This is a genomic window from Halobacillus sp. 12SKB (genome assembly GCF_052941655.1).
The window spans coordinates 3,987,254-4,043,329 of the sequence record NZ_JBRFWR010000001.1; the positions used below are offsets into that span (position 1 = coordinate 3,987,254).

Below are 56,076 nucleotides of genomic sequence, written 5' to 3' on the forward strand. Positions count from 1 at the left end.
GGGTTTTCTTCAAATGATGTTCCGTTGATGGAGACTTTTCCCTTTTTCGCCTGCATCATTCCTATGATGTGTTTAATCGTGGTACTCTTCCCTGCACCATTCAAACCGATAAGACCTACAATTTCATTTGGGTTGACATCGAAAGAAATGCCATGCAATACATTTTTATGAGTGTATCCTCCATGGAGATCTTTAATATGTAATAAAGGTTCCATCTTATCCCTCACTTCATTAATTTTCCTGCACAAATTTTATCATACTTTCTCCTCCGTTACACTTTTCACTCGCCGTCTTCATCGAGTTTTCAATCATCGGTATGGTACAATGCTATCAAACGGAAAGGAGTGTTTGCATATGGCAGATGAATGCATTTTCTGCAAAATTATTGCTGGAGAGATCCCTTCAGCGAAAGTGTATGAAGACGATGAGGTGTACGCTTTTCTTGATATCAGTCAAGTTACGAAAGGTCACACGCTCGTTATTCCGAAACAGCATTGCCAAGACATTTACAATACGCATCCAGAAACAGCAGAGAAGCTGTTCTCAAGAGTGCCGAAGATCGCAAATGCAATTAAACAAACCTATGCTCCTGTTGGTTTGAACGTCTTAAACAACAATGAGGAAGCAGCAGGACAGTCTGTTTTCCATCTACATATCCACCTTATTCCGAGATATGGTGAAGGAGATGGATTCGGGGCGAAGTGGGAAGTCCACTCCGATGATTACTCTCCAGAAGATTTACAAGCCATCGCTGGTGAAATCAATCACCACATCCCTGGTTAAATGGATTGATTTCCTAAAGATAAAACTGCTATAATACTAGCATGCAATCGCAAACGGCCATGAGGGCACGTTTGGATGGCAAATTTCAGATGAGATTAGAATAGTTGAGGAGAGATGTTTAAATGAATATTCGCGTTTTAGTCATGTTGTCTTTATTTGTAGGAATTGGTGCTGTTCTTCATGCCGTCGCACCCCCATTCTTTTTTGGAATGCGACCGGATATGATGCTCGCTATGATGTTCCTGGGAATCTTATTGTTTCCTAAACCATCTTATGTCCTGTTATTATCTTTAGCGACAGGTTTCATCTCAGCGATGACAACCACCGTTCCAGGGGGCCAACTGGCCAATATCATTGATAAGCCTTTCACAGCATTTGCATTTTTCGGGCTTGTCCTATTGACTAAAAAAATATCACATCAAAAATTCGTACAGCCTGCTTTAGCAGCCATCGGTACGATGATCAGCGGCTCCATCTTCCTGGGTGTTGTCCTTTATATCATCGGCCTTATGGAAGCGAGCTTCGGCCTCATGTTTGCTACAGTTGTTCTACCGGCAGCTGCATTTAACGTATTGTTCGTAGCTATCATGTATCCGATTGCTCAAAGAATTTTAAGACGAACAAACCTTACTAAAGCAGCTCAGACAGCTTCTTAAAGAGGATATACAGAATAAACCTTGACTTACACCAAAGGCACTACATCGAATGTAGTGCCTTTGCTTTACCTTCTCGTCCGAAGAATATTTTTTATGTTTTTAAGGTTTCATTCATACATATTAAGAGAAAATATAAAATAGAGAGTGATTGAAAGGAGACTGACTGATATGCCGAATGGAAAATCATTAGCGCTGGGATTTTTAGTCGGGGGAGTGGTTGGAGCTGCTTACACATTATTGAATACCCCTTCCTCCGGTCGTGATTTTAGAGAAAATGCCAAACTGAAAAGCGAGAATTTGAAAAATACTGTTCTCAGCTTAAAAGAAGAAGGAATGCAATTGAAAGATCAGATCGCTCAAACTTCTAAAGAAGGGGCAGAGCTGATTAAAGAGCTTTCTGAAGATGTGAAAACATCCATTGAAAGCTGGAAGCGCACCGTCGAACCACATCAAAAAAACATCCAGAAATATCTAGAACAAATCGAAGCAAGCTTAAAAGAACTGGAAGAAAAAGCAAAGGCTGAGCAACCAGATCATACGACACAACCGAGTCATGATGTTATCAACCATCAATAACCTACCGATCCCGCCTCGAGCGGGATTTTTTAATGTTTGTCCCTTTCCCCTATCTATATTCACCCCCATTTCGTTCTATTCCAAAAAGCGCCTTTGATTTAGGTATGGACTATTCGTTATTAAAGTATATGGCAGGATTGTGGAAGACTTGATTTCGAGATGTTTGTGTAGATTTAGGGGCTCCGGGAAAAGGTTCGCTTTCCGTGGGCGAGTGATGAGCCTCCTCGAGCTAACGCTCTGTGGGGTCTCATCTACCACGCACTTCCCACAGGAGTCTCACCGTTTCCCTCCGCCCCTTTACCAAATGAGGTTCTCGAAACCCCTCTTATAGGACCCTGCCTAAAACTCTTTTAAATCCTGCATAAACCGCGTTGACATAGGCTTCTCAACCATAAAAGCTCCTGTTGCTGGAAGGTAGCTTCGAGAATTTCTTCCGGCAAGTGGGCGGAGGGGAATGGCGAGACTCCTGCGGGAAAAAGTGCAGGGTGAGACCCCACAGGACGCAGTCCGAGTTATCATGAACGAAACTAGCCCCTTACTCGTAAAATCGTAGGTTGAGTTGGGTAGACTGTTTACTGTTAAAAACACTACCTAAATCAGAGCTACATTACGGAAGGAGCTAGTTACTATGAAGGATACCATTAAATACGTAGGTTTAGACGTATCAAAAGAAAAAATTGCTGTTGCTATTGCGGAGGAAGGTAGAGAGAATCCGAGGTATTTTGGAGTTATTCCTCACACCCCAGTAGGAATAAGAAACTTAGTGAAAAAACTTGGAGATCCCTCCACCTTGCGTTTCTGCTATGAGGCTGGACCTACTGGATACCCATTGTACAGGCAGTTTCTTGCCTTAGGACTTCATTGTGAGGTTATTGCTCCGTCTCTAATACCTCAAAGGCCAGGGGAACGTATTAAAACCGATCGACGAGATTCCATCCGCCTCGCTCAATTATACCGAGCTGGTGAGTTAACTTCGATTTATGTTCCTACCCACGAAGACGAAGCTCTTCGTGATCTTGTGAGAGCTCGCGAAGATGCGAAAGAAGACGAGTTAAGGGCTAAACACCGTTTGACCAAGTTCTTACTTCGCCATTCCATTCAACCACCTAGCGGAGTAAACGCATGGACAAAGAAATATCGGGAATGGCTAAATGCGCTTAAGCTTGAAAATTCTTTATTACGTTGCGTCTTTCAAGAATATTACCACCATCTTCAAGAAATTGAACAGCGTATTAAACGCTTTGAAGAAGAAATTCATATCCAAGCGGCGGAAGGCATTCATGCACCTACGATTCAAGCTCTCCAATCCTTAAGGGGAATAGCTCAGATTACGGCTGTAAGTCTTGTCGCTGAGATTGGTTCCTTTAAACGCTTTTCAACCGCTAAACATTTCATGGGGTATGTAGGGTTGATTCCGAGCGAATCGTCGAGTGGGGAAAGTCGTAAACAAGGAAGTATCACGAAAACAGGAAATCGTCATGTGAGGCGTTTATTGATTGAGTCTTCTTGGAGTTATCGACACCAACCGGCTGTAAAAGGAGATTTGAAAAAACGACAAAAAGGACAGCCGGCCAATATTCTGTCGATCTCTTGGAAAGCCCAACACAGACTTCACAATAAATACTTTCGTTTATTATCTAGAGGAAAAGAACAGGGGAAAACAATCACCGCCGTAGCCAGAGAATTGGCAGGATTTATTTGGGCTGTGACTCAAGAATTAGATGAAGAAATCTGCCATTAAGCACTGAGATATAAAAAGATGAAACGTAAGTCTCTTACCCATAGATTTATGAGATTAGGGCTCGAAGGCAAAGAAGAACACCGGAAAGGAAAACCCACGTGCCTCCTTTGTGCTATATCTACTCAGATTAACGCACGTTCCGAGTTAGTGGAAACGTCCTTTATACGGAAAGATAAAATGTGAAAACCCACGAATATCAGAATGCTAACCGCAGCTGAGTTTTTGCCTTCGTGCCGTGCCCTCATCGTCTAACGAAAAGGAGGAAAGTATCTTCTTAAGCTTGAAAATAGAGTCTCATCCCTTGGAGTGACAGTCAAGGAAAGCACTTGACAGCCACTCCAAGGGATGAGAAGGAATCAGTAAGCTAAAGAAGGACCCACTGTGTCTTATCAAGACAAAAATCCACCATTGATAAAGAAGCTAAAAACAGCTTCTCTTCTTTAAAGCGTCTTATTTTAATCCAACGATAAATGTAGTAGGGGTATCTTGACAGTTTCGTTCATATCAGGAGGCTCACCGCGCTCCCGCGGAAAGCGAGCTATTCCCCGCAGCCCCATCCACTCAACAAAAGTCTCGAAACTGAGTCTTCCAGAATAGGGAGCTTATTCATAATAAACTTACTAGACCTTCGAGCTAAAAAAAGCGTGTAGAGAGTACTCTCTACACGCTTTTACAAGTTGATTATTCAGCTGCTTCTAAATCTTCAATGGAATCAACATCCATATATTCAGGAACAACTAGACCAATCTTGGCACCTTCAAGGTTTGCTCCAAGGTCTTCAAGATTATCTTTATTTTGCTCGTATTGATCACCATGTGTTCCTGGCAACCAAGCAGCCACCATGCCATCTGCTTCACCAGCGGCCACAGACTCCCACATTGGGCCATTATCAAGCGGTGTAATTGTTACATCAAAGCCTTGTTCTTTCATGACTTCTGCAACGACGTTTGTTGACGCAATCTCAGAATCCCAGTTTACAAGGACAAGTTCGACCTCAGTACCATCCACTTCTTCAGTACCTTTTGTCCAAGCTTCTACTTTATCCTGGTTATTAGAAATCCAATTTTGAGCCGCTTCTTCCGGGCTTGCACCATCAGCAATCTCAAGCATGACTTCTTCCATATCCGCTGCTTCCCAGTTGAACTGATCTAAGATTTTATAAGCGTTCGGCTTCTCATCTTCCAGCCCTTTACGAACCATCGTTTTAATTTGTTCTTCTCCACCAAAAACTTCTTTTGGATCTTCAAGGTATTTCAAATCATACTTCGCGAATTTCCAGTGTGGAGTCCAGCCAGTAACAACAATTGGTTCTTCGTTCTCAATAGCTTCTCCTAGAGCTGTTGCCATTGCACCTGAAGAAGATGTAGCAACTTCCCATCCACTCAGATTTTCGTAATCTTCTGTCGCTTGTTCTGCAGAACTTACGACACCTGCGCCTGCTTCAATTCCGGTGATTTCATAGTCCATTTCTTCTCCGTAATTCATTTCAGAAGCGGCTTCATCACCGTTAGAATCTCCAGTTGTCTCTGTACCTTCTTCGTCTGAAGATCCACAACCTGCTGCGACAAGTGTTAAAGATAGTCCGGCAACCATGCCAAAACGTTTCCAGTTAAACATGTAAATCTCTCCCCTTTTAATGATTTTTATATAGATAAAAGGTACAAGGACCTTTTCTAACCCTATTTACTAGTCACCACGCTGGGTATTCAAGTTTTGTGTAAAACGATCTATGATGATCGCAAGAATTACGATTCCGAGGCCTGCAACGAAACCAGTCCCGACTTCAGCACGCTGAAGTCCGGTAATAACCGTTTGTCCAAGTCCCTTCGCACCAATCATGGATGCAATGACCACCATGGATAATGCAAGCATAACTGTCTGGTTAATCCCAGCCATGATTGTCTTTTTAGCCATTGGCAATTGAACTTTAAATAATTTCTGAGTTCCGGTCGTACCGAATGCATCAGAAGCCTCAATCAATTCATGTGACACCTGTCGAATTCCCAGATTGGTAAAACGAACGGTCGGTGGTGTTGCGAATATGACAGAGGCAAACACCCCTGGCACCATACCGATACTGAAGAAAGCTACAGCCGGGATTAGATAGACGAATGCGGGCATCGTCTGCATGAAATCAAGGACAGGTGTGAGAATTTTCTCTGCCACTTTGCTTTTAGCCATCCAGATTCCAAATGGAACTCCAATAATAACGGAGATCAAACTTGCAAAAATGACAAGCGTAAACGTGTTCATCAATTCTTCCCATAACTCCTGGTTAGCAATAAACCAAAGGCCAATCACTGAAAAAGCTGTTAAGCCCAATTTTTTTCCTGAAGCAAAGAATGCTAAAACACCTACAACAATAATGAACAGCCATATGGGAATGCTCATTAACCAATCTTCTGCTACGATTTCGATAAAGTCTCCAAAGTCTTCCTTTATAAAATCAAATAAGAATTCAAATGTATCTGTTGTCCACTCTGTCGCTGCATCAATCCACTCAGCTACAGGCAGTTTAGGAATCAATCCCATTTAAATTCACCTCACTTCCAGCTAACGCCGCTAGTACGGCTCCTCTTACAATTACCCCTTTTAATTTTCCTTCTTCAATGACAGCTACAGGTACCGGGGAATCATGAATAATATCAAAGATTTCCTGCATTGGTGTATGAGGCTCAACCTTCGGCACATCTGTGCGAAGAATACCATTCAAGTTATCTGAATCCTGTTTTACCGCATTAGAAACATCATCAGCGGTTACATAACCATGAAGATTTCTTTTTGCATCTGTAACATAGATGCTTGAAAGACCTTCCTTACGCATCCGTTCAAGAGCTGTACGAGGACCATGTTTTTGAATATCTACCGTTTCTGGTCGTTTCATAATATTTTCTGCCGTCAACACTTTCGAACGGTCTACATCCTCAACGAACTTCTCAACGTAATCGTTGGCTGGATTCACTAGGATTTCTTCCGGTGTGCCAATTTGCACGATCCGCCCATCCTTCATAAGAGCGATACGGTCACCAATTCTTAACGCCTCATCAAGGTCATGGGTAATGAATAGAATCGTTTTCTTCATGGATTCTTGCAGCTCCAATAATTCGTCCTGCATTTCTTTACGAATCAATGGATCCAGAGCAGAAAAGGCCTCATCCATCAGTAGAACTTCCGGATCGTTCGCAAGGGCACGTGCAAGGCCAACACGCTGCTGCATACCACCGGATAATTGACCAGGAAATTGATGGATGTATCCACCTAGCCCGACCATTTCTAAAGATTTCTTCGCTTTTTCTTTACGCTCATTTTTGTCAATCCCTTGGACTTCAAGGCCGAACTCTGCGTTTTCCAGCACTGTACGGTGTGGGAAAAGACCAAAACGTTGGAATACCATGCTCAATTTTTGGCGGCGGACTTCCCGTAAATCTTTGCTGTCCATCTTAGCCAAATCCTGACCATCAATATATACACTACCTTCTGTTGGTTCAATTAATCGGTTGATTAACCGGACAAGCGTGGATTTACCACTTCCGGACAGCCCCATGATGACAAATATTTCGCCTTCTTCTACATCAAAGGACGCACGGTTAACACCGACTGTGTTGCCGGTTTTTTCAAGGATATCTTCTTTTGATAAACCTTCATCTAAGTATTTGGTAGCCTTTTTGGCATTCTTACCGAAAATTTTCGATAAGTTTTCTACTTGAATAATCGGCATGTCGATCACCTCTTCTGTTTTTATTTATTATGGTACGTTTTGCCGTTATTATTTCCGAACTCAATCAAGCACCTTACATAATGTAACCTATTTGTAATAGAAAGTTCAAACGATAAATACTTTAAATCAAGTACAAAAATTACGTACAGTTGAAACTGTACAAAGTTTAAGGCGTAAATTACTCCTTTTTACTTCTAAATCCTTTATATTTAAGCCCTTTCAGTAATTTTTATAAAAATGGAAATTATAGTAACGTTGTACATAGATTTTTTGCGAAGGAGGATCTTATGGTAGTAAAAGACCACCATTTCCTTGAAGACATGCATACAAAAGTCACACATGAATTTTCTAAAACATTGGAAATGTTTGGACTTACCCCTGCTGATGCACGGTTGTTTGTAACTCTCTATCTGCATCATGGTCCAATGACATTAGATGAAATGAGCGAAGCTTTGGGTAAAAGTAAAACTTCAATGAGTACAGGCGTTAGAGGGTTATTGGATCAAGGTCTGGTCGAACGAGTATGGAAGAAAGGCTTTCGTAAAGACCTGTATCAAGCGAATGAAAACTTATATCGAAATTTCATGTCTTCCTATATAAATAAATGGCAGTTAGCTGCCAGTGGACAAAAAGATACGCTTGAAAATATGGAAAGCGAGTTAAAAGACCGAATACAGGATTATGTCACTCAAGAGCAGATGCAACAAGCGGAACAACTGTACAGACGGATGGAAGATATGGTTCGCTTTCACGAATGGATTGCTGAAGCTTTTAAAGAGTTAAATCCTGATGAAAAACCATCTGATTAACCCCCTCTCCCCTATCATGCAGATCCATTTTTTTCCGATCTGCATGATAATTATTTTTTCAGCACATTATATCTTGATAATTTACGAAAATTTTATATCATTATAAGTGGGTAACTCTTAAAAACTAATAGCCTATTGAGGATAGAATAGTATTAAAAATACCTTAAGAGGGTGAGGTAAATGAAGGACAAAATCTCAAAAAGAGAAGCCATTTTCTACAGTCATAAAATGGCTCAACTTTCCAAAGCACTTTGGAAAGCCATTGAAAAGGACTGGCAGGATTGGATCAAGCCATTCCAATTGAACATCAACGAACATCATATTTTGTGGATTGCTTACCATTTAAAAGGGGCGAGCATTTCTGAGATTTCCAAATATGGTGTCATGCATGTTTCAACCGCCTTCAATTTCTCTAAGAAGATGGAAGAGCGTGGCCTCCTTCAGTTTTCTAAGCGTGAAAACGACAAAAGAAACACGTATGTAGAATTAACAGATGCAGGGATTGAACTTCTTGAAGCAACGCTGAATGAGTATAACCCAGAAGATAATTCTGTACTGAGAGGCGTTATGCCAATGACAGAAATGTATGGAAAACTTCCTGAGTTCTTAGATTTATCTGCTTTGATTAAGGAGATCTATGGAGACGAATATATAGAAATCCTGGAACGTTCACTAGAAAACATTGAAGAAGAAGCATTGGTTCAACAACCGACAGATATTGAGGACTATAAGAAGAAATCAAGATCCTCATAACAAATAGGAGCAAAATAAATAGAACCCTTTCCAATCAATCTTTGTTGGAAAGGGTTCTATTTATTTTGAAGACGAATAAGCTGGTTCGTTAAATTAGGGTAAAGCCCCTGTTGATTGAGTGCCTCCAACGCTTCTTCTATAGGTAGTTTGTAACAAAGCATGCCGGCAAAGTGAAGCATTAAATTAGAATGATCAATCAAACCGTTGGCTACATCTTCTTCGTAACGATCACTCAAAATTTCTAACAATTGCAACGTTTCTTTATATTCTTTTTTTGTTAAGGTTTTTTCAATTACTAATCTCGTAAAAGGATATTTCTTCATCTCTTCAACTTCTAGTAATAAATTCAAGTGGAATGCAAAGGTTTCGCATCTATTTTCCTTCTCCAAAATACTCCCTCCACAACCTGCTGTCACCCTTGTCATACCAAGGTTTATAAGATCTTACAACAAAAGAGAAAAAAGCAAATATTTTTTTTACAGAAAACCTATTGCTTTTTCTCTTCAAACATACTATTATTCGTCTTGTGCCAATCAAACGAAACATAAAACGTACTACTATCATATCGATATTTATAATAAATTCACAGTATTTTTTGTTGTAAGGGAGGGATTCTTATGATGAACTGCTGGAAAACAGTAAACATCAATAAAGAATTCGGTCTGAACCGTGTTTACCTGATGTCTTTTCTTACAGGACTACTTTCATTCCTAATTTTATATCTGCCGTATTCAATGATTCACGGTACGCATGAGATGAATGATCACGGTTTTCTACCGTTGTTGGTTATTTTGTTTTTCTTACCATCCATGCACCGCTTGATGCATATGTTACCGTTAATGCTCAGCTATAAGCGGTTACGAGTAAACTTCAAATTCAGGAAGCGGTTTGTACCGACTTTCACTTATCAGTGCAAAACTCGATTATCAAAGAAGACATCGATCATGATGGCTCTTGCACCAACATTTTTGATTACAGTTCCTGCACTCATCATGGGATATGTCTTCCCTCATTACTTCGCGTACCTTGTACTCTTTGCATCTGTGAATATCGGATTATCTTTCTCTGATTTTCTCTATTTAAATTATTTCGCCAAAGCACCGAAAAAGTGCTTGATCGAGAATGCCAAAGAAGGCTACGATATCCTCATTCATCAGCCAAAAGCATAAAAACAACGTTCAATCTTATGAACGTTGTTTTTTTATACCTTCTTACAGTATATGGCAGGTTTCTTGAAGACTCAGTTTCGAGACTTTGTTGAGTGGATGGGGGCTGCGGGGAATAGCTCGCTTTCCGCGGGAGCGCGGTGAGCCTCCTCGGACTTCGTCCTGTGGGGTCTCACCCTGCACTTTTTTCCCGCAGGAGTCTCGCCATTCCCCTCCGCCCCTTTTACAAGTAAGATTCTCGAAACCACTCCCCGAATAATCAGCTAGTCAATTAAATTGGGAGTATAAGGATAAAATCCCCATGCCCAGGTATTTGGACTCTGAGAGCTTAATACAGAGCGTTTTATGCTTTTCCAATCGGGATAACAGGAGACAATCCAACTTGGTAAAGGGGTTCGTTTCACACACATATCGAACGGGGTGGTTGGGAAGCTGCGAGACTCCCGTGGGAGAAAGGAGATAGGTGAGATCCCGCAAGGCTTTAGCCTGAGGAAGCTCACCACTCCCCCACAGGAAAGCGAGTTGCTTCCCAGCCACCCCTGATTCCCATTTTGGCGAACGAAACCCGAAAGCATCTCGAAACTGAGTCTTCCACAAACGGGAGCTTTAGTTTAAGTGAGGATTTGTCTTTTCGTTTCTGGATCGGACTTTTTTTGTTCTAACATGGAAATCCGACCCGCTTTTTTCTGTTCAATCCACCTAAACTTTGATAGAGTAGTTTCATAGGGAATAAAGGAGGTACCAACATGGCATTTGGATTCAGCTTGTACGCGCTCGTCATTTTATTCGTGTTTAACTCACTCACACATTCCTTATGCACAAAGACGAAAATGTCGAACGAAAAACAAACGCGTGTTTTCCGCACGATCAACGTACTAATTACAATATTACTGATCTCTTCTTATGTGGAAGTGCTTAATACACTCTAAAAACAGGCCGCAGTTGGCCTGTTTTTTCTATGTCTTGTTTGAATTGCTATATTTTCACAACACAGTATAGAACATCGCCTATATAATGTGTTATATTTACTGATAGGCTGTGAGCAATCTCTACGTCACGAAATTCACAATAAGTTTTAGGAGTGTCAGGATTATGAAAAAAATAGCCATCACTGCTGCATTGGCAGCGAGCGTATTCACCTTGTCAGCTTGTTCATCCAATGCAGATGAATCAGAAGCCGTTGTTGAAACCAATGGTGGAGAAGTAACAAAAGAAGAGTTTTATCAGGAATTGAAGTCTCAGTACGGTGAACAAGTGCTTCAGACTCTTGTCATGAAAGAAGTTCTTGCAAATAATTACGAGGTTTCAGATGAAGAAGTCAACAAAGAACTAGAGACGATCAAAGAACAATACGGCGATAATTTTGAAAACATTCTTCAGCAAAATGGCTTCGCCGATGAAGAAGCATTCAAAGAAACGATCCGTATGAGCCTACTTCAAGAAAAAGCGGCTTCTGAAGGAATTGAAATTTCAGAAGAAGAAATGAAAAATTATTATGATCGCATGAAAACAGAGGTTCAAGCGAGCCATATTCTAGTCTCTGATGAAGAAACAGCGAAGGAAGTTAAAGAAAAAATCGATAATGGAGAAGATTTCGGAGAGTTAGCTGCTGAATATTCTTCTGATGGTTCTGCTCAGCAAGGCGGGAAGCTTGGTTGGTTCGGACCAGGAGAAATGGTGGCTGAATTTGAAGATAAAGCCTACGAATTAGAGCCAGGTAAAGTAAGTGAACCTGTACAATCTCAATTCGGCTACCACATCATTAAGGTGACAGACAAGCGTGATAAAGAAGATATCAAGCCATATGATGAAATGAAGGAAGAAATCAAGCGTACATTAACAAGTCAGAAAGTCGATCAAGCTGAGCTTCAGAAGAAGATGGATGAGCTTATGCAGAACTCTGAAATTGATGTAAAACTTGATGAGTTTGAAGGTCTCTTCGATAAAGAGGAAGCTCCAGTGGAAGAAGGTACAACTCCGGAGGGAAATAACTCTGAAGACAGTACTTCTGACGAAAATACAGTAGAATAATAAAGATCAAAAGCCAGGTAAATCATTCACCTGGCTTTTAATCTGACATCATGGCATCTCTTTTTCCCCGCCGTTCTTTCTCTTTCTCCATCCGCTTTAAATAGACTTGCCCTTCCCGTTCGATATACTCTTGCTCGAGGTTGTGCTCCGCTCTCATGGCGCGGATGGCCATATACCCACTTATGAATATAAAGACAACACACAGAAACACCCAAATCGGAAGACCGAATAACATGAATTCATCCTCCCTGCTCCTTTTGTCTCTAGTCTATGAGCGCTTGCGGGCAATTATGATACAAGCTTCCCCCTCACTTCACTGCAAAAGAGTACAAAAAAACTGATGTGGCCAGCATCATACTGTCCACATCAGTCTTTTTACTTTTTATCTTTTTGATCAATTTTCGGTACGTATTGGAATATCTCTCCTGATTCTACCACATGTATGAATCTCATGAGCCAGCGATAGTAATTTTGAGCATATTCCAACCGATCAATATCCTCGGTTATTTTAGCTTGAAGTTCTTCGTCCGTGGTCTTCTCGTGCAGCTCTTGAAGCTCCTGAATGGCTTCATCCGCTTCTTCTATATTCGTCTCTGTATGATGTCTCCAACGGCTCCCAAACAAGGAAGTGAATGATTTATACCAGTCTTCTTCTGACTTGTAAAGGTCTTTACGTACTCCTTTTTTAAAGGAAGGTTCGACCATCTTCATATCTGATAAAGCACGGACGCCTGTTGACATACTTGTCTTACTCATCTCCAAAGCTTCCCGCATGTCATCCAATGTCATGGGTTCCTGCGAAAAGTACAGCACTCCATACAAGCGACCAATGGACGGGGTTACCCCATAAAGGCTCATATTCTTAGCTATGACTTGGATAAATTGTTCAATTGTTTCTTCGTATTTGTTCCAATCTGTATTATTCATTTCTGGCAATGGAAACCCTCCATTTGCTTATTCCTCAGTAATCTTAAAACATTTTATCATTAATGTCCGTACATTGCGACCATATTATTGATTTTCACTTAATCGCAGGACTTGAGGAGATTGAAACACTTCTTCCAAGTCTTCTCGCCAAGTAAAAAGAATGATTTGGTGCTTTTTAGATAATTGCTCGAAAAGTTCGATCATCAGGTGTAATCTCTTTTGGTCAAAATGAACGAAGGCATCATCAACGAGAAACGGCAGGGATAAATCATCCGCCATCGTTTCCCCGAGAGCCAAGCGGAAAGAAATATACAATTGATCTTTTGTGCCTCGTGAAAGTTCCATTGGATAATAAGTGAATCCTTGCTTACTAACGACCTTAATGCGATCATCATCGGGAGATATTTTCACATCAGCATAATTTCCATCCGTCAGTCTATGAAAATAGTCTGTAGCTTTCCTTAAGATGCGTGGTAAATATTTTTCTTTATACGCATGCTTCGTTTTCTCCAAAGCCTTCCAGGCCAGTTGATAAGCTGCCCACTCTTCTGATTGCTTTTGAAGTTCGGCTTTTTCTCTGTGAAGTTTGTGGGTGATGCTTGAGCGTTCATCTGAATGCTCAAGCTGCTGAATGGCACTCTGGTTATCTGCCATGGCTTGCTGATTCTTTTTTTGTTCATCTTCGATCTTTTTCTTTTCGCTTTTAAGTCGCTCGAGACGGGCAGAAAGAACACGTTCTTCAGGCACTTCTGTCCACACATGATAATCATTCTGCTCTCTTTCTGAAAGCATACGCTGAAGCTGACGTTCTAAATCTTGGAGCTGATTTTGTTGCTCCTCACGTTTTTCATTCTGTTTCGCTTTGATGTAATAGTCCTCTTCCTTCTCAACACCGGCTTCTTTAAAAAGCTCTTGTTGCTGCTCCATATAAGTAGAAAGCTTTAGGTTGTTTTCTTTCGCACGTTTATACAAGGATTCCAATTGCTGTTCTGCATGGGAAATTTTCTGCCTTCTTTGACTCTGGTCTTGGACCCATTCTTTCAAACGCTGCCACTGCTGTTCCATATTCTCTTCGTAGAATTCCCACTTTTTCATCTTGTAAAACGCTTCCAGATTTTTTTGGATATCATTCATTATGGAACGTTGCTCATTTTTGTCGTAAAGCATCCGGTTTTGTGTACGTTTCTTTTCTTTCAACTGTGCAAGAAGATGATAAAGTTTTTCCCAGTGTTCCACGTTTAAGTAGGCTAGGAAAGGATAGAGATTACGCTGTTCATCGAGAGTACTTTCCAATCTTCTTTTTCGTTGTTGAAGATGATGAGTCTTCTCCTGCAGCCGAACCTCTTCCTGGTTCAACTGCTTCCACTGATCACGCAGATGATGGTACTCATTCATATGTGCATCATATTTCTGCAGCTGTTTCCTCGCTTGTTCCATTTCTTCTACTGGAATGGACTTCGTCACACTTTGTTCGAATGATTTCATAATTTTTTTGTGACAACTGTAACTGTATAAGGCAAAACCAGCGGCTATCGCCAAGCACAATACGAATAGTCCCATTCCATCTAAAAGCCCCCCCACAGCCAGTGCAAGGATCGCCATTCCGCCTCCTAACAAACGTCTATTCCTTAATCCCGTTAAGTCCTGATCAGACGTTGCTGCCATTTGATAACTCTTCTGCAACTTTTCTTCGTATTCTTTGGCTGTTTCCTCACTAATCCTCTCGTCCTCTATCAAATGTTTACGTTCTTCAATTTTTTGAAACTCCCGGGCGATCTCATCTAATTGTTCCTTAATAAACGATTCTTCCCGTTCTACTTCCTCTTTCTCCTTCTTCAATGCTCGCCATGTCTCTTCAATATAAAATGGCAGGGGATATTCTTCAATTTCATCTGTATCCAAAGGAACATCGATGTGGCTTTTATATTCATCCAGCTGTTCATTTAGTCGGCTGGTCTGTTGTAAGAGGCGTTCATGTTCGTAGAGAGCCTGCTCATACTTTGCATATTCAGATTCTACGAGCCTTCTTCCTTCATCTTCTTGAGATGGATCGTATCCATCTTCCCAATGTTGAATGGAAGCTTCAAGTTCCTCTATATTTGTTTTTAACAGCTTTTGTTCTGATTGAAGTGGCAAAAGGACTTCCTTTACTTGTTGGTATCGCTCCACACCGGCTTCCGGAAAGGAAGTCTTTTCTTGATTGTCTACTTCCGACTTTATTAAATGGTAATCAACAATAATAGATCTAACTTTGAAAACCTGCTCCGTTATGTAGAGTTGATTGATTGTCTCCTTCCATTCCTTCTCCAACGTACTCATGCGTTCGTTCAATGTTTCTTTTGTTTTTTGCAGACGTAAATAGACTTCTTCTTCTTCATCCAATGTCTTTTTCTTCTGCTGCAACTCATCAACCACTTGAAGCTGTTCATTGATAAGTGGCTTTTTTCCTTGCGGTTTGAAACGTTCATCCATTTGTTTTTGCAGCCATTTTTCAGTCTGATAAATTTGATCAGATCCAGTTAACCCGATATTTAACAGGACTTCACCAAGCTCATGACCTGATAAATTCCTTAGCTCCATCAAGGCATCCGCATTAAAGCTATAGGTAGATTCAAATACTCTACGTTCCATTCCATCCAGTAAACTTCGGAGCCAGGATTCATCCTTTTCTTCCCCTGTCTCCAAGTGGCATACCGCTTTTCCGTTCTCATATTCGTGTGTTCTCTCAATCGTCACTCTGCCATACTCCGTTAAAATGACAAGGCGCCCACCCATGCTTCCTCCGGTCTTAGGTGTAAAAGAGAGCCTTTGCTTTGGAGGTAGTCCAAATAATATAAACAAGATAAACTCATAGAGCGTCGATTTTCCTGCTTCATTTTCACCTATGATGAGATGAGGAGATGAATCGGTTAAATCTAAAGAGTAATCCTTCCATTTCCCAAATCCGTATATGTATAAATGGATGATCTTCAAGTCGTCCCCCTCCTCTCATGATTGATCATCCGATCCATTAGTAATGATTTTGCCTGTTCGATTACGTCCTTCGTTTCTTCATTATTCATCGGATGAATATATTTGGACACTTTTCGATGGTTGAACAATGGGGTAAGCCACTGTTCAACTTCTTCTTCATCTAAATGTGAAATGGTCCGCAATAGTTCACCTGTAAAATGAGAACCCCTCATTAACTCCTCCTCATCCCAGGTTATGCGACTTTCAATTTTGACCTCCTCGATCCAGATCCAGTCATCGGAAGCAAAATCTTCATTCTCATTAATGACCTCCACCCAGTCTTGAATATCCTCTTTAGTTCCTGCATATCCCAACAATGTGATCGTCAACATCACAGGGGAACCGGCAGCAACTTTTTCTTTCGCCTTCTCCAACACTTTCTCCAATTCTTGAGGCGATGTGGTTTCAAGCTCATCCACAGTAGTAGAGACGTAGATTATGCTTTGGAGCGGGACAAAATGATAGTTCCATTCTTCTAAGCTGTGCTCGACAAGGTAACACCCTTTATCTCCCTCTTCCTTTCGTGATCTCCCCTGGATGTTTCCAGGATATAGGATAAGTGGATCTTCCGATAAAACCGAACGCTTGTGGATGTGACCTAAAGCCCAATAGTCCAGCTCTTTCTCTTTTAACTCCTGTAGTGTAAAAGGTGCATAAACATCATGGTCTGTATTTGTATCCAAACTTCCGTGAAGCATTCCAATGTGATAGTCCGCCCCCTCTTCTTTGGTAAAGAACGGGACTTTGCGATCTCGCACTTCTCTTGCCTCATAGCTGAATCCATAAATGTGCGCCAATACTTCACCATCCTTTTCAAAAGGGATATGTGCGACATTCTGACTTGGAAAAATATGTACATTCCCTGGCATTTCAATGGGTAGTGTTTTTCCCTCTATATAATCGTGGTTACCATAACTGACGTAAACATGAATATCCTTTTCTTGAAGACGTTCAAACCCACGCCTAAGATGGACTTGGGCTTTAATACTCCGAATTTCCTCATTGTATAAGTCACCAGCAATCAGTAGAAAATCCACCTTATTTTCTATACATGCATGGATGAGACGGTCGAACGCTTCAAACGTGCTGTTTCGCAACCTTTCTAACAACTCACCTGGAAAGTGCCCCTTTGTTTTAAAAAGGCTGTCGATATGTAAATCCGCGCTGTGTATGAATCGAATCGATGATTCCAACATGATCAGCCTCCTTCTCTATTGGTTCTTTCATTTTAACAGAGGTAAAAACCGAATGCACGTTCTCATACAACAAGGGCAGACGGAATATTTGAATACTTTCCCGAACCATTAATCCAAAGCATAGGCTTACATCATTTAACCAAACAAAAAACCCCTTGCGAAAGGGGTTTTTATCTATTTCTCTTTTTTGGAGAGCTGTAAAGCCGTTTTTAAATCCTTTAAGGAAGTGGACTTCCCGTACATCAACACACCACCACGATAGACACGTGCTCCAATCAACGCAAGTAAGAGAATGGACCCGATGAGAATACCAATAGACAAGGCAATTTCCCAAACCGGGATTTCCAACATTCCTACACGTAAGAACATAATTAATGGTGTAAAGAACGGGAAATAAGAACTGATCGTGATGAAGGTGGATTCAGGAATTCCAAGACCAAACATCGCAATGAGGAAACCGGCCACAATCAGCATAATCATAGGTGCCAACAATTGCTGCGCATCCTCCAAACGACTGACGAGCGATCCCAAGGTAGCCGCTAAGGTAGCATAAAGCAAATAGCCAAGTATGAAGAAAACCACTGCATAGATGATTGTACCAGGGTTAATGTCATTGAAACCGAAGAATTCCAGCATCGAACCATCTCCAAGGGTCCTGCTTTGTTGAATACCTAAGTACCCTGCTAAAATAAGAATCGCGAATTGCGTCAAACCTAACAAAGCAATGCCGAAAATTTTCGCAAACATCTGGGAAACAGGGGATACGCTGGAAACTAAAATTTCCATGACGCGGCTTGATTTCTCTGTTGCTACCTCCGTAGAGATCATCTGTCCATACATGATGACAGAAAAATACAGGAAAAAGAGCATCACATAAACAAGTCCGCGAGTCTGGTTGAGTTCCTCTGCCGTTTTTGCACTCTCTTCAAGAGCTACGAGCTCAAAAGTAACAGGAGTATTCATTTGTTGAATAATCGCAGGATCGACATTGGCCTGCTCGGTTACATACTGTACTTTCACTTGTTGAAGTGCCTGTCTGACAGGGTCACTTTCACCAGTATTGGCAATTTTGTTCGCATAATAGGTCGCTTCAGGGAGCCCTTCTTCTCCTTGTTCCAATTCAACGACAGATTGAAAGTCTCCTTCTTCTACCGCTCCTTGGGCTTCCTCTAAACTCCCATCGTATTTCTGAAGGGTAAGATTGTCGTTCATTGAAACGGCCTGATCTAATGACTGAAACCAGCCCTCATTATCCGTCACAACCGCTACTTTCTTTTCTTCATCCACATCGCTGAAAGTCTCTATGATGGATTGCAAATTCGATAAAGCGAAAATGAGTGCGACAGTAACAATCGTAGTAATTAGGAAAGATTTTGATTTAACACGATTTTTATAAGTCTGGGCAACCATGATAAAGAACTTATTCATAAGAAGCACCCACCTTCTCAATAAAAATATCATTCAACGTTGGTTCTTCCAGATCAAATTTGCGTACAAATCCTTTTCCTTGCAGTTCCTCAAAAATACGCTGAGCAATTTCCTCACTCTCAATCTGGAGGACACACCCATCTCCCAATGGCTTATATTTCGTAACTCCCGGGACACTTTCCAAAAATGCAAGATCAAAATCTGCGATGACTTTCACATTCTTTTTCCCGAATGATTTTTTTATTTCCTTCAATTTCCCATGAACCACTGGGGAACCGTGATGGAGAATACACAGACTCTCACACAATTCCTCTACATGCTCCATCCGGTGCGAGGAAAACACAATCGATGTTCCCGATTCTTTCAAATCAATGACGGCTTTCTTCAGCATTTCCACATTAACTGGATCAAGACCTGAAAAAGGCTCATCCAGGATCAGCAATTTTGGTTTATGTAACACAGCTGAGATGAACTGAATCTTTTGCTGATTCCCTTTCGATAATTCTTCAACTTTCTTATTTTTATATTCTGGTACTTTAAACCGCTCAAGCCAGCGTTCAATCTGTTGGACGGCCTCAGACTTCCTCATCCCTCTTAATTTTGCCAAATAGACCAACTGCTCCTGAACCTTAAGCTTCGGATAAAGTCCCCTTTCCTCCGGTAGATATCCGATTAAATGGCTTTGGTCGTAGCCGATATCCCCGCCGTTCCATGATATTTCACCCTTTGTTTGATCCAACAAACCAAGAACCATACGGAAAGTTGTGGTTTTACCTGCTCCGTTCGCACCGAGAAAACCAAAAATCTGCTTTTCTGGTATTTCTAATGATAAATCATCTACCGCTGTAAATGACCCAAACTTTTTCGTCACTTTCTCCAAACGTAATGTCATCATTTCTCCCCCTTTTCACCTTATGTACGTAATTTCTAACTCATTGGTTTCAATAATCCTTCTTCCTTCACAAAAAATATGGCTATTAAAGAATATGGCAGGATTGTGGAAGACTCAGTTTCGAGAGGTGTCCGGGGTTCGTTGCCTTTTTGGGCGTTAGGGGTGGTCGGGAAGCTACTCGCTTTCCTGCGGGGATGACGGCAAGCCTCCTCGTGCTACGCACTGCGGGGTCTCGCCAGCCAATCCATTCCCGCGGGAGTGTCGCAGCTTCCCAACCACCCCTTTCGATGTATTCGTAAAACGAACCCCTTTGCTCAAAGAGACTGCCTTCCACTCTTCCGCTCTTATAAGCATAAGGCCTTCTCTATTTCAGAATCCAAATAAACATAAGGGTGAAGTGTAACGCCCACATTTCCATCGAGCTTGAAAGCTTCTTATTCCAGAAGTGGTTTCGAGACACTTATAAAATTAAGGGGCGGAGGGAAACGGTGAGACTCCTATGGGACGTGTGGGACAGGTGAGACCCCGGAAGGCTTAGCCTGAGGAGGCTCACCGCCCACCCCATGGAAAGTGTTCAAATGCGGAATCGTCCTGGTAGACACGACTAGCATAAGCAGAACAGCAACGGAATGTGTTTTTCATTCCTTTGCTGTTCTGCTTATGACGCGAGTGTCTGGACGATGGAGCAAGACGAACCTTTTCCCGTAGCCCCTAGAATCACACAAACGTCTCGGAACTGTGTCTTCAAGTATAGGGAGCTATTGTGGAAGAATGGAATGGGTGATTTTTTTAATGGAAATTTGCTGTTCAAGCAGGAATATCGACGGTGTATGACAAAAGTAAATAATGAACAGCTATTCATTCAAGGAGGCGCAACAATGAAGACATACTACTTAACTGTATTCGAGAAAGATGGTACCAATGTTCTCGATGAAAACTTCCAGGCAGAAAATGATGACCAGGCAAAAAAAATAGGGACAGAGAAGCTGGAAGAGAAAGGGTACAGCAATCACACCCATCGCTGCGCTGCACCTGAAGGGCACTTGGTTTTGTTCCACAGATAACCCTAAAAACAATGTAAAACCATAAAAAGTCGCGCTTTTAGGCGCGACTTTTTACTATTTACCTTGAAATTCCGGCTTTCGTTTATTTAAGAAGGCTTCAACCCCTTCTCTATGATCAGCGGTTTGAAGTAACCGCCATTGGTTTTCACGTTCTTTCTCCAAGTAGTGAGATAAACGTTCCATTCCATGTTGGTGATATATTTCTTTTGTAGCAATCATGGATTTCAATGGACGACTGCTCCACTCTTCCGCGAGACGTGCTGCTTCTTCTTGGACAGGTCCATTGACGACGATATCCACAAGTTTATGATCATAGGCTTCTTTTGCTCTCATTTGCTGCCCTTCCCAAGCAAAATGTTTAGCCTGATGTGTTCCTAAACGTTCCTGCAGCCAAAAATGACCTCCACCATCCGGAGCTAATCCAATACCTATAAAGTTCATGGATAATTCGGCGTCTGGTTCAGCTATGACATAATCAGCCGATAAAGCAATACTTAACCCTAGACCTACCACAGGCCCATGCAATGCGGATATCACAATCTTCTGCATGGAATAAAAGGTTTTTACAATGGTTTCGATATTATCCATGACTTCATCATAAGTATCTCTGTCAGACACCTCTTTCATCATGCTTAAATCTCCACCTGCGCAGAATCCTTCTCCATCTCCATATAAAAGTACAATTTTTGCCTCTGACCGCCTCACTTCACGAGCTGCCTCAGCGAACTCTGCTAATAGTTCTGCATTCAATGCATTGTATTTTTCTCCTCGGGCAATTTTCAAATGCACCACATTTCCCTTTTCCTCTACAATGAAATGCTTCATGATTATGGTTTTCCTCCTATATATGGAAAAATTCTTCTTGGTTTAGTTTTTCGTCATGGAGCACCCGCTTTCCTGCAAAAGACGACAAAAAATCCAATCCATAAAGAACTGGTAGACATGAAACATAGAAAGCTTATAGTCTGCGCGCTGAATACAGGCCTCCCGAAGTGCCCTTCAGTTAGAAATGGCCACAAAAAAAAGGAGCTGGTTCACCAGCTCCTTTTTATTACTATTTATTGTTGTGGTTCTTCAGGATTGCCGTAAAGCTCTTCAAGAGGCTTAGTAATGATACGGCTGATGTCATTAATGACAGTGTTTAAGCGCTGCTCTTCTTCCATAAGCTTGGAGATTTGAGGGTGTTGTTGTACAAGCTCAACAACTTTACGAGCCTGTTCTACTTCCTCCTCAGAAATTTCCTCTCCTTGCATCTGCTTTTGTTGAAGCGTGATTTGTGTTTGACGGAAATCGTCGAACATTTTTTTAGCAGCTTCGTCGTTCATAACTGCCTCATATGCTTCTTTCAATCCGTTGAATTCCTCACTGTTACGGATTGCTTTTTCTAGATCATACGCGTAATCATATAGATTTGCCATAAAAATAAGAACCTCCTAAATTATCGTTCTGATACTCCTCCCCCACTATAACAAACTCCTATACGTCTGTATAGGAATACACCATTATCCGAAAAATAGCACAATAATGGCCTGTAGCAAGCCGATCATCCCTCCTAGTAAAGCCCCCAGATAGGTAATCATTTTAAATTCTCTTCTTGAAATACCAAGAACCATTTCTTCAAGACGTTCGACTTGGAAAGCTTCGACTTCCTCCTGAACAATTTCAGATAAACGCAGCTGCGTCATCATACTTTCCACCTTGGCCGATAATAAATCACTGATTTGATCAACAGCAGCCGGAACGAAGGTTTTAAGAATTTTCTCTTCATAAGGACTTGTCCATTCCTCCACCGTTTTTGCCATCCACTGATCTACAGGTAATGCCTCTGACACAAGATCACCAAGCTTCGTACCAATTGTTTCACGGCCGATTTGGTCTTCAAACCATGCGACTCGCTTCGTAAGCATTTTATCTTTCTCTGTATGCAGCATCGTTTCCAGCCAATCCTTCATTTCCCGGTCGGATACATATTTAAGAATCAGCGGATAAACACGCTCTGTAAGCCCGTCGGGTCCCATGAAAGATGAAATCATATTACCGAGAAACCCTTGATTATCCAAGTAGTTATCAATTAAGGCGGCTACTTTCTCTTTCCCTTCGGAACTCCGGAAATAAGTTTCTATACTCGCTTGAATATGAGCAGCCGCCTGATCTACTCCGCGGTTTGTCCTTTCTCGTAACGATGGTGTTAACAACTCTTCTATCGTTTTTTCACGATATTCGTCCATGAGTGATTCATAGCGATGTTCCACCCAATGAGAGACATGACTTTGAATGGATGCTGTTGTCACTTCAATATGAAATTTCTCAAGCACATCTTTTAACGTATCTTCTTTTTTTAACAACGTTTGAACTTCATCTATCGCCCATGTAGTCATCTGTGCCTTAAAACTTGAATGAGTGAGCTTTCTACGGATGCCTTCTGGAGTTAATAGATGATTGACAACCATTTTACCTAGCTGTTGGGCTAATTCCTTTTGACGTTTAGGAATAAGGCCCGGGGTAAAAGGCAGACGGTAGCTACCGATATAAATAGATCGATATGGACGAAATAACATTTTTATGGCTAATGAATTGGTAAGCCCTCCGATTAAGGCTCCGATTCCGATCATCATTATAATTAATAAAACAGGATTCATGTTCCAACCTCTTTCTACACATGGTGTACCAAGTATAATCCATATAAAAGCCAAGTGCCAACGGTAAAACCCAAAACAAAAAGGCCTCATGTAGACATGGCCTTCAAGCTTGAATTATTTTAGTCGCCCATAAATAGTGCCGAACCTAGTCGCATGTTCCATCTCATCAGTCATGGCTGTAAATAATGCATGATAAGCGACGGGTGTAGGAACCATAAACAGCATCTCCCTGTACATCTCAGCTGCTTTAAACTCATCTTGTTGGGCTTTGATCACACCATTCTCAAAAGATCGATAATTGATCGTCTTTGGTTCAAATTCATGATATTTTCCTGTCAACTGAAAGTGAAGGTGTTGGAACATTTGATAATGTTTTAACTCATCATCTTCGGCATGCTTAATATAGTCCCTGAATAAACGGTTGCTTGTATCCTCTTTTAACCGGCTGTAAAAATCCTGATCCTTCCATTCTTCTTCAATTGATCTTTGCAGTCTTTGGATAAAGGACTCACGATAGCCCTGCATCTGATCCCCTCCCTTACTAGAAGAATATGAAGGGAAAGGACAAGTTTATGCTCCGTGGTCATTCATTGAATTTCAGAATCCGGGCAAAATGAAAGGAGGAGGTGAACATATGGATAAGCATCATAAAAAAGCAGCACCCGAAGGAAAGGATAAATTCGAACTTGACGTTGATCGGATGATCAATGAAGGGATGGCAGGTGGCACTATTAAACCTGTTTACGGGCATGAGCAAATCGGAGAAGCTCACGAAATTCCTGAGCAAAAAGAGGAAAAATGAAAAGAAAAAGCTGTCTCCTGTTTGCCTTTCATCTGACGCAACAGGAGACAGCTTTCTTCATTAGCGGCTTTTAACAATCATCTGCACAGCTTCGTTAATTAACTCTTCCGCTGATTCGCCTTCCTCATGAGCATCACGAATACAGCCTTCTAAATTTTTTGCAACAATATATCCAATCGCACGGTCCATCGCAGAACGTGCGGCTGACAACTGGGTAATGACATCTTTACAATCTTTATCTTCATCCATCATCTTGAGGACACCACGGACTTGACCTTCAATTCTTTTTAAACGGTTTTTCGTTTCAGGACCGTAAATACTTTTATCCTTCACTTGATCCAATTCCTTCTCCTCCTCTCTTCAGGTGCGAGGTTTTATACCTTCAACGCTTTGCGGATTTTGTCCATTGTATTACTATAATAGTAAATATCCAACCAAAAAGGAAGAGATTCATGTCAGTTGTAGAACAACTTAAACGATTATACCCTTCAATCACTATAAATAAACTGGGGTTTGACAACCATACAGAATATAAATGGTTCCAAACCGAAAATGATGAAATCGTAGGTATTAAAAAAGATGAACTTGATCACCCATCTTCTGAATTACTCTCGATCTTTCTCAAACCTTTAAGCTCAGAAGAATCCACCATGACAGAAAGGGAGAAGCAATGGTCATCATTCCTTTTTAAAAAAGAAGGGACGCAGGAAATGGTGTGGCCGGTATCCTTTCGCTTTGTCCTTTTTTCCATCGAAGATGTGGAAGCAGAGAAATCTATTGTAAAGGAAGCACTTCAATCCCTATTCCCTCAAGAAATGCCTCTCTTATGGACATCGGACCGTGAGGGGATCATCATAGAAGAGATTTCATCTATAGATCAGGAAATTATGGAATTCGAAGGCATGGCAGATGTATTAAGCAGTGATTTTTACACAGATATCCATTTCTTTATTAGTGAATTCACTTCCTCCCCGGAGGATGCCTCAAAAATATTGAAATGGGCCCAGCACGGAGCGAGAATTGCTAAAGAACATAAACTAGGATCCATGATTACCTATAAGGATATTATCCCCTATTTATATATAGACGCACTTCCAGAAGAAGAATGGGAACATATCCGCAGATCCATCTTTAAGGACATCGAAAAGGACAAGGAATTATTACAGACTATCCGGACTTTCCTGGAATCTGGATCTAATACGTCTCTAGCTGCTAAAAAACTGTATATGCACAGAAACAGCTTGCAATATCGAGTGGACAAATTCATTGAAAAAACGGGCCTTGACATTAAACAATTTGAGGGCGCGGTCATTACGTATCTAGCATTATTACACATGGAATACTGACAATCGACAAAGTGCACAAACAACCCTCTCCCATGTTTGTGCACTTTGTCCATTTACCGTTTTCAGAAACTTCGATACACTGTAATCAATCAAGAAAGCGATTTCAATTTTTCTAGGGGGATATAAAAATGGCAGAAATTAAACTGAACAATATTGATAAAGTATATGATAAAAGTGTAAAAGCGGTGGATGATTTCAACTTACACATCAAGGATAAAGAGTTTATCGTATTCGTCGGCCCTTCCGGTTGCGGAAAATCTACGACACTTCGTATGATTGCAGGTCTGGAAGAAATCACAAACGGTGACTTCATGATTGATGAAAAGCGCATGAACGATGTAGCTCCGAAAGACCGTGACATCGCGATGGTATTCCAAAACTACGCTTTGTATCCACACATGAACGTATATGATAACATGGCGTTCGGTTTAAAACTCCGTAAGATGGATAAAAGTGAAATTGAGAAACGTGTAAATAACGCGGCGCAGATCCTTGGCCTTGAGGCTTTACTTGACCGTAAACCGAAAGCGCTATCTGGTGGTCAAAGACAGCGTGTTGCTCTTGGCCGTGCGATTGTACGAGATGCAAAAGTATTCTTGATGGACGAGCCTCTTTCCAACCTTGATGCCAAGCTTCGTGTACAAATGCGTGCTGAGATCCAGAAGCTGCACCAACGTCTTCAAACAACAACCATCTACGTCACGCACGACCAGACAGAGGCGATGACAATGGCTACACGACTTGTGGTTATGAAGGACGGGGTTATTCAACAAGTGGGTGCACCTAAAGATGTGTATGACAAACCTGAAAATGTATTTGTCGGCGGCTTCATCGGTTCTCCAGCCATGAACTTCCTTAATGGAACACTTGCCGATGGACACATTGAACTGGGAGAATTAAAAATCGCTGTTCCTGAAGGTAAAATGAAACCTCTTCGTGAACAAAACTACATCGGTAAAGAAATTATTCTGGGTGTAAGACCGGAAGATATGCATGATGAGCCTGTGTTTATTGATGCAAACCAAGACAAGAAAATCACAGCGGACATTGAAGTAGCAGAACTGATGGGATCTGAGTCCTACTTATATTCCAAGCTGAATGACCAGGACTTCATTGCTCGTGTAGACTCCCGTTCCGATATTAATGGTGGAGATCAGATTACGTTGGCAATCGATATGAACAAAGTTCACTTCTTTGATAAAGACTCTGAATTACGTATACGCTAAAAAAAACGCAGCCTTGTTGGCTGCGTTTTTTTATGTGGCTTGAATATCGTTTAAACCACAATCTTCACAAACAAATAAATGGACACATTCCTCAGTGATGGATGAATTCAGATCACCATCCACGAGGTCTGTATATTTCTGATCAAGATAAGGACTATAATCATCCAGGAAATCCGTGACACGCCCTTGATCTCGCATCGTTCCTTCGCATTTTGGGCAAGGCCTTTCAGAAGCTGCCCACCCATTGCATACACCACATTCCTGCATCGCTCGCCACTTCTTTCAACACGATCTGGAGAATTCAATCTTTTTGCAACGTATGAATGTTTTGAGACATCCAAAAAATAAAGAGGAAGGGCGCACCCTTCCTCCTTCGTCACAAATATTTATTTGTATTGTTGTCCGCCGAACTGTTGCTCAGCCATTTGGACAAGACGCTTAGTGATCTCACCACCTACAGAACCGTTAGCACGAGCTGTAGAGTCAGCACCAAGTTGTACGCCAAATTCTTGTGCGATTTCGTATTTCATTTGGTCTAGAGCTTGTTGTACACCAGGTACAACCAACTCATTTGAACTGTTGTTGTTAGCCATGTGTCTCACCTCCTGTCTTGTGTAATCGTAGTATGGGTCGGTCCGATTGTTTTTATGTCAAAAAAACAGGTGGTAATTATTGGAGAACTTATATTAGGCTAATAAACATGGCTAACAACTTAAGAATTATTTCGCGTTTGGCTTCGTCATCGCTTTAGGATCAACGTATTCCTCAAATTGATCTTCTGTAAGAATCCCTAGCTCAACCGCTGTTTCTTTCAATGTCTGATCTTTTTCAAAGGCTGTTTTTGCGATTTTCGCTGCATTCTCATATCCAATATGCGGATTAAGAGCTGTCACAAGCATCAAGGAATCACGCAGATACTTTTCTATTTGTTCATGATTAGGCTCCAGCCCGCTCACACAACGTTCATCGAAAGAAACGATGCTGTCCGCAAGAAGTTGTGCTGACTGCAAGAAATTATAAGCGATCACCGGTTTGAATACGTTCAGCTCAAAGTTCCCCTGACTAGCTGCAAAGCCGATTGTCGCATCGTTCCCCATAACCTGTGCAGCAACCATCGTAACAGCTTCACTTTGAGTCGGGTTCACTTTACCTGGCATGATGGAACTTCCCGGTTCATTCGCAGGTATCGTTATTTCACCGATCCCACAACGTGGCCCACTCGCAAGCCATCTCACATCATTGGCAATTTTCATAAGATCTGCTGCTAATGCTTTCAATGCGCCATGGGTATGGACGAGTTCGTCATGAGAAGTAAGTGCATGGAATTTATTCGGTGCAGAAATAAATCCTTTTCCTGTGGCCTCATTAATTTGAGACACGACCTGTTCGGAAAAATCTTCATGAGCATTTAATCCCGTACCTACAGCTGTTCCACCAATCGCAAGCTCTTTCACATATTCCGTACTTTCAATAAGCATCTTTTCTGTTTTTTCGAGCATGCGGTGCCAACCACTGATTTCCTGACCGAGTGTTAGTGGAGTAGCATCCTGTAAGTGAGTACGGCCAATCTTAACGATATCGTTAAACGCTTCCATTTTTCCTTGTAATGTATGTTTGAATTGGATCAAGGCTGGAAGGACGACATCCTCGATCTTTCTGACCGATGCAATATGCATCGCTGTCGGATAAGTATCATTAGAACTTTGAGATTTATTTACATCATCATTCGGGTGAAGGCGCGTTTCACTGCCCTTCTCCTCCAGCCATTGTGAACCTACGTAAGCGATCACTTCATTCACATTCATATTGGATTGCGTCCCGCTCCCCGTCTGCCAGACGACAAGAGGGAAATGCTCGTCCAGTTCTCCGGCTACAATGAGGTCCGCTGCATAAGCAATGGCTTCGGCTTTTTCTTCTTCAAGCAACCCAAGTGCTGCATTCGCTTTTGCCGCGCTTTTTTTTAGGATCGCAAAGCCCTCGACCACTTCTTTCGGCATTTTTTCATCGCCGATCGGGAAATTTTGTTTACTTCTCTGTGTTTGAGCTCCCCAAAACTTTTCGCTCGGTACCTTGATTTCTCCTATGGTATCTTTCTCAATGCGATAATCCATGAATATCCTCCCTTTGCTCAAATCATTGCATGCCTTTTCATTGTATCAAGAATCTTTTGAACAATCACCACAAGCCCGTTCTTTTTGACAATTTTCTTCAATTTACAAGTCTGATTATTTACATTTTTCAGATATTTATGTATAATGAATCCATCAAGCAAAGGTACATATCTTCCTTCCTTGCTTGACCTCTCAAGTGGGTAAAAAGTGGTGAAAAAGAGCCTTTGCAAAAAGGCTCTTTTTTTGAATCCACAATTTCACTAAAGCTCCCTATTCTTGAAGACTCAGTTTCGAGACTTTTGTTGAGTGGATGGGGCTGCGGGGAATAGCTCGCTTTCCGCGGGAGCGCGGTGAGCCTCCTCGGACTACGTCCTGTGGGGTCTCACCCTGCACTTTTTTCCCGCAGGAGTCTCGCCATTCCCCTCCGCCCCTTTGCCAAGGAAGATTTTCGAAACCACTACCAAAAGGTCAGCTCATATAATTATGGGAAGTGGGTTATAGAACACCTCCATAACACTTAAAAGCTTAATCCACAGCGGTTTATACCTCTAACAGTTGGTTAGTGAAAGACCCTCCAACTTGGTACATGGGTTCGTTTCTCCCTTACACTGAAAGGGGTGGTTGGGAAGCTGCGAGACTCCCGCGGGAATGGATTGGCTGGCGAGACCCCGCAGTGCGTAGCACGAGAAGGCTTGCCGTCATCCCCGCAGGAAAGCGAGTAGCTTCCCAGCCACCCCTGACGTCTAACAAGGCAACGAACCCCAGGAAGTTTCGAAATCAAGTCTTCCACAATCCTGCCATTTAGTGGAATAAATTTTAATAAAGAATGGAGAATGAAGATGCCTAATATATGGACACACATACTGTTTGTGGATGAGTTGTGTGAGGAGCTCGATAGAAAAGACCTTTTAGAAACTTCCTCAGCCCCTTTACATATGGGAGCCCAAGGCCCTGATCCGTTTTTTTATCATAATTTCCTGCCTTTCCTACCAGATAAAGAGGTAGCAGAAATCGGGATGCTGCTGCATACGGAGAAATGCGGACCCTTTTTGTTGGATATGATTGAACGAGGAATTTCTGAGAAAAACCTACTTCAAGCCTTTATCCTGGGATTTGTAAGCCACCATATCCTTGACCGCCATACTCACCCTTATGTTCACTACCACGCTGGTTATGAGAAAAATAAACACCAGAAACTAGAAGTACTTTTAGACACAATCATGCTCGGTAGCAAGAGGAATTTGGCAACATGGAAAAACCCTGTACATAAAAAAATAAAGATTGGAAAGCAAATCCGACCGATGTCTTCCTTTATGCATTCATTGCTTTCCAAGCATTATCCAGACATTACGACGAAACATAAGAAGAAAGTAATTCAAGAATCTTTTGCCCATATACAAGTGGCTCAAAGAGTGTTATATGACCCTTGGAAATGGAAGAATCAATGGTTCGGTTCACTTGTATCTTCGTTCTCCCATCAACCTATTAGTGAAGAAAAAGATTTTTTGAATGAGAGTCGTAAAGAGTGGTACCATCCCGCAACGAGTGAAAAGCGCACCGAATCTTTTTTGGAGTTATATGAACAGGCTAAGAACGAAGGTATCCTCCTATTTCAGTATATCTTCGAGTATTGGAAAACAGGTTCACCAGACGTTATGGCTCACATTCAAGAAACCGTAGGAAACATTTCGTATGATACTGGAGAACCTCTTGAAAATATGTTGACCAACCAGCTCAGTCAGCCGATTGTGTAAATTACGAACGAATGACGGGTTCATCCTCAGAGCGGGTGTAGGCCTCCGCCTGCTCTACTCCTTTATCTACATCAAGCAAATATAGGAGGATCATACCAACGATAAAGAAGAACACGAGCGATAGAATACCAAGACGGCTCGATCCTGTTAATTGCCCGACGAGTGCAAAAGCAAACGGTCCAAAGATGGCAGCGAATTTTGAAGAAATTCCATAAAAACCAAAAAACTCCGCATGACGGTCTCCTGGAACCATTCTTCCAAAAATGGAACGGCTTAAAGCCTGTGCTCCCCCTTGAACGAAACCTACACATACAGCCAGGATGTAAAAATGAAGAGCCGATGTCATAAAATACCCAAGTGCTACGATGACTAAATAAATAGACAATGATATCATGAGGGCACGTTTCGGAGTTATTTTACCTGCCAGCCAACCAAAGAAAAATGTACAGGGGATTCCGACGAATTGAGTGATGAGTAAAGCGGTAATCAGAGATGTGCTGTCAATTCCAATATCCCTTCCGTAAATCGTGGCCATTTTTATAATTGTCGAGATTCCATCATTATAAAGCCAAAACGCCAATAAAAAGATGAGGAGCTGCTTAAACTGCCTCAATTCTTTCCATGTCCGCCCAAGCCGCTGAAAGCCGATGGACACATAAGACCGCTCTCTTTTATGCTCCGTCTTCTTTTCCTCTACAACGTTTTTCAAGAGTGGTATGGAAAAAACAAACCACCAGATACCAACAGATACGAAAGCAAGCTTTGTTCCGACCAAGGTATTTGGAAGCCCGAACCACTCATACTTCATAATCATAAGCAAGTTGATGGCAAGCAGGACTCCGCCCCCAACATACCCTAAAGTGAATCCTGCTGCAGAAACCCGGTCTATATCTTCCTCTTTAGCCACTTCGGGTAAAAAGGCATCATAGAACACATTCGCACCTGAAAAGCCGATTGTCCCCACGATTAATAATATAGAGGCAAAGATGTAATCCCCTTCTCCGACAAAAGCAAGCAACACGCTGGCGATCATGCCCATATAGGCAAAGAACATCAAAAAACTTTTCTTCGCTGCGGAGTAATCACTGATTGCCCCAAGAATTGGAGCAAGGATTGCAACGATTAAAACGGCAATGGATTGGGAATATCCCCAATAGCTTGCTGCTAGAGATTCTTGAACACCTTTAGCTGCTACATCATAATAGAATACAGGCAGCACAGCAGCCATGATGGTCGTTGCAAAAGCTGAATTTGCAAAATCGTAAAGCATCCAGCTCCAAACGGGCTTCCTTTTCATGGTCATATCCCCCATCTACATTCTTTTTTTAGTCAAGCATAGCAAAAGATTTTCAAATTTCACGTAGTCATAATCAAACTTTACAAATCTTTGAGGTGGTTTAATGAAACTTGCAGTATTCGGTGGGACAGGAAGAGTCGGATCTGAAATTGTACGATTAGCATTGAGTGATGAAGTGGAAGTAAAAGCACTCGTTCGTGATGAAAAACGGGCGATGGAAGTTATTCCTGGTGTGGAGTTCGTGATAGGCGATGCGAAAAATGAAGAGGACATCAAAAAGACCATTGCCAGTTGTGATGCGGTCATCAGTGCCTTGAACACAGATAAAACAGACACGCTATCAAAGAGTTTCCCTTTGATCATTAAAGCGATGAAAAAAGAAGAGATCAAGCGTATCGTCACAATCGGAACGGCAGGCATTCTGAACAGCAGGTTCGAAAAAGGAAAATACCGCTACCAGACCAATGAGTCCAAACGAAAGAAAACTTTTGCAGCTGAAGAACATGTTAAAGTATATGAGGCTTTACAGAAAAGTCAGCTGGATTGGACCATCATCTGCCCAACTTATTTGCCTGATGGAGAAAGATGTGGCAATATCCGATCTGAGCGTGATTTCCTCCCGGAAGGCGGTAAAAAGATTACCGTAGAAGATACAGCATTTTTCGCCTATGAAGAGTTACAAAAGAAAGAATTCATAGCTCACCGCGTTGGAATCTGTTATTAAAAAAAGCCATTTCTCTATTCGTTGAGAAATGGCTTTCTTTCATTCATCCGAAGGGTAAAGGCCAAAAAACTCCTCTAACGTTACGGCCTGTTCATGGACATCTGAAGAAATCTCTTTCCCTACATACCTTAAATGCCAGGGTTCGTACATGTAACCCGTAATTTCCTTGGCACCTTCTCTATAACGGATGATAAACCCGTATTCATGGGCATGGTCGGCAAGCCATTCTCCCTCCGAGGTTTCACCGAAGGATTGCTCCAGTTTAAATGCCACCTGAGCAGAGGTAACATCCATGGCAAGACCTGTTTGATGTTCGCTCGTACCAGGTTGCGCTGAGAATGTATCTGTTTCTTCTTTTCCATAAACTTCAACATTTCTTTCATAAATCCTTTTTTGACGATCATAGGAACGGTAGCCGGAAGCGGCTACTAAATCAATTCCATCCTCTTCAGCAGCTGCAAAAAGCTCTTCTAAAGCACGAGCTGCTTCTTCTCTCATCTGTTTTTTCGGGTGATCTTCTTGGAAATAAAAAGGTACATTTGGGACAGTCAAATCTTCGGGCACATAATCACCCGGCAGTTTTCTGTTTTTGTTGACGACCACCTGTAAACTCTCGGGTTCTCCAACTTCGACTGTACCGTCCTCCAAAACTTTATCTTTTTCCGTTTTAGCAGAGTCCGGATCTTTCGTCCCGTCAGCATTAGCCTGCTCTGTTTCCTCACCAGAAGAGGTTTGATCCACTTCTTTTTGGGAAGAAACGGGAGCATCTTCTTTCGATTCTTGTTCGTCCCCTGTTGATGCGAGCGAACAAGCGGACAAGCTGATACTTAGTAGTGTTAAAATCCATACTTTTTTCAATTGTATTACCTTCCTAGTCTATGATGGTACCCTTACTATAACATTCACAGGAAGATGTTGTATATCTGATCCCTTTCATAAGGCTGTTTTCCTAAAACTCAGTCATTTACTGTTCGATATGTTACAAAAGTGCTTTGTCGAATTCTACTTGGTCATAGAGAATCCCTTCATTAATAACCTAAAACTTCACAAAAAAAACCGCTGCATCAGCAACGGTTCTATCTTATTCCCATGTAAAGGGTTGATATTCAAAACTTAAACGTTCAAATTCTTCGCGGTCATCGTTATCAATGGCCTGGTTGATTTCCTTGTCCAGACGTTCTTTATTAAACTGATAACTTAGTTGGTCTAAAAGCAGACGTGAGGCTAACTGTATTCCAAAGGACAACTCTCTCTTTGCCGTAATCTCTTTCCCTTTGTACTCGGGGTGGCGACGGATAACATAATCAATCTTTTGCTTTCTCATGAGACTACCCCCTTCATGCTTTTTTTCATTATGCAGGATATAATAGAATTTCGCAACAAGTTTTCTGAATATTTAGTATTATGATTCCCATATTTAAAATATTTAAACCTCTCAGCCCTATTGCTAGAGGCATTTATCATGATTTACTATCACAAAAATAGTTACTAAATCCCTAAGAGAGTTCATTGAAGACCTCTATTTTCCCGAAAAAAATAGGATTCGCTCACCTTCCCTTGTCACATTTAGAAGAAAGAATAGCAATGATAGCCTCCATTCCATAATACTCATAAAACAGCCCTCATTCTCCAATCTTCCTATAAATAGGATCGGTCCTCTCCCACTGTTGTTTCATATAGGTTCCTCATAAAAAAAAAAGTATGGAACTCAATAAGGTTCCATACTCTTTCCTCTATTCTTTAATTAATGAATTTACTTGCCACATCCAGTGTACGTTTGACTTGATGACGTACGCCGCCTTCAACTTCTTCTTTCATATTTCCTTCTCCATCTACACTCACGCTCGTACCATATGGGTTTCCTCCAGAAGCAAACACGGCATCATCTGTGTAACCTGGCGCTGCAATGATGGCGCCCCAGTGGAACATCGTAGTATAGAAGTTCAACAGCGTTGCCTCTTGGCCACCGTGCACGTTCTGAGCCGAAGTCATCGCACTGACCACTTTGTTCACAAGTTTCCCTTGGAACCATAATCCACCCGCCTGATCCATAAATTGCTTCACTTGCCCTGGGACGTTACCAAAACGTGTAGGTACACTGAAAATCACAGCGTCAGCCCAGTCAAGATCGTCAATTTTCGCTTCTGGAACAACGTCTTTGGTAGCTAAGTAATGCTCTTTCCATGCAGGATTCTGTTCAATGGCTTCCATAGGAGCTAACTCTGGGACACGTACCAGTTTCACATCTGCCCCTTCTTGTTTAGCTGCATCTTCCGCCCATTGCGCCATTTTGTAGTTCGTACCTGTTGAACTGTAATAAATGATCGCTAATTTTACGTTTGCCACTAAAATCTCTCCTTTTGCGTACTTTTGGAATCCAAGAATGCCTGTTTATTGTTTCCTAAGAAATGATCAGGATTCACAAATAATATATACCCGCACCTATTAAAACTCAAACTCAAGACTCTTAAATTCGAGATATTTTATAAAACCTTTACATTCTCTCCATAATAGTTCAAATAAAGTTGTTTTGCGTGAAGGCAATTAACATGAACATGGAAAGCTTTTTTTCTCTAGACCCACTGAACTTCTATTTGGTAAGCTATATCAAGCCTAATTGATCGATCTGGAGGTAAAAGTCCATGAATGACTATGCAAAATTGAAAAAAGGGGAACGCGGTGCCTGGGTAAGTATTATTGCCTATCTTGTTCTCGCTACTACAAAATTGATTATCGCCTCCGTTGGAAACTCTGAAGCACTCCGAGCGGATGGCCTAAACAATACAACTGATGTCATTGCTTCTGTGGCTGTCTTAGTCGGGCTCAAGATTTCAAGAAAGCCACCAGACGAGGATCACCATTATGGCCATTTTCGAGCTGAAACGATCGCTTCACTTATCGCCGCTTTTATTATGATGACTGTAGGCATAGAAGTCATTATCGGTACGGTTCAGGATATTATTCAGCAAAAAGCCAGTGAACCTTCCATGCTGACAGCCTGGACGGCTTTAGCAGCTGCTGTTGTCATGTATGGTGTTTATCGGTACAACTTGAATCTATCGAAAAAAGTGGACAGCAATGCTTTATATGCGGCTGCTCAGGATAATCGATCAGATGCTTTAGTAAGTGTCGGCGCAAGCATCGGTATCTTTGGTTCTCAGTTCGGAGTTTCCTGGTTGGATCCTCTTGCTGGTTTGATTGTCGGTCTTATCATTTGTAAAACAGCTTGGGATATTTTTGTCGATGCCACTCACAGCCTTACCGATGGTTATGATGAAGAAGGAATTGAACACATCCGCGAAAGCATATCCGATCATCCTGATGTTTGGGCAGTGAAAGATGTCAAAGCACGGATGCAGGGGAATAAAACGCTTGTCGAAGCCACCATTCACGTCAACCCTGATATTACTGTCCAGGAAGGTCACGAAATTACCGATGAAGTAGAGGAACGGTTAGAAAAAGAGAAAAATATCGGTTACGCTCACATCCATATCGAACCCTATGAAGAAGAAAAAGAAACGTAAAAAAGCCTGCCGGTCACCGGCAGGCTTTTTTAACGAATATCATGAGGTTTATGCAAGACGGTCGGTCAAGCTTTTTAACTCACTCCAACCATAAGCCGTTTCTTCATAAGTTCCTTGTCCGATTGTGACTCTTTCTGCTTCTACTGGGTCTGCTCCATATTTTATGTAAAATTGACTGGAAGGGTTATTGGTGAGCACCCATACAAGCAGGGATTGATACCCCGCTTCAAGCATCCCTTTTGAAAAAACCCGGAGCATTTCTTTTCCATACCCTTTTCCCTGATACTCATCCAACAAGTATATGGCATAAATTTCTCCGTCAAATCCATAATTCTTTGTGCGCTCTTTTCCACCAGAAACAAAGCCGACAACTTCACCATGATCGTTCTCAATAACATAGGCAATCTGGCCATTTACAGGAGTTCTGAGAACCGTTTCCCAAAGCGCAATCCGGTGTTCAACCGTCGTATTGCTTAGATCCCTTTCATCAATCAAATCTTTATATGTTGATTTCCAACTCTTCACATGGATTTCTGCTATTGTTTCAGCATCCTCAAAGCGGGCAGCTCTTACTTCAGGCATATGGAGATCGTCCCTTCTTCCTCTAATTAATTCTTATTGTAACAAAAAGATGATGCCAAGAGTGACATCACCTTTTATTTGCGGTTTATCTACATTGGAAACTAGAAATTTGTCGTGTGTCAAAGCCTGTATAAACCCACTGACGACGACGGCGCTGCCAACGATAACCAGCTACAGAAGTGCGGCCGATGAATGTTGGGTAAAACCAGAACGAGCGTCCGTTAACAAGAGTGATCCACGTGTATCGATAGAGGCAGCCATATAATGATCCGGGGTCAACAGCAAAGAGAGAAGCTCCTTGTGAACTAGGCGGCTGATCTGGTGGTGGTGGAAGCTGAATGCCAGGCCCGCCTGGTCCGCCGGGTCCTCCAGGCCCTCCACCAAATGGTGGCTGTCCCTGCCCACCTCCAAAAGGTGGCCCGCCTGGAGGTCCAGGAGGTGGTTGGCCCGGGCCGAACTGCCCCCCCTGATTGGGCGTTGGAAATCCGAAAATCTGCCCGAAAGGAAAACCAAATTGTCGGTGCATAACGATCAATTCCTTTCTCGGAAGTATCCCTATACGATATGCACCTTCTAGGCAGGTGTGATTATAATGTCATCAAGAATACAGAGGTAATGGCTCCAAGTACTACGATAATGATATGGACATTTAACCACGCAAGTAAAATCCCTACCAAACCTGCTATAATACCGACTTGTGGTGCATCGGGCTTTACTGAGATGATTCCTGGAAAAATCAACGCTCCGAGGGCAGCATAAGGAATGGCGTTGAGCCAGCGGTCCACCCATTTTGGAAAAGTGACAAAACCTACGATCAATGCGGGTAAAAGCCTCGGAACAGCTGTAACGACTGCCATCCCGATAATCATCCAAATGATCATTCCGTCACCTCCTCATCCTCAAGGATCCAAATTCCGCTGAATGCTGCAAGAACTGTACCTATAACAATGGCCCAGCCTTGACTCATTCCCCAAGTCTGACAAATAAAATTGATCAACATCGCGAGTACAGCGATGACGACAATTTTGAAATTCTTTTTCACGGATGGAATCAAAAGTCCAATGAACATGGCATATAAGGCTACCCCCATGCTGTAACTTAACTTCGCTGGCATGACATCGCCTAAAACACCACCAAGATAAGACCCTCCCACCCACGATACATACGCGGTCAACATTAAAGAAGCATAAAATAAACCCCCATACTTCTCTTTTGCTTCGTCCTTATACAGAGCAGACATCGTGAAAGTTTCATCCGTCAAACCTAAGGAGAGAGGGAGTTTTGCTTTCAGGGCCATACCTTTCAAGCGGTTGACGAAAGACAAACTCATGACAAAATGCCTGAAATTCAGAACAAATGTAGCAATAATGATTTCAATCATCCCTGTCCCTGCCGCTACCATCCCTACCGCTAGAAATTGAGCAGCACCAGCGAACACAAGCACACTCATTAACGTAAGCTCAAGATTCGTCATACCTGTCCGGCTCGCTAGCACACCATAGGTCAAAGCGATTGGTAGATAGCCCAGCATGATCGGGAAGCCTGCAATCATCCCTTTTTTAATCATATGTACACGAGCAGAAGAAGCCGTTGTACGAATGACTTGTGGTTCCATCCTTCCTCCCCCTGTCCATCCAAATTTCCACTATTATACACAACGAGCAGAATAATTTGAAGCATTGCCTTGTAAAAAAATTCGTTGACATCATACTAATAGTGTTCTATTATAAACACACATTACTTCACTGCTTAAAAGCGTTTAAGCAAAAAAGAATAGATCGTATCATGAATTCCGAAGTAGATGGATCGAGAGCAGCACAACAGAGACCAAGTGGATGGTGTGAACTTGGGCCTCCTTCCATTGAATTACAGAATTCCAGACCAAATGATACACCAACAGAGTGGGTAAAGAAATTTACCAACAAGGGTGGTACCGCGGAGTGAAAGCTTCGTCCCTGTTTGTCCAGGGGCGGGGCTTTCATTTTTTATAAACACCGCCCAAAAAGTACAGAATAATAAACATTGAGGGGGAATTCATATGCTTCACCTGCAGCCAAAAAAGCTACCAGGGATCATCGAATCAACATTACTATTACTCGTGACTATTGGAATGATCAGTTATTTCATTATTGAAGTTCAAACCGTTCCACACATCCCGATCCTGATCGGAATTCTCATTATGATCGCCTATGGCTCCTTGAAAAAAATGAGCTTTAAAGATCTACAGTATGGAATGACTCAAGGAGCGCAGACAGGAATGGGGGCTGTACTTCTATTCTTTGTCATTGGAGTCTTAATTGCGAGCTGGATGGCAAGCGGAACCATTCCTGTATTGATGAATGCAGGCTTTCTTCTAGCTGGAGGCCCATGGTTTTTAGCGATTGTGTTTGCTGTAACAGCTGTTGTCGGTGTAGCCTTAGGCAGCTCATTTACAACAGCAGCGACGGTTGGGGTAGCGCTCATCGGGGTCGCTCAATCGATGGACGTATCTTTAGCCATGACCGCTGGAGCCATTGTATCCGGGGCATTCTTTGGTGATAAAATGTCCCCACTATCCGATACGACCAACCTGGCATCGACTGTTGTTAAAGTTGATTTGTTTGACCACATTAAAAACATGGCCTGGACAACGATACCTGCTTTTGTAATTACCTTTATTCTGTTCATGATTCTATCTCCAGGCGGAAGACCAGACGTTGAGCAACTGAACACCTTCCAAGCCGGTCTTAGTGAAACTGGCTTGATGCACTGGACCTCATGGATTCCATTGGCTTTACTTGTGCTTATGACAGTAACCAAACGCCCGGCCTTCCTATCCCTTGCCATCAGCAGCATTGTAGCGACACTAATCGCCGGCTTACGTGGTGTCATGGAGTGGGGCGCTCTCTTCGGGACATGGTTTGACGGCTTCCAGGGAGATTCCGGGAATGATATAGTCAACGAACTTTTGACACGAGGTGGAATGAACGGCATGCTCTTCACGGTATCACTAGTTATTCTTGCCCTAGCTCTTGGGGGACTGTTCTTTGTTACCGGAATCATCCCTTCGATTTTAACCCGTGTACAGGAGTCGCTGAAATCGGCACGATCCGCTACGCTGTCCACTGCTTTTACAGCGATTGGAATCAACATTGCCATTGGTGAACAATATTTGTCCATCCTGCTTACAGGGGAAGCTTATCAGGACATTTATGAAAAAGCAGGACTTGCAAGGAAGAACTTGTCCAGAACACTAGAAGACGCCGGAACCGTCATCAATCCGCTTGTACCTTGGAGTGTGTGTGGTGTTTTCCTATCCGGTGTTCTCGGTGTACCTGTTCTTGAATACCTGCCATTTGCTTTCTTCTGCCTACTCAGCCCATTGCTCACGATTTTATTTGGAATGACAGGGAAAACCCTAACCCCAAAGCAAGCGAAGGTTCAACCAATTGAAAAAGCGAATTAGTAGAAAAAGGATCGCCTCTCTTCTTAACAAAGGCGGTCTTTTTTTCTGGATGAAATCTGGCACCGGACGCACACCTTTTGATGCCGGGCACCGGAAATGAGTGTCAGGTACCTGGTACGGTCACGGCAGCGTCAACCTCTTAAACCAAGGGACAGTGAATAATTCCCCTTTTCTGACTTACACTAAATAAAAACACTGGGAGATTGAGGTGACGGGCATGGATCAAATGGAACATGAGGATCATTCGAATGAAGAATATCATATGGGGCATGCTGAAGCTGAACAAGTACTGGATGATATCGCCTTTTACCGCACGCTAATTGTCAATGTTATCTTTATTGGTAAAGAGGGAGCCGAAGATTGGGTCCTCATTGATTGTGGAATCGGACATTATTGCAAACGGATTATGGAAGCCGCAGAAAAGAGATATGGACAAACAAAACCGAAAGCCATTATTTTAACGCATGGTCATTTCGATCATGTCGGTTCAGCAAAACAGCTGGCAGAAAAATGGAAGGTTCCTATATACATCCATCCAATGGAGATGGATTATGTCACAGGTAAACGAGATTACCCCGTAGGCGATGCAACCGTCGGGGGTGGGTTATTTTCACTTCTATCGCCTTTCTTCCCGACTCATCAAGCCGATTTAAGTAAATACATCCACCCGCTCCCAAACGATGGCACCATCCCTTTCCTTGAAGAGTGGCGCTTCATTCACACACCTGGACATACACCAGGCCATATCGCTCTGTTTCGGGATAAGGACAAGACGCTCATTGCCGGAGATGCTTTTATTACAGTCAAACAGGAATCCAGTATGGCTGTATTTATTCAACACCAGCACGTTCACGGACCGCCTGCATACTTCACTCATAACTGGGAGGAAGCGGAAAAGTCAGTGAAAGAACTCTCATCTCTTCAGCCATCAGTAGCCATTACCGGCCACGGTCTGCCGATGGAAGGAGAACTTCTTTCCAAACAACTGAACGACCTAGCGGCTAATTTTAAAGAACTGGCTGTTCCTAAACATAAATGGAAGCTTCACTAAACAGCAAGTGAGTACAATCACTTGCTGTTTTCGTGTTTGATAATATCAGAAATTTTCCTAAGACCTTCCAGTAAACGAGGACTTGGACGGCAAAAGAGGGACTCTTCCAGGACATGAATACGGTCTTGCTTTACAGCTTTGAGTTCAGACCACCCCGGTCTTTTCTTAATAAGACCCGGCTTCATTTTTTCTTCTTTCACTCCTACCCACACCATACATATATGATCAGGATCACGTTTTTTAACCTCTTCCCAATCCGTTTGAAAGCTGGCTACTTCTTGATCACTAAAGAGGTTAACTCCACCAGAAAGTTCACTTATTTCATTCAACCAGTTCAATCTGCCCGGTGTGAATACTGGTTTCGGCCACCATTCCCAATACAAAGAAGGCTTTTCTTGCATCTGCTTGGAGAGATGCCTGAACTCTTCCAATTCTTTCAAAAAAGCATCCGCATGGTGATCCCCTATCTTTTCCATTCCAATTGCCTTTCCTACACGACGAATATCTTCAGAAATCTCATATAACGTGTTCGGATTCAATATGATATAGGGCAGTTCGTACTCGTCCAGCCCTTCAATGTTCTTTTCCATTCCAGGCACAGATAAGGATGCTAAAACAAGATCCGGCTTCAATGATGCAACTTTTTCGATATCAATGGATAAGTCAGGACCAAGCTTCGGAAGGTGTTCTACTTCTTCTGGATAATCAGAATAATTATCGACACCAACCAACAGGTGGGTCTGCCCAAGATCAGCGACAATTTCAGTATTGCTGGGACAAATCGACACAATTCTCATTTTTCAACCCCTTTTTTCAGAATCGTCTGATGTTTCATTTTCTTTCATTATAGCTTATATTGAATGTATGGAAAAACGAAGAAAGAAAGGGATGAACCCATTGACGACGATGCTCCTCGATACATCCAAAGGAATAGTAGAGTTTACATATAAAGGGTCCGGCCCTCCTGTTTTGTTATTGAAAGGTGGACACTCCACAAGAGATACAGACTTATCTCACAGCAGTCTGGTTTATGAAGGGTTTTCGTTACTTACGATCTCTCGCCCTGGTTACGACTACACAGAGCTTTCCACAGGTCGTACTCCAGAGGATTTTGCCGATACAATCGTTGAAGTACTCGATCATCTCCAACTAGAAAAAGTGAATGTCATCTCTATATCGGCGGCTGGTCCTACGGGCATTGCTCTAGCTGTTCATCACCCTGCCCGGGTGGACCGTTTGCTGCTTGAAGCCGCACTCCTTACTTCATGGGAAAGTGATGTGAAGAAAAGAGCCTCGCTCCTTTTTGGGCCAGCAGAAAAAATCGTTTGGAGCAGTCTCCGAACCATGCTGAAATTTTTCCCTGATTTAGTGTTGAAACAATTGCTTGCTGATTTGACAACAGAGAACGTTGAAGATTACTTGAACAACCTTACCCCTAACGACCGCCGTTTTATTGTAGATATGCTAGCGAGTTCTCGATCCGGAAGAGGATTTGTCACAGATCTCGAACACGAAACCCCGGATATAAGCAGCATTCAGGTACCTGTTCTTGGTATGTATTCTCAGAAAGATCGCAGTGTACCCTACACGAATGCTCTATTATTGAAGTCTTCCGTACCTGATTGCGAAATTTTTGAAGTCGACTCCGATAGTCATTTGATTTGGATAGGTAAAGACGCACACACCGTTTGGAATAAACGCCTGGAATTTTTGACTAATACTTAAACATTCGGAGGGATCATCATGGATGATGTCAAATGCAAACAAATGTTGGATCGTTTCCTTACGTTTTATGACCAAGCCTCCCAAACACCGCTGCACAAACGCTATGAGTTGTGGACCGATCAATACGCTTTTCCCTACACCCCGCCCGGCTATCAACAAGGGCAGCTAGCTAAAGAAATGATTGACTATGCATGGAATAGATACGAACAAGTCTATGACAAAATTCAATATTTTGATATTGGCCCTTTAGAGGTGAATGGTTATGTAGAGTCCATTAAACAAATTCTCCACTGTACATCGCCCGTAAGAATGACCGTCATATTTTTTGTTGGAACGTTTGAAACAGATCCATTCATTATGGAAAAGAACCAGCATTATACCCTTTGCTTCCCTGTCGAACTATCATCCAGCCGGACACGATTGATTCAAGAGTTGACGCGTGTCGTCCACTGCAGTCAATCCGGACTTGCTCCAAGCCATACACGAACATTAGGGCAGTTGATCTTCCAGGAAGGAATGGCAGCCCACACAACCGAAGAAGTCCTGGAAGAGAGCGGCATGATCGACTTCCCATTATGCTGGGAACAGGAAAAATGCAGTCGCGAACCGAACCGTGTCATGATGAACATCCAACCTCACCTCCACCGTACCGATTATGAAGCCCTTTATTCATTTACAAAAGGCACAGGGGCATCGGGTTTTGAAAAAGAAGCCAATTACACCGGCTATTTGATTGTCCAGCATTTGTTGGAACAAGGACGTCCCCTCTATGATCTTGCACGTATTCAAAATACTGAGGTGGACGCCATTGTAGAGAAATCCTTATTCTCCTTGATGAACCAAGCTTATCTCACACAGCCTCAGGAGTGAACATTCCCAGTAGTTGGGAAAACTTTTTCCTTAGAGGGCTTTCATTCCTTTTGGCCATCTGTTATACTAAGGTTAATTATTCGTTGTTCGATCAGATTCATGCAAGAGAAGATGTTTCGTAAGATGTCGTCTTGATGGAACTTGAAGAGCAAGAATAGTAATACAATGTGGAGTTTTTCCACGCAGGAGGTAACGTACATGGTTGAAGGTACAGTAAAATGGTTTAACGCAGAAAAAGGTTTTGGATTTATCGAAGTAGAAGGTCAAGACGACGTCTTCGTACACTTCTCTGCTATTCAAGAAGAAGGCTTCAAGTCTCTTGAAGAAGGACAAGTTGTAACTTTCGAAATTGAAGAAGGTCAGCGTGGACCACAAGCAGCTAACGTTCAAAAATAAGAACGTATAAAAAACTCCCCTTTCATAGGGGAGTTTTTTTTATTACTCAAATGAAACAACCTTCCTTCACTAAAGCTCCCTTTTCTTGAAGACTCAGTTTCGAGATTTTTGTTGAGTGGATGGGGGCTGCGGGGAATAACTCGCTTTCCGCGGGAGCGCGGTGAGCCTCCTCGGACTGCGTCCTGTGGGGTCTCACCCTGCACTTTTTTCCCGCAGGAGTCTCGCCATTCCCCTCCGCCCCTTTGCTATATATGGGTCTCGAAACCACTTCCCGAATAATCAGCTATTCAGTGTAATGGGAGTAAAAGGATACTCCCAAGCCGAGGTACTTGAACCCTGAAAGCTTGATACAGAGCGTTTCATGCCTACAACAATCGGGATAGCGGGAGACCTTGCAACTTGGTATAGGTGTTCGTTATCCCCTTCATCAAATGGGGTGGTTGGGAAGCTGCGAGACTCCCGTGGGAGAAAGGAGATAGGCGAGATCCCGCAGGACGAAGTCCGAGGAAGCTCGCCACTCCCCCACAGGAAAGCGAGTAGCTTCCCAGCCACCCCTGGCGCACAATCCAGGTAACGAACCCTGGAAAGTCTCGAAACTGAGTCTTCCACAATCCTGCCATATTCTTCAATAAAAAAAGAAGGCTCAATGGAGAGCCTTCTTTTTGCTTATCCTTCGTCCTGTTCAGTAAGAATGAAAGGACCTTCTTTTGTAATGGCTACGGTATGCTCGTATTGGGCGGAAAGTGAGCCGTCGATGGTACGTGCCGTCCAGTTGTTTTCATCCATCTGGCTTCCCCAAGCACCAATGTTAATCATCGGTTCAATCGTTATAACCATCCCTTCTTTCAGTCGCGCTCCTTTTCCAGCCGCACCAAAGTGAGGAATATAAGGATCTTCATGAATAGAATCACCAATTCCATGTCCTGTGAAGTCACGGACTACGGAATAGCCTTCTCCTTCTGCATAGGACTGGATCGCATGGCCGATATCGCCAATACGGTTCCCAGGAACAGCTTGCTCAATCCCTTTATAAAGAGAAGTTTTCGTGACATCCATCAACTTTTGAGCTTTTTCACTAATCTCTCCTACGGCATGTGTCCAAGCTGAATCAGCGAGAAAACCATTCAAGTTAACGACCATATCAATGGTCACGATGTCGCCTTCTTTCAATTTTTCCTGGCGTGGGAAACCGTGACAGATTTCATCATTGATGGAAGCACATGTAGTGAATTCATACCCCTGGTAACCTTTTTGCTCACCCGAGGCTCCACGTTCGGCTAAGTACTTTTCAACGAAATTTTCGATTTCCATAGTCGTTACGCCGGGTTTAATAAACGTGCGCAGTTGTTTATGAACACTCGCAAGAAGCTTTCCGGCTTCGTGCATCTTTTCAATTTCTCTTTGACTTTTACGTTTGATCATTTGCTCAATCCTCTCTTTTTCTATTACGTATGCAAGTATCCTCTAGTATGATAACGAAAAATTGGAGGAACGACTACCCTTTTGAATTCAGTCTACCCTGCGAATTTCCTTTGCAGGGTTTCCAGCTACAAACACATTCGGCGGAACATCTCTCGTCACCACTGCCCCTGAGCCAATTACGACGTTCTCTCCAATGGTCACTCCTGGGTTGATGACTGCACTTCCTCCGATCCATACATCATCACCGATGGTAATTGGTTTGCCCGACTCCAATCCACTTGCCCTTGTTTTTCGATCCATTGGATGAGTGGCCGTGTACAATTGGACATTCGGGCCAATCAGCACTCTTTTTCCGATTCGAATATCACAGACATCCAAAAATACACAGTTGTAATTAGCAAAAAACCCGTCCCCTACATGAATATTGTAACCATAATCACAATAAAATGGGGGTTCGAGTCCCATATCCCCTTCAATCGTACCAAAAAGGTCTTGGATCAGCTGCTTACGATAATGGTCTTCTGTATCTTTCGTCTGGTTCAATTGATACGTCAGTTGCTTAGCACGTGAACGTTCCATCGTCAATTCTTCGTCCCAGGATTTATACAATTGGCCTGCCAGCATCTTTTCCTTTTCAGTCATAAGATCACCTCAGTCATTGAATACGTTCTCTCTTTACTTTACCATAGTTTTTCGCTAGTCTAGGAACAACCGAAGGAGGTCATTGACTATGCAAGTACGCGAATTGAATCAAGCAGACGCTAAAGAATATTACGATTTGAGACTTGAGGCGCTACTCACCAATCCTGATGCGTTTATCACTACATATGAACAGGAAAAACAACGTCCTGATCCAATCAACACCATTGCAGAGAGGCTTGAAGGTGAGACCTCCCGTACGTTTGGGCTATTTGTTGAGGAAACGCTGGCAGGTGTCGTCACCTTAGTGAAAGAAACTCATCCAAAGTTTTCCCACAAAGCTTCCATTGTAGCCATGTACATAACCAAAGACCATAGACGAAAAGGTGGCGCAGAACTTTTGATCAACGAGTTAATTCAATTTGCCCGTGCCATCGAGCTGGAAGTGCTTCACTTGAGCGTAGTTACAGATAATCACCCAGCCCAGGAGTTGTATAAAAAGCTTGGGTTCCATACTTACGGCACAGAGGAAAAAGCCATCAAATTACCAGGTCGCTATTTAGACGAAGATCATATGGTCCTCTTTCTATAATCAATCAGACAATCCCACATAAGCCCCTATTTTTGAAGACTCAGTTTCGAGACGTTTGTTGAGTGGATGGGGGCTTCGGGGAATAACTCGCTTTCCGCGGGAGCGCGGTGAGCCTCCTCGGACTGCGTCCTGTGGGGTCTCACCCTGCACTTTTTCCCCGCAGGAGTCTCGCCATTCCCCTCCGCCCACTTGCCGGAAGAAATTCTCGAAGCTACCTTCCAGCAATAGGAGCTTTTATGGTTGAGAAGCCTATGTCAACGCGGTTTATGCAGGATTTAAAAGAGTTTTAGGCAGGTACTATAAGAGGGATTTCGAGAACCTCATATGGTAAAGGGGCGGAGGGAAACGGTGAGACTCCTGTGGGAAGTGCGTGGTAGATGAGACCCCGCAGAGCGTTAGCTCGAGGAGGCTCATCACTCGCCCACGGAAAGCGAACCTTTTCCCGGAGCCCCTAAATCCAAACAAACATCTCGAAATCAAGTCTTCCACAATCCTTCCATTTTCTTTAATAAGCAGTGGAATTACATAAAAGCACTGGTGTTGGAAATTTGAAACATTCTCCGTTTTCTTTCGTATAGAAAAGAGGAAAGCAACTTAAGTAAAGGGTGAAATTATGATAGAAATCAATCGCATCTCTAAAAGCTTCGCAGGTAAGCAAGCGGTGAAAGACCTTGACCTTTCTGTTCCAGATGGTAAAATCTTCGGCTTCCTCGGTCCGAACGGAGCTGGGAAATCAACAACAATCAAAATGATGACCGGAATTTTACCCATTGATGAAGGCTCGATCATTATGAATGGTATTGATGTGGCGAAAGAACCGATGAAAGCAAAGCATCAATTTGGGTATGTCCCTGACCGTTCAGACATTTTTCTCAGGTTAAAAGGAATCGAATATTTGAATTTTATTGCTGATGTGTTCGAAGTGCCAAAAGATATACGAAAAGAAAAAATCGAACATTTGACGAAAAGCTTCGGGATTTATGAGGCGTTGAATGATCATATACAGACCTACTCCCATGGTATGAGACAGAAGATTGTAGTCAGTGGTGTACTGCTTCATGATCCAGACGTATGGATTCTTGATGAACCGTTAACGGGGCTGGATCCGAAGTCTTCCTACACACTAAAGGAAATGATGCGCGACCACGCCAGAAGAGGGAAAATCGTCTTTTTTTCCACCCACGTTTTAGAAGTAGTAGAACAGCTGTGTGATGAAGTCGCAATCATTAACAATGGTCATGTACAGTTCAAGGGAAATATGGCTGAGATGAGACAGCAATTTAAAGATGATGATAATCTGGAGCAATTGTTCCTGGAGCTGACCCAAAATGAATAAAGCGTGGAAATTGATGCGCGTCATGGTCAAAATGCAGTTGTCCATGGCTAATAAAAGCAACACGGAAAAATTCGGATTTGTCATAATCGGCCTCATGATGATTCCTTTCGGCCTGCTCATATTGTTTTTCATTCAAGGGATCATTGGAAACATGTACGCTGCCCTTGAACCACTAGGGAACGAAGGGGTTATTCTCGGACTATTGTTTGTCATGATGACTTTTATTTTCTGTTTCACGAGTATAGGGACTGTACTCAGTTCTTTTTACTTCGCCGAAGATGTAGAATCATTTATTTCTTTACCTTTCCAGCCATATCAAATATTATTTGGAAAATCTGCTGTTCCATTTCTATCGTTATACGGTTTAAATACGATATTGCTGCTCCCTTCCCTCGTATTTTACGGCTTACATAGTGGGGCCGGAGCTCTATATTACCTACTTGCGATCATCGTCTGGGCTTTGACGCCGATTATTCCTTTCGTTTTGACTGCTATCGTCTTAATGTTTATAATGCGCTTCGCTAACATATCAAGAAATAAAGATCGGACGAAAGTTCTCGTTGGACTCCTTGGGTTTGTCTTTGCTATTGGAATCAATGTACTGCTTCGATTGGATTCAGGTACAGCTAATGTCGCGGAAATGCTGACACAGCAAAACGCTCTCCTTGAGCTTGTTACGAAATTTTTCCCAACTGCTTACTTCAGTAGTATCGCACTTACTGAAATAGGGTCCTGGACTGGACTTTTTTACTTTGTAGTGTTTATCGCCTTATCTCTAGTTGCTATTTTGTTGTTCCTTACAGTCGGACAAAAATTATACTTTAAAGGAGTATTAGGGTTATCCGGCGGGAAGCGCAACAAGTTCGACGAAGAAAAAGTTCAGAAGCATTTAAAGCAACAGTCTCTATTAACGAGCTTATGGCAAAAAGAAATGCGGATCATCTTTCGAACACCGACTTTCTTCACACAAATTGTCGTACAAAGCCTTTTCTTTCCTGTATTTTTGATTGTTATTATGATGTTGGACCCCAACGGCCCACTTACGGGATGGGGCACGCAGCTCAATGTAATAGAAGGGAAGAAAGTGATTCTAGGGATGTTTGGGCTCACAGTTGTCGCACTTGGAATCAACCCGGCCTCCTTTTCTTCCATTTCAAGGGATGGAAAGAGCTGGTTCAACCATTTGTATTTGCCGATTCCATCATCGACAGTCATTTTAAGCAAGTTGCTCGTTTCTTTTTTCATGAATTTACTTTCCATACTGCTTTTAAGTTTGGCCGCATTAATCGTCCTTAAAGTACCTTTTATCATCTGGCTCCTCTGGTTTATCATTTCTTTAATTACAGGCTGGGTCGCAAGCATCGCTGGGCTTATGATCGACTTATACAGTCCTAAGCTGAATTGGACGGATGAGAGAGAAGTATTTAAAGGAAGGTTTATTGGAATTGTTCCTCTAGCCCTGGAAGCTGCGGTCTTCGGGGTCGTCATTCTTATTTTGTGGAATAGCAGCTTGGAAGGGGTTTGGACTGTGAGTATTATGCTGATTCTTATATTATTAATCATCACTGCCATCACCCAATATTTCCTGAATCGTATGGTTCAAAAAAAATACTATAAAATTGTTTAAAACTCTAAAAAAGCTCTGAGTAAAAACTCAGAGCTTTTTTTATATTCCACTATCGTTCAGTTGATGTTTAGCCTCCAAAGAAGAAGTCAAGAATGTTCCCTGCTTTGGAAGCATTCTGATTGTAAAACTCTGAGTACCCGCAGTTTTTACAATAAACAACGGTGAACTTATTGTTTTGTACATCCATCATTTTTGATAGACCAGAACCTGTCATAGATACATCTTTTTTTCCTGCATCTGTACTTCCACATTTGATACAGCCTTGATCATTCATTAGGTAAAATCTCCCTTCCAGGTTATCATAGAAATTATTTCACAATCATTACTGGGCATTTCGCTCTCTTTGCCACTTTATGACTTACACTTCCTAATACCATTTCCTGCAGGGTGTTCAAACCTCTACTTCCAATGACTACAAGATCAAAGTTATTTTCATTTGCATATTTAACGATTGTTGGGCCCGGTTCACCATGTTGTATGTTTATTTGATACGAAGCATTTTTCTCCTGAAGGATGTCTTCAATTGGTTTCAACCTCTGCTGTCGACGCTTTTCTACTAAACCTTGATTCCCTTCGGACAAAACATCTGATTTCGATTGCTCGCCGTCGATCACATAAACGATTGTAATCTCGCCGTCCCCTTGCAAGTTGGCAAGCTCTGCAGCACGTTCGGCCGTCCGTATGGAGTGCTCGGATCCATCTGCTGCTACTAATATTTTCTTATACATCGGAATTCCCCCAGTCCATATTCTTCTATTGTTTTCATTTTACCATTTTCATTAATTATACAGGTGAAAAAACTGCCATTAAATAACACCTAATAAAATAAATTTTGTATAGTTTAGGTCTATATAAGCGAAAAAGAGAGAAAAAAAGAGAGAAATATTCATTAATGCGCTTACATGGGGTTATGTAATATCCCTTAAAGGTGATATAATCTGATCGTTCTTGCCGGATTTCCGTATTGTCACGGACAATACAAAACAAAAATAATAGAAAGAGGTGCGCAATTGAACACAGAAACAATTAAACAACAATGGTTTGGAAACGTAAAAAACGATGTGCTTTCAGGCATAGTTGTCGCTATGGCGCTCATCCCTGAAGCGATCGCTTTCTCTATCATCGCTGGAGTCGACCCCATGGTAGGATTGTACGCTTCCTTCTGTATCGCTGTCGTCATTGCTTTTATGGGTGGGCGTCCAGGTATGATTTCTGCCGCGACCGGAGCTATGGCCGTCCTGATGGTTACTTTGGTCAAGGACCATGGTTTAGAGTATCTACTGGCTGCTACAATTTTGACGGGAATCCTACAGTTTACTTTAGGTGCATTGAAAATTGGTCAGCTTATGAAATTCATTCCTAGGTCTGTCATGATTGGTTTTGTGAATGCCTTAGCCATTCTCATTTTCTCATCACAACTTGTCCATTTTGAAGGGGCAGGGTTAGCTATGTATGCGATGGTAGTTGGTTCATTAGCTATTATTTATATACTACCTAGGTTTACGAAATCCGTTCCATCACCACTTGTGGCTATTGTTGTAATGACAATCATCGCCATCACGACAGGAGCTGGATTGAAAACAGTAGGAGATATGGGTGAATTATCCAGTACGTTACCAATTTTTCTACTGCCAGATATCCCATTGACGTTCGAAACACTACAAATTATTTTCCCTATCTCGCTGGCTCTTGCTTTTGTAGGGTTACTTGAATCATTATTAACTGCACAGATTGTAGATGATATGACAGATACTGTGAGTGATAAAAACAAAGAAGCCAGAGGACAGGGAATGGCAAACGTTGTTTCAGGGTTCTTCGGTGGAATGGCTGGTTGTGCCATGATCGGTCAATCAGTAATTAACGTCTCTTCAGGCGGGCGTGGACGATTATCAACACTCGTAGCAGGAATATTCATGATGATGCTGATTATTGTATTCAATGATCTCCTCGTTCAAATTCCTATGGCCGTCCTTGTTGGAGTCATGATTATGGTATCCATCGGAACGTTTGATTGGAGTTCGCTCACACGCTTCAAAAAGACGCCAATTACAGACAGTATCGTCATGGTAGTAACCGTTGGTACAGTAGTACAAACTCATGACCTGTCTAAAGGTGTCATTGCTGGTGTCATCTTGAGCGCTATTTTCTTCGTTGCTAAGATCTCAAAAGTAAAAGTTGAGGAAGTCTTCGACAAGAATGCAGAAAAAGTGGTTTACCATGTCAGTGGGCAAGTCTTTTTTGCTTCCACAGACAGCTTGATTAAGCATTTCGACTATGATGTTAAAACATCTCATGTAGTCATCGATTTCACCCATGCCCATGTTTGGGATGACTCGGCTGTGGCTGCTATTGATAAACTTGTAACGAAGTATGAAGAACGTAATATAAATGTTGAGATTGTTGGATTGAATAAGGACAGCTCTCAACTTGTCCAACGACTTACAGTCAATGACAAACTAAATGCCTCATAAGAAAAGCGCAAGGCTTAAAGCCTTGCGCTTTTTTCTATCCATTCTTCCCTGAGGATACTGTAGACACAGGAATCCTGCCATTTCCCTTTCACAAGCAAATCCTTCCGAAGCGTTCCTTCTCTAACCATTCCGACCTTTTCAAGAACCTTGATCGATCCGATATTCTCCGGATTTGATGTTGCCACCACTCGTTGAAGTTCACAGTGTTTAAAACAATAGTTGACCATCAATTGAACGGCTTCAGTCGCCAGACCTCTTCCCCAATAATCATGGTGAATGATAAAGCCGATTTCCCCAACACCATCCCAGTCTCTGATATTCATCTCTATATTACCAACTATACGGTCGTTTTCTTTCTCTACTATAGTAAACACGTGGCGGCTTCTATGCCTTTGTTTCCGATCAATAATCACCTGACGGACGAAAAAGAGACTGTCTTCCTCTGTGTTCGGTCCCCACGGCAGGTGTTTTACCGTCTCTTCATTCGATGAATAAGGGTGAAAAGCTGACCAATCTTCAAGAAAGACTTCCCGAAGATAAATACGGTCATTCTCTTCAATCACTTTCACTCCATCACGTCCTATATCCTTTAATTTATATCACTTATAAGATAGGCTTTTAACTTTTTCATCCAAGGACTAGGATCTTCTTTCACCATATACGCGCGTACACCTTTGTGCGTGTGCAGATAAAGCGTTCCATACATGGGCGAAGATTTTCGATATGAAACATCATGGATGGCATGAAGAGGAAATGTTTCCTTTGGTGACACGACCCTTGTTTCAAACAGCTTCAACTTGTCTTCTTTCTCTAAATAAAGCTGCTGATTATTTTCTATGACACGCGTTCTCTCAAATATTGGTTGAGAACATATCAAATTCTATCGCCCTTTCCTTCTCTTTTACTACTCTAAGTATATCGCACTTTTCAAGACCATGTATAGACAATCCACTATGTTCAACAATATGGCAGAATTGCGGAAGACTCCGTTTCGAGATACCTCGGGGTTCGTTGCTTGGGATGAGCGTCAGGGGTGGCCGGGAACCTACTCGCTTTCCTGCGGGGATGACGGCAAGCCATTCCCGCGAGAGTCTCGCAGCTTCCCCCCATTCGAAGAGGGGATAAGCGAACCCCCTTGCTCAAAAGAGGGCTTCCCACCATCCTGGTTTTATGATCATAAATCGCACTATACCAAGGTCTTAAATGCAGAATAGCGGCCTCGGGAGTCAATGATCAAGTGCATAAAAGTGGCTTAATAAAGATGTGTTTTCGAGTTACTTATATAGCAAAGGGCGGAGGGGAATGGCGAGACTCCTGCGGGAAAAAAGTGTATGGTGAGACCCCGCAGAGCGAAGCTTGAGGAGGCTCACCGCACTCCCGCGGAAAGCGAGCTATTCCCCGCAGCCACATCCACTCAACAAAAGTCTCGAAACTGATTCTTCAAGAATAGTGAGCTTTTGTGGAAGGAGTGCATCTGGCTTTCTTTCGAGGATATTTTGTATTAGGATGGTAAAGGTGTTTTTTTTGCACAACCTAAGTACAACTGGAGGAACCATCATGAGCAATCGAAATAAAGGAATCATACTTCTACTCATATCTGCCTTCGGATTCTCTATGATGGCGGCACTCGTCAAGCTGTCTGGAGACGTTCCGACTGTTCAAAAGACTTTATTCCGTAACCTTGTATCAGCGATTATCGCTTTTTGTTTTGTCCTATACAACAAAGAACGATTATTTGGTAAAAAGGAAAACCAGAAGCTGCTGCTCTCACGTTCTGCACTTGGTACGATCGGGATGGTTTTGTTTTTCTATGCCATTGACAATCTCGTACTGTCAGATGCGGATATGCTTAACAAACTCAGCCCGTTTCTGTTAATTATTTTTTCAGCCATCTTCTTGAAAGAGAAAGCACGTCTGTATCAAATCATCGCAATTATTATCGCATTTATTGGTACACTGTTCATTATTAAACCTGCATTTTCAGTCGAATTCATCCCTTATCTTGCAGGGATTTTCTCTGCTGTGTTTGCGGCTGGCGCTTATACTTTGCTTCGTGTTTTGGGAGATAAAGAAAAGTTTTATACCATCGTCTTCTATTTTTCATTTTTCACAACGGTCACCCTGCTCCCTTTCACCATTGCTTTCTATGAACCGATGAGCATGAAACAATGGGTGTACCTACTCTCCGCTGGTGGATTTGCGACGTTAGGACAATTTGGCTTGACCATCGCTTACAAATTCGCACCGGCCCGAGAGATTTCAATCTTTTTCTATTCTACAGTCGTCTATTCAGCACTCATCAGTATCATATTATTTGATCAAGTACCCGATATCTTCAGCATCCTCGGTTACTTCACGATCTTTGGTGCCTCTCTTTATATGTTCTTGAGAAATAACAAAGAGGCCAAGAAAGTCGAGACGGCTCGTTAGCCTGTAAAACAATCGCGAGATTAACAAAAAGACCTTATCATAAAAAAAAGCGACCATGACCGGTCGCTTTTTTTTTTAATCCTTTTTCAGTTTCTTTAGTTGAGACAACGTTTGTTGATACTCAGACTCCATCCCCTCAACATCATCATTCGGCCCAGGCATGCTTAGTCGACTGATGAGTTCCGTCAACCTTGTTTCTAATGCCATCTGGTCGTAGGTTTCGTTATCTGCGACGGGTGGATTCTGTACATACTCTTCCCATTGCTTCCAAGTACCATCAAAAGTTTTCAGCCTCGAATCTTCAATTATCCATAATTGGTCCGCTGTTCTCTCGATAAATGTACGATCATGAGTCACAAAGAGAATCGTTCCTGGGAAATCACAAATCAACCTTTCTAAAGCTTGAATAGCCTCGAGGTCCAGATGGTTTGTCGGTTCATCCAGCAGGAGGAAAGGCGCTCCGCTAGCCATGAGTTTTGCGAGAGACAGCTTCACACGTTCTCCTCCACTTAACTGGGCTATGGTTTTGTTCATATCATCAGCAAAGAATCTTAAGCGAGCAAGGATGATCCGTATTGTAGTTTCGGAAAGTGAACTCCCTGTGCTTGCATAGTCGTACACTTTCTTCTCTAAAGGTAAATCTTCCAAAGTCTGGTGAAAGTACCCGACTTCTACTCCCGGAGAAAGCCATTCCGTTGTTCTTAAAAGATGTTGGATAAAGGTGGATTTTCCTGTTCCGTTTCCACCCATGAAGGCTGTCTTCGACCCATTCTTCAATGATAATTTAGGGCTGGTAAAAAGAAACTTAGATCCCGCCTGGACTTCAGTCTCCTCCACCGTCCCCAATACTTTTTTACTTGATGGGTTCAATTTACTGAACTCCATTTTCACTTGATCCCATTCCATCGGCTTTTCTGTCTTCTCAAGACGATTCAACCTGCGCTCCAAGGTCTTACCGACACGCTCTACCTTCTTTTGGTGGGCCGCCGCTTTGTTTTTCCCCAGCTGCCACTCAGACCTCCCCATTCTTTTAGGTGGTTTTCTCATCCCTTTGGATTGGGACTGCTTCTGACGGATTCTTTCTTCAATCCTTTTCTTTTCCTTTACATACTGTTCATGCTTTTCGTACTTCTGCTTTCGTTCAAGTTCCTTTTGTGCTTCATAAAAATCATAATCCCCGTGGTATTCCGTTATCTCACCTTGCTCAAGTTCCCAGATTTTATTGCAGCACCGGTTGAGCAACATTCGATCGTGGGAAACAAGGATATAGGCACCTTTATGATGGAGAAGATCTTCTTCTAATGATTCGATATGC

60 protein-coding genes (2 of these 60 only partly in view) are annotated in these 56,076 nt (G+C 42.3%); 26 read left to right on the forward strand and 34 right to left on the reverse strand.

The window, feature by feature from the left end; translation table 11 throughout:
• A protein-coding gene (locus ACQ4XT_RS20060; protein ID WP_446855395.1) for an ABC transporter ATP-binding protein crosses the window boundary here: on the reverse strand, positions 1–215 show its 5' end (the start). 529 nt of this gene lie to the left of the window's left edge; 215 of the gene's 744 nt are visible here — the first part of the coding sequence; its start codon is at positions 213–215; its stop codon lies beyond the left edge, outside the window.
• 133 nt (positions 216–348) lie between these two features.
• Between ACQ4XT_RS20060 and ACQ4XT_RS20065 the strand changes: the two genes are divergently transcribed.
• The 4 genes from ACQ4XT_RS20065 (at position 349) to ACQ4XT_RS20080 (ending at position 3,756) form a co-directional block, all read left to right on the forward strand.
• Complete coding sequence (locus ACQ4XT_RS20065) at positions 349–783, forward strand: HIT family protein (RefSeq protein ID WP_446855397.1); 435 nt, start codon at positions 349–351, stop codon at positions 781–783.
• Positions 784–905: 122 nt separating this feature from the next.
• Positions 906–1,439, forward strand: coding sequence for a tryptophan transporter (locus ACQ4XT_RS20070; RefSeq protein ID WP_446855398.1), 534 nt, complete (start codon positions 906–908; stop codon positions 1,437–1,439).
• A gap of 168 nt (positions 1,440–1,607) precedes the next feature.
• The gene (locus ACQ4XT_RS20075; RefSeq protein ID WP_226587959.1) at positions 1,608–2,015 is read left to right on the forward strand and encodes a YtxH domain-containing protein; all 408 of its coding nucleotides are present in this window, start codon (positions 1,608–1,610) and stop codon (positions 2,013–2,015) included.
• Positions 2,016–2,643: 628 nt separating this feature from the next.
• A complete protein-coding gene (locus ACQ4XT_RS20080) occupies positions 2,644–3,756 on the forward strand; it encodes an IS110 family RNA-guided transposase (protein WP_446852965.1) in 1,113 nt (370 codons plus the stop codon).
• 681 nt (positions 3,757–4,437) lie between these two features.
• On the opposite strand, the gene ACQ4XT_RS20085 is transcribed toward ACQ4XT_RS20080, so the two are convergent.
• The 3 genes from ACQ4XT_RS20085 to proV all read right to left on the reverse strand — a co-directional run bounded on the left by ACQ4XT_RS20085 (position 4,438) and on the right by proV (position 7,474).
• Positions 4,438–5,373 (reverse strand): glycine betaine ABC transporter substrate-binding protein, encoded by a 936-nt coding sequence (locus tag ACQ4XT_RS20085; RefSeq protein ID WP_446855399.1) that lies wholly within the window; start codon positions 5,371–5,373, stop codon positions 4,438–4,440.
• A 69-nt stretch (positions 5,374–5,442) separates the two neighbouring features.
• Positions 5,443–6,288, reverse strand: a complete 846-nt coding sequence (locus ACQ4XT_RS20090) for an ABC transporter permease (protein ID WP_226587956.1) — start codon at positions 6,286–6,288, stop codon at positions 5,443–5,445.
• Entirely contained in the window at positions 6,272–7,474 is a 1,203-nt protein-coding gene (gene proV, locus ACQ4XT_RS20095; RefSeq protein WP_446855400.1) for a glycine betaine/L-proline ABC transporter ATP-binding protein ProV, read from the reverse strand. The genes ACQ4XT_RS20090 and proV overlap by 17 nt, the downstream gene beginning before the upstream one ends.
• A gap of 287 nt (positions 7,475–7,761) precedes the next feature.
• Between proV and ACQ4XT_RS20100 the strand changes: the two genes are divergently transcribed.
• The gene (locus ACQ4XT_RS20100) at positions 7,762–8,283 is read left to right on the forward strand and encodes a GbsR/MarR family transcriptional regulator (protein WP_446855401.1); all 522 of its coding nucleotides are present in this window, start codon (positions 7,762–7,764) and stop codon (positions 8,281–8,283) included.
• Between the two features lie 180 nt (positions 8,284–8,463).
• Positions 8,464–9,036 (forward strand): HTH-type transcriptional regulator Hpr, encoded by a 573-nt coding sequence (locus tag ACQ4XT_RS20105; RefSeq protein ID WP_446855403.1) that lies wholly within the window; start codon positions 8,464–8,466, stop codon positions 9,034–9,036.
• Positions 9,037–9,092: 56 nt separating this feature from the next.
• On the opposite strand, the gene ACQ4XT_RS20110 is transcribed toward ACQ4XT_RS20105, so the two are convergent.
• Entirely contained in the window at positions 9,093–9,425 is a 333-nt protein-coding gene (locus ACQ4XT_RS20110; protein WP_446855404.1) for a DUF1878 family protein, read from the reverse strand.
• Between the two features lie 231 nt (positions 9,426–9,656).
• On the opposite strand from ACQ4XT_RS20110, the gene ACQ4XT_RS20115 reads away from it, so the two are divergent.
• The 3 genes from ACQ4XT_RS20115 to ACQ4XT_RS20125 all read left to right on the forward strand — a co-directional run bounded on the left by ACQ4XT_RS20115 (position 9,657) and on the right by ACQ4XT_RS20125 (position 12,233).
• Positions 9,657–10,205: a DUF3267 domain-containing protein gene (locus ACQ4XT_RS20115; RefSeq protein ID WP_446855405.1), complete on the forward strand. Its 549-nt coding sequence runs from the start codon at positions 9,657–9,659 to the stop codon at positions 10,203–10,205.
• Between the two features lie 743 nt (positions 10,206–10,948).
• Positions 10,949–11,131, forward strand: a complete 183-nt coding sequence (locus ACQ4XT_RS20120; RefSeq protein WP_035510066.1) for a hypothetical protein — start codon at positions 10,949–10,951, stop codon at positions 11,129–11,131.
• Between the two features lie 163 nt (positions 11,132–11,294).
• Entirely contained in the window at positions 11,295–12,233 is a 939-nt protein-coding gene (locus ACQ4XT_RS20125) for a peptidylprolyl isomerase (protein ID WP_446855406.1), read from the forward strand.
• Between the two features lie 37 nt (positions 12,234–12,270).
• On the opposite strand, the gene ACQ4XT_RS20130 is transcribed toward ACQ4XT_RS20125, so the two are convergent.
• From ACQ4XT_RS20130 to ACQ4XT_RS20155, 6 genes are all read right to left on the reverse strand, one after another.
• A complete protein-coding gene (locus ACQ4XT_RS20130; RefSeq protein WP_446855407.1) occupies positions 12,271–12,468 on the reverse strand; it encodes a sporulation YhaL family protein in 198 nt (65 codons plus the stop codon).
• A gap of 140 nt (positions 12,469–12,608) precedes the next feature.
• Positions 12,609–13,160 (reverse strand): GbsR/MarR family transcriptional regulator, encoded by a 552-nt coding sequence (locus ACQ4XT_RS20135; protein ID WP_446855751.1) that lies wholly within the window; start codon positions 13,158–13,160, stop codon positions 12,609–12,611.
• A gap of 84 nt (positions 13,161–13,244) precedes the next feature.
• Positions 13,245–16,133: an ATP-binding protein gene (locus tag ACQ4XT_RS20140; RefSeq protein ID WP_446855409.1), complete on the reverse strand. Its 2,889-nt coding sequence runs from the start codon at positions 16,131–16,133 to the stop codon at positions 13,245–13,247.
• Positions 16,130–17,368, reverse strand: coding sequence for a metallophosphoesterase family protein (locus tag ACQ4XT_RS20145; RefSeq protein ID WP_446855410.1), 1,239 nt, complete (start codon positions 17,366–17,368; stop codon positions 16,130–16,132). The genes ACQ4XT_RS20140 and ACQ4XT_RS20145 overlap by 4 nt, the downstream gene beginning before the upstream one ends.
• A gap of 174 nt (positions 17,369–17,542) precedes the next feature.
• Complete coding sequence (locus tag ACQ4XT_RS20150; RefSeq protein ID WP_446855412.1) at positions 17,543–18,796, reverse strand: ABC transporter permease; 1,254 nt, start codon at positions 18,794–18,796, stop codon at positions 17,543–17,545.
• Positions 18,789–19,688 (reverse strand): ABC transporter ATP-binding protein, encoded by a 900-nt coding sequence (locus tag ACQ4XT_RS20155; RefSeq protein ID WP_446855413.1) that lies wholly within the window; start codon positions 19,686–19,688, stop codon positions 18,789–18,791. Before ACQ4XT_RS20155 ends, ACQ4XT_RS20150 begins: the two co-directional genes overlap by 8 nt.
• Positions 19,689–20,566: 878 nt before the next feature.
• Here ACQ4XT_RS20155 and ACQ4XT_RS20160 point away from each other — a divergent pair.
• Positions 20,567–20,752, forward strand: coding sequence for a YhzD family protein (locus ACQ4XT_RS20160; RefSeq protein ID WP_446855415.1), 186 nt, complete (start codon positions 20,567–20,569; stop codon positions 20,750–20,752).
• A 54-nt stretch (positions 20,753–20,806) separates the two neighbouring features.
• Here the strand turns inward: ACQ4XT_RS20160 and ACQ4XT_RS20165 are convergent, their stop codons facing one another.
• The 4 genes from ACQ4XT_RS20165 to ACQ4XT_RS20180 form a co-directional block, all read right to left on the reverse strand.
• Complete coding sequence (locus ACQ4XT_RS20165) at positions 20,807–21,577, reverse strand: enoyl-CoA hydratase (protein WP_446855417.1); 771 nt, start codon at positions 21,575–21,577, stop codon at positions 20,807–20,809.
• Between the two features lie 233 nt (positions 21,578–21,810).
• Positions 21,811–22,170 (reverse strand): YlbF/YmcA family competence regulator, encoded by a 360-nt coding sequence (locus ACQ4XT_RS20170; protein ID WP_089653229.1) that lies wholly within the window; start codon positions 22,168–22,170, stop codon positions 21,811–21,813.
• A gap of 84 nt (positions 22,171–22,254) precedes the next feature.
• The gene (locus ACQ4XT_RS20175) at positions 22,255–23,391 is read right to left on the reverse strand and encodes a DUF445 domain-containing protein (protein ID WP_446855419.1); all 1,137 of its coding nucleotides are present in this window, start codon (positions 23,389–23,391) and stop codon (positions 22,255–22,257) included.
• A 114-nt stretch (positions 23,392–23,505) separates the two neighbouring features.
• The gene (locus ACQ4XT_RS20180; protein ID WP_446855420.1) at positions 23,506–23,916 is read right to left on the reverse strand and encodes a hypothetical protein; all 411 of its coding nucleotides are present in this window, start codon (positions 23,914–23,916) and stop codon (positions 23,506–23,508) included.
• A gap of 109 nt (positions 23,917–24,025) precedes the next feature.
• Between ACQ4XT_RS20180 and ACQ4XT_RS20185 the strand changes: the two genes are divergently transcribed.
• Positions 24,026–24,193, forward strand: coding sequence for a hypothetical protein (locus ACQ4XT_RS20185; protein WP_446855422.1), 168 nt, complete (start codon positions 24,026–24,028; stop codon positions 24,191–24,193).
• A gap of 60 nt (positions 24,194–24,253) precedes the next feature.
• Here the strand turns inward: ACQ4XT_RS20185 and ACQ4XT_RS20190 are convergent, their stop codons facing one another.
• Positions 24,254–24,535: a metal-sensitive transcriptional regulator gene (locus ACQ4XT_RS20190; RefSeq protein WP_174787809.1), complete on the reverse strand. Its 282-nt coding sequence runs from the start codon at positions 24,533–24,535 to the stop codon at positions 24,254–24,256.
• 110 nt (positions 24,536–24,645) lie between these two features.
• Between ACQ4XT_RS20190 and ACQ4XT_RS20195 the strand changes: the two genes are divergently transcribed.
• The gene (locus ACQ4XT_RS20195; RefSeq protein ID WP_446855423.1) at positions 24,646–25,539 is read left to right on the forward strand and encodes a PucR family transcriptional regulator; all 894 of its coding nucleotides are present in this window, start codon (positions 24,646–24,648) and stop codon (positions 25,537–25,539) included.
• Between the two features lie 128 nt (positions 25,540–25,667).
• Positions 25,668–26,765, forward strand: coding sequence for an oligosaccharide ABC transporter ATP-binding protein MsmX (gene msmX / locus ACQ4XT_RS20200; protein WP_446855425.1), 1,098 nt, complete (start codon positions 25,668–25,670; stop codon positions 26,763–26,765).
• A gap of 30 nt (positions 26,766–26,795) precedes the next feature.
• On the opposite strand, the gene ACQ4XT_RS20205 is transcribed toward msmX, so the two are convergent.
• The 3 genes from ACQ4XT_RS20205 to fumC form a co-directional block, all read right to left on the reverse strand.
• A complete protein-coding gene (locus ACQ4XT_RS20205) occupies positions 26,796–26,963 on the reverse strand; it encodes a hypothetical protein (protein WP_160915233.1) in 168 nt (55 codons plus the stop codon).
• Positions 26,964–27,151: 188 nt separating this feature from the next.
• Positions 27,152–27,358, reverse strand: a complete 207-nt coding sequence (locus ACQ4XT_RS20210; RefSeq protein ID WP_146814316.1) for an alpha/beta-type small acid-soluble spore protein — start codon at positions 27,356–27,358, stop codon at positions 27,152–27,154.
• A gap of 126 nt (positions 27,359–27,484) precedes the next feature.
• Entirely contained in the window at positions 27,485–28,876 is a 1,392-nt protein-coding gene (fumC, locus tag ACQ4XT_RS20215) for a class II fumarate hydratase (protein ID WP_446855431.1), read from the reverse strand.
• An 839-nt stretch (positions 28,877–29,715) separates the two neighbouring features.
• Between fumC and ACQ4XT_RS20220 the strand changes: the two genes are divergently transcribed.
• Positions 29,716–30,630 carry a zinc dependent phospholipase C family protein gene (locus ACQ4XT_RS20220; RefSeq protein WP_446855433.1) on the forward strand — a complete coding sequence of 305 codons (915 nt, stop codon included), beginning with the start codon at positions 29,716–29,718 and terminating at the stop codon, positions 30,628–30,630.
• 1 nt (position 30,631) lies between these two features.
• Here the strand turns inward: ACQ4XT_RS20220 and ACQ4XT_RS20225 are convergent, their stop codons facing one another.
• Positions 30,632–31,927 carry an MFS transporter gene (locus tag ACQ4XT_RS20225; RefSeq protein ID WP_446855435.1) on the reverse strand — a complete coding sequence of 432 codons (1,296 nt, stop codon included), beginning with the start codon at positions 31,925–31,927 and terminating at the stop codon, positions 30,632–30,634.
• A 103-nt stretch (positions 31,928–32,030) separates the two neighbouring features.
• On the opposite strand from ACQ4XT_RS20225, the gene ACQ4XT_RS20230 reads away from it, so the two are divergent.
• Positions 32,031–32,651: an NAD(P)-dependent oxidoreductase gene (locus tag ACQ4XT_RS20230; RefSeq protein ID WP_446855437.1), complete on the forward strand. Its 621-nt coding sequence runs from the start codon at positions 32,031–32,033 to the stop codon at positions 32,649–32,651.
• A 39-nt stretch (positions 32,652–32,690) separates the two neighbouring features.
• Here ACQ4XT_RS20230 and ACQ4XT_RS20235 read toward each other — a convergent pair whose 3' ends face one another.
• From ACQ4XT_RS20235 to wrbA, 3 genes are all read right to left on the reverse strand, one after another.
• A complete protein-coding gene (locus ACQ4XT_RS20235) occupies positions 32,691–33,509 on the reverse strand; it encodes a M15 family metallopeptidase (RefSeq protein ID WP_446855438.1) in 819 nt (272 codons plus the stop codon).
• A gap of 223 nt (positions 33,510–33,732) precedes the next feature.
• Positions 33,733–33,975: an IDEAL domain-containing protein gene (locus tag ACQ4XT_RS20240; protein ID WP_446855440.1), complete on the reverse strand. Its 243-nt coding sequence runs from the start codon at positions 33,973–33,975 to the stop codon at positions 33,733–33,735.
• 416 nt (positions 33,976–34,391) lie between these two features.
• On the reverse strand, positions 34,392–34,997 hold the full coding sequence (gene wrbA / locus ACQ4XT_RS20245; RefSeq protein WP_446855442.1) for an NAD(P)H:quinone oxidoreductase: 606 nt from the start codon (positions 34,995–34,997) through the stop codon (positions 34,392–34,394).
• Between the two features lie 296 nt (positions 34,998–35,293).
• Here wrbA and ACQ4XT_RS20250 point away from each other — a divergent pair, with 296 nt between their 5' ends.
• The gene (locus tag ACQ4XT_RS20250; protein WP_446855443.1) at positions 35,294–36,175 is read left to right on the forward strand and encodes a cation diffusion facilitator family transporter; all 882 of its coding nucleotides are present in this window, start codon (positions 35,294–35,296) and stop codon (positions 36,173–36,175) included.
• 48 nt (positions 36,176–36,223) lie between these two features.
• Here the strand turns inward: ACQ4XT_RS20250 and ACQ4XT_RS20255 are convergent, their stop codons facing one another.
• The 4 genes from ACQ4XT_RS20255 to ACQ4XT_RS20270 all read right to left on the reverse strand — a co-directional run bounded on the left by ACQ4XT_RS20255 (position 36,224) and on the right by ACQ4XT_RS20270 (position 38,372).
• Entirely contained in the window at positions 36,224–36,757 is a 534-nt protein-coding gene (locus tag ACQ4XT_RS20255) for a GNAT family N-acetyltransferase (protein WP_446855444.1), read from the reverse strand.
• A gap of 85 nt (positions 36,758–36,842) precedes the next feature.
• Positions 36,843–37,283, reverse strand: coding sequence for a hypothetical protein (locus ACQ4XT_RS20260; RefSeq protein WP_446855445.1), 441 nt, complete (start codon positions 37,281–37,283; stop codon positions 36,843–36,845).
• A gap of 61 nt (positions 37,284–37,344) precedes the next feature.
• The gene (locus tag ACQ4XT_RS20265) at positions 37,345–37,638 is read right to left on the reverse strand and encodes a branched-chain amino acid transport AzlD family protein (protein ID WP_446855447.1); all 294 of its coding nucleotides are present in this window, start codon (positions 37,636–37,638) and stop codon (positions 37,345–37,347) included.
• Positions 37,635–38,372 carry an AzlC family ABC transporter permease gene (locus ACQ4XT_RS20270; RefSeq protein ID WP_446855449.1) on the reverse strand — a complete coding sequence of 246 codons (738 nt, stop codon included), beginning with the start codon at positions 38,370–38,372 and terminating at the stop codon, positions 37,635–37,637. The genes ACQ4XT_RS20265 and ACQ4XT_RS20270 overlap by 4 nt, the downstream gene beginning before the upstream one ends.
• Before the next feature lie 423 nt (positions 38,373–38,795).
• Between ACQ4XT_RS20270 and nhaC the strand changes: the two genes are divergently transcribed.
• Positions 38,796–40,202: a Na+/H+ antiporter NhaC gene (gene nhaC, locus ACQ4XT_RS20275; protein ID WP_446855451.1), complete on the forward strand. Its 1,407-nt coding sequence runs from the start codon at positions 38,796–38,798 to the stop codon at positions 40,200–40,202.
• Positions 40,203–40,419: 217 nt separating this feature from the next.
• Complete coding sequence (locus ACQ4XT_RS20280) at positions 40,420–41,253, forward strand: MBL fold metallo-hydrolase (protein ID WP_446855453.1); 834 nt, start codon at positions 40,420–40,422, stop codon at positions 41,251–41,253.
• A gap of 17 nt (positions 41,254–41,270) precedes the next feature.
• Here the strand turns inward: ACQ4XT_RS20280 and ACQ4XT_RS20285 are convergent, their stop codons facing one another.
• Complete coding sequence (locus ACQ4XT_RS20285; protein WP_446855454.1) at positions 41,271–42,050, reverse strand: cobalamin-binding protein; 780 nt, start codon at positions 42,048–42,050, stop codon at positions 41,271–41,273.
• A 91-nt stretch (positions 42,051–42,141) separates the two neighbouring features.
• On the opposite strand from ACQ4XT_RS20285, the gene ACQ4XT_RS20290 reads away from it, so the two are divergent.
• The 3 genes from ACQ4XT_RS20290 (at position 42,142) to ACQ4XT_RS20300 (ending at position 44,244) form a co-directional block, all read left to right on the forward strand.
• Complete coding sequence (locus ACQ4XT_RS20290; RefSeq protein ID WP_446855456.1) at positions 42,142–42,978, forward strand: alpha/beta fold hydrolase; 837 nt, start codon at positions 42,142–42,144, stop codon at positions 42,976–42,978.
• Between the two features lie 18 nt (positions 42,979–42,996).
• Positions 42,997–43,848 (forward strand): hypothetical protein, encoded by an 852-nt coding sequence (locus tag ACQ4XT_RS20295; RefSeq protein ID WP_446855458.1) that lies wholly within the window; start codon positions 42,997–42,999, stop codon positions 43,846–43,848.
• A 198-nt stretch (positions 43,849–44,046) separates the two neighbouring features.
• Complete coding sequence (locus tag ACQ4XT_RS20300; protein WP_035510016.1) at positions 44,047–44,244, forward strand: cold-shock protein; 198 nt, start codon at positions 44,047–44,049, stop codon at positions 44,242–44,244.
• Positions 44,245–44,910: 666 nt separating this feature from the next.
• On the opposite strand, the gene map is transcribed toward ACQ4XT_RS20300, so the two are convergent.
• Complete coding sequence (gene map / locus ACQ4XT_RS20305) at positions 44,911–45,666, reverse strand: type I methionyl aminopeptidase (protein ID WP_446855460.1); 756 nt, start codon at positions 45,664–45,666, stop codon at positions 44,911–44,913.
• 87 nt (positions 45,667–45,753) lie between these two features.
• On the reverse strand, positions 45,754–46,308 hold the full coding sequence (locus ACQ4XT_RS20310; protein WP_446855462.1) for a sugar O-acetyltransferase: 555 nt from the start codon (positions 46,306–46,308) through the stop codon (positions 45,754–45,756).
• Between the two features lie 88 nt (positions 46,309–46,396).
• Here ACQ4XT_RS20310 and ACQ4XT_RS20315 point away from each other — a divergent pair, with 88 nt between their 5' ends.
• The 3 genes from ACQ4XT_RS20315 (at position 46,397) to ACQ4XT_RS20325 (ending at position 49,860) form a co-directional block, all read left to right on the forward strand.
• Positions 46,397–46,897: a GNAT family N-acetyltransferase gene (locus ACQ4XT_RS20315; protein ID WP_446855463.1), complete on the forward strand. Its 501-nt coding sequence runs from the start codon at positions 46,397–46,399 to the stop codon at positions 46,895–46,897.
• 613 nt (positions 46,898–47,510) lie between these two features.
• The gene (locus ACQ4XT_RS20320; protein ID WP_220583899.1) at positions 47,511–48,233 is read left to right on the forward strand and encodes an ABC transporter ATP-binding protein; all 723 of its coding nucleotides are present in this window, start codon (positions 47,511–47,513) and stop codon (positions 48,231–48,233) included.
• The gene (locus ACQ4XT_RS20325; protein WP_446855466.1) at positions 48,226–49,860 is read left to right on the forward strand and encodes a putative ABC transporter permease subunit; all 1,635 of its coding nucleotides are present in this window, start codon (positions 48,226–48,228) and stop codon (positions 49,858–49,860) included. The genes ACQ4XT_RS20320 and ACQ4XT_RS20325 overlap by 8 nt, the downstream gene beginning before the upstream one ends.
• Before the next feature lie 67 nt (positions 49,861–49,927).
• Here the strand turns inward: ACQ4XT_RS20325 and ACQ4XT_RS20330 are convergent, their stop codons facing one another.
• Together ACQ4XT_RS20330 and ACQ4XT_RS20335 are read right to left on the reverse strand one after the other, a co-directional pair.
• Entirely contained in the window at positions 49,928–50,134 is a 207-nt protein-coding gene (locus tag ACQ4XT_RS20330; protein ID WP_446855469.1) for a zinc ribbon domain-containing protein, read from the reverse strand.
• 34 nt (positions 50,135–50,168) lie between these two features.
• The gene (locus tag ACQ4XT_RS20335) at positions 50,169–50,588 is read right to left on the reverse strand and encodes a universal stress protein (RefSeq protein WP_446855470.1); all 420 of its coding nucleotides are present in this window, start codon (positions 50,586–50,588) and stop codon (positions 50,169–50,171) included.
• Between the two features lie 282 nt (positions 50,589–50,870).
• Here ACQ4XT_RS20335 and ACQ4XT_RS20340 point away from each other — a divergent pair, with 282 nt between their 5' ends.
• Positions 50,871–52,331, forward strand: coding sequence for a SulP family inorganic anion transporter (locus tag ACQ4XT_RS20340; RefSeq protein WP_446855473.1), 1,461 nt, complete (start codon positions 50,871–50,873; stop codon positions 52,329–52,331).
• A gap of 14 nt (positions 52,332–52,345) precedes the next feature.
• On the opposite strand, the gene ACQ4XT_RS20345 is transcribed toward ACQ4XT_RS20340, so the two are convergent.
• Positions 52,346–52,900: a GNAT family N-acetyltransferase gene (locus ACQ4XT_RS20345; protein ID WP_446855474.1), complete on the reverse strand. Its 555-nt coding sequence runs from the start codon at positions 52,898–52,900 to the stop codon at positions 52,346–52,348.
• Positions 52,901–53,888: 988 nt separating this feature from the next.
• Between ACQ4XT_RS20345 and ACQ4XT_RS20350 the strand changes: the two genes are divergently transcribed.
• Positions 53,889–54,761, forward strand: a complete 873-nt coding sequence (locus tag ACQ4XT_RS20350; RefSeq protein WP_446855476.1) for a DMT family transporter — start codon at positions 53,889–53,891, stop codon at positions 54,759–54,761.
• Positions 54,762–54,836: 75 nt separating this feature from the next.
• On the opposite strand, the gene abc-f is transcribed toward ACQ4XT_RS20350, so the two are convergent.
• A protein-coding gene (gene abc-f / locus ACQ4XT_RS20355) for a ribosomal protection-like ABC-F family protein (RefSeq protein ID WP_446855478.1) crosses the window boundary here: on the reverse strand, positions 54,837–56,076 show its 3' portion. It continues 341 nt past the right edge of the window; 1,240 of the gene's 1,581 nt are visible here — the last part of the coding sequence; its start codon lies beyond the right edge, outside the window — the gene reads right to left on this strand; the stop codon is at positions 54,837–54,839.

Bases quoted from the DNA above. Each gene is read 5' to 3' on its own strand.
- ACQ4XT_RS20185 (WP_446855422.1), top strand. From the start codon at position 24,026: ATGGATAAGCATCATAAAAAAGCAGCACCCGAAGGAAAGGATAAATTC.
- ACQ4XT_RS20255 (WP_446855444.1), bottom strand. From the start codon at position 36,757: ATGCCTGAAGTAAGAGCTGCCCGCTTTGAGGATGCTGAAACAATAGCA.
- ACQ4XT_RS20130 (WP_446855407.1), bottom strand. From the start codon at position 12,468: ATGTTATTCGGTCTTCCGATTTGGGTGTTTCTGTGTGTTGTCTTTATA.
- ACQ4XT_RS20105 (WP_446855403.1), top strand. From the start codon at position 8,464: ATGAAGGACAAAATCTCAAAAAGAGAAGCCATTTTCTACAGTCATAAA.
- ACQ4XT_RS20350 (WP_446855476.1), top strand. From the start codon at position 53,889: ATGAGCAATCGAAATAAAGGAATCATACTTCTACTCATATCTGCCTTC.
- ACQ4XT_RS20085 (WP_446855399.1), bottom strand. From the start codon at position 5,373: ATGTTTAACTGGAAACGTTTTGGCATGGTTGCCGGACTATCTTTAACA.
- ACQ4XT_RS20070 (WP_446855398.1), top strand. From the start codon at position 906: ATGAATATTCGCGTTTTAGTCATGTTGTCTTTATTTGTAGGAATTGGT.
- ACQ4XT_RS20210 (WP_146814316.1), bottom strand. From the start codon at position 27,358: ATGGCTAACAACAACAGTTCAAATGAGTTGGTTGTACCTGGTGTACAA.
- ACQ4XT_RS20150 (WP_446855412.1), bottom strand. From the start codon at position 18,796: ATGAATAAGTTCTTTATCATGGTTGCCCAGACTTATAAAAATCGTGTT.
- ACQ4XT_RS20125 (WP_446855406.1), top strand. From the start codon at position 11,295: ATGAAAAAAATAGCCATCACTGCTGCATTGGCAGCGAGCGTATTCACC.
- ACQ4XT_RS20225 (WP_446855435.1), bottom strand. From the start codon at position 31,927: ATGAAAAGGAAGCCCGTTTGGAGCTGGATGCTTTACGATTTTGCAAAT.
- ACQ4XT_RS20075 (WP_226587959.1), top strand. From the start codon at position 1,608: ATGCCGAATGGAAAATCATTAGCGCTGGGATTTTTAGTCGGGGGAGTG.
- ACQ4XT_RS20270 (WP_446855449.1), bottom strand. From the start codon at position 38,372: ATGGAACCACAAGTCATTCGTACAACGGCTTCTTCTGCTCGTGTACAT.
- ACQ4XT_RS20330 (WP_446855469.1), bottom strand. From the start codon at position 50,134: ATGAATGATCAAGGCTGTATCAAATGTGGAAGTACAGATGCAGGAAAA.
- ACQ4XT_RS20195 (WP_446855423.1), top strand. From the start codon at position 24,646: ATGTCAGTTGTAGAACAACTTAAACGATTATACCCTTCAATCACTATA.
- ACQ4XT_RS20300 (WP_035510016.1), top strand. From the start codon at position 44,047: ATGGTTGAAGGTACAGTAAAATGGTTTAACGCAGAAAAAGGTTTTGGA.
- ACQ4XT_RS20155 (WP_446855413.1), bottom strand. From the start codon at position 19,688: ATGACATTACGTTTGGAGAAAGTGACGAAAAAGTTTGGGTCATTTACA.
- ACQ4XT_RS20320 (WP_220583899.1), top strand. From the start codon at position 47,511: ATGATAGAAATCAATCGCATCTCTAAAAGCTTCGCAGGTAAGCAAGCG.
- ACQ4XT_RS20145 (WP_446855410.1), bottom strand. From the start codon at position 17,368: ATGTTGGAATCATCGATTCGATTCATACACAGCGCGGATTTACATATC.
- ACQ4XT_RS20135 (WP_446855751.1), bottom strand. From the start codon at position 13,160: ATGAATAATACAGATTGGAACAAATACGAAGAAACAATTGAACAATTT.
- ACQ4XT_RS20325 (WP_446855466.1), top strand. From the start codon at position 48,226: ATGAATAAAGCGTGGAAATTGATGCGCGTCATGGTCAAAATGCAGTTG.
- ACQ4XT_RS20205 (WP_160915233.1), bottom strand. From the start codon at position 26,963: ATGCGAGATCAAGGGCGTGTCACGGATTTCCTGGATGATTATAGTCCT.
- ACQ4XT_RS20080 (WP_446852965.1), top strand. From the start codon at position 2,644: ATGAAGGATACCATTAAATACGTAGGTTTAGACGTATCAAAAGAAAAA.
- ACQ4XT_RS20285 (WP_446855454.1), bottom strand. From the start codon at position 42,050: ATGAGAATTGTGTCGATTTGTCCCAGCAATACTGAAATTGTCGCTGAT.
- ACQ4XT_RS20170 (WP_089653229.1), bottom strand. From the start codon at position 22,170: ATGGCAAATCTATATGATTACGCGTATGATCTAGAAAAAGCAATCCGT.
- ACQ4XT_RS20260 (WP_446855445.1), bottom strand. From the start codon at position 37,283: ATGCACCGACAATTTGGTTTTCCTTTCGGGCAGATTTTCGGATTTCCA.
- fumC (WP_446855431.1), bottom strand. From the start codon at position 28,876: ATGGATTATCGCATTGAGAAAGATACCATAGGAGAAATCAAGGTACCG.
- map (WP_446855460.1), bottom strand. From the start codon at position 45,666: ATGATCAAACGTAAAAGTCAAAGAGAAATTGAAAAGATGCACGAAGCC.
- ACQ4XT_RS20280 (WP_446855453.1), top strand. From the start codon at position 40,420: ATGGATCAAATGGAACATGAGGATCATTCGAATGAAGAATATCATATG.
- nhaC (WP_446855451.1), top strand. From the start codon at position 38,796: ATGCTTCACCTGCAGCCAAAAAAGCTACCAGGGATCATCGAATCAACA.
- ACQ4XT_RS20315 (WP_446855463.1), top strand. From the start codon at position 46,397: ATGCAAGTACGCGAATTGAATCAAGCAGACGCTAAAGAATATTACGAT.
- ACQ4XT_RS20230 (WP_446855437.1), top strand. From the start codon at position 32,031: ATGAAACTTGCAGTATTCGGTGGGACAGGAAGAGTCGGATCTGAAATT.
- ACQ4XT_RS20160 (WP_446855415.1), top strand. From the start codon at position 20,567: ATGAAGACATACTACTTAACTGTATTCGAGAAAGATGGTACCAATGTT.
- proV (WP_446855400.1), bottom strand. From the start codon at position 7,474: ATGCCGATTATTCAAGTAGAAAACTTATCGAAAATTTTCGGTAAGAAT.
- ACQ4XT_RS20310 (WP_446855462.1), bottom strand. From the start codon at position 46,308: ATGACTGAAAAGGAAAAGATGCTGGCAGGCCAATTGTATAAATCCTGG.
- msmX (WP_446855425.1), top strand. From the start codon at position 25,668: ATGGCAGAAATTAAACTGAACAATATTGATAAAGTATATGATAAAAGT.
- ACQ4XT_RS20120 (WP_035510066.1), top strand. From the start codon at position 10,949: ATGGCATTTGGATTCAGCTTGTACGCGCTCGTCATTTTATTCGTGTTT.
- ACQ4XT_RS20090 (WP_226587956.1), bottom strand. From the start codon at position 6,288: ATGGGATTGATTCCTAAACTGCCTGTAGCTGAGTGGATTGATGCAGCG.
- ACQ4XT_RS20335 (WP_446855470.1), bottom strand. From the start codon at position 50,588: ATGTATAAGAAAATATTAGTAGCAGCAGATGGATCCGAGCACTCCATA.
- ACQ4XT_RS20220 (WP_446855433.1), top strand. From the start codon at position 29,716: ATGCCTAATATATGGACACACATACTGTTTGTGGATGAGTTGTGTGAG.
- ACQ4XT_RS20250 (WP_446855443.1), top strand. From the start codon at position 35,294: ATGAATGACTATGCAAAATTGAAAAAAGGGGAACGCGGTGCCTGGGTA.
- ACQ4XT_RS20115 (WP_446855405.1), top strand. From the start codon at position 9,657: ATGAACTGCTGGAAAACAGTAAACATCAATAAAGAATTCGGTCTGAAC.
- ACQ4XT_RS20165 (WP_446855417.1), bottom strand. From the start codon at position 21,577: ATGAAGCATTTCATTGTAGAGGAAAAGGGAAATGTGGTGCATTTGAAA.
- ACQ4XT_RS20295 (WP_446855458.1), top strand. From the start codon at position 42,997: ATGGATGATGTCAAATGCAAACAAATGTTGGATCGTTTCCTTACGTTT.
- ACQ4XT_RS20180 (WP_446855420.1), bottom strand. From the start codon at position 23,916: ATGCAGGGCTATCGTGAGTCCTTTATCCAAAGACTGCAAAGATCAATT.
- ACQ4XT_RS20240 (WP_446855440.1), bottom strand. From the start codon at position 33,975: ATGAGAAAGCAAAAGATTGATTATGTTATCCGTCGCCACCCCGAGTAC.
- ACQ4XT_RS20175 (WP_446855419.1), bottom strand. From the start codon at position 23,391: ATGAATCCTGTTTTATTAATTATAATGATGATCGGAATCGGAGCCTTA.
- ACQ4XT_RS20100 (WP_446855401.1), top strand. From the start codon at position 7,762: ATGGTAGTAAAAGACCACCATTTCCTTGAAGACATGCATACAAAAGTC.
- ACQ4XT_RS20265 (WP_446855447.1), bottom strand. From the start codon at position 37,638: ATGATCATTTGGATGATTATCGGGATGGCAGTCGTTACAGCTGTTCCG.
- ACQ4XT_RS20290 (WP_446855456.1), top strand. From the start codon at position 42,142: ATGAACCCATTGACGACGATGCTCCTCGATACATCCAAAGGAATAGTA.